The organism is Methylocystis sp. Sn-Cys (genome assembly GCF_016745395.1).
In the GTDB taxonomy this organism is placed as follows: Bacteria; Pseudomonadota; Alphaproteobacteria; order Rhizobiales; family Beijerinckiaceae; genus Methylocystis; species Methylocystis iwaonis.
This window is the reverse complement of the sequence record NZ_JAERVJ010000001.1, coordinates 734,569-787,366: the sequence shown is the minus strand read 5'-3', so window position 1 is coordinate 787,366 and position 52,798 is coordinate 734,569. Positions and strand designations below refer to the sequence as shown.

Below are 52,798 nucleotides of genomic sequence, written 5' to 3'. Positions count from 1 at the left end.
CGCGGGTGTTCTCGACGCGATAGCTGACCTTCTTCACCGGCGAATACAGGCTGTCGACCGGGATGAGGCCGATCGGCGCATCCTCGGCGCGGTTGCGGTCAGCCGGCACATAGCCCTTGCCGGTCGAAATGGTGAATTCGACGCGAAACTCCGCGCCCTCGTCGAGCGTGCAGATGACGAGGTCGGGGTTGAGAACCTGCACGTCGCCCGTCGCCTGAATGTCGCCGGCGGTGACAATGCCCGGGCCCGTCTTCTTGAGCGTCAGGCGCTTCACCCCCTCGCCCTGATACTTGACGGAGATGTCCTTGATGTTGAGGACGATGTCGGTCACGTCCTCACGCACGCCGGGGATCGACGAGAATTCGTGCAGAACGCCGTCGATGTGAATCGAGGTGATCGCCGCGCCCTGCAGCGACGAGAGAAGAATGCGGCGCAGGGCGTTGCCGAGCGTCACGCCGAAGCCCCGCTCCAGCGGCTCGGCGACGGCGGTCGCCACGCGGCGCGGATCGTCGCCGGGCGTCACGTCGAGCTTGTTCGGCTTGATGAGTTCCTGCCAGTTCTTCTGGATGCTCACTGGGGCGCCTTTCCTTGAAGCTCCTGAACGCGGCTCCGGCGGGGAGGAGCCGGGGCCGCGCGAAATATGCTCGATTGAAAGCAGGCTTCCTATTGCCGTAGCGTCAGACGCGGCGGCGCTTGCGCGGACGGCAACCATTGTGCGGGATCGGCGTCACGTCGCGGATCGACGTAACGGTGAAGCCCGCCGCCTGCAGCGCGCGCAGAGCCGATTCGCGGCCCGAACCGGGGCCAGAAACCTCGACTTCGAGCGTGCGCACGCCATGCTCGCCGGCCTTGCGGGCGGCGTCCTCGGCGGCCATCTGCGCGGCGTAGGGGGTCGACTTACGCGAACCCTTGAAGCCCATCGAGCCGGCCGACGACCACGACACAGTATTGCCTTGAGCGTCGGTGATGGTGATCATCGTGTTGTTGAACGTCGAGTTCACATGCGCGACGCCGGAGACGATGTTCTTGCGCTCGCGACGACGAACGCGGGTAGTGTCCTTGGCCATTTAACTCTTGCCTTTCGATATCGACGCCGCCGTAACGCCAGCGGCTCCACCTTGCAGGCAGCCGGATTTACCGACTGCCCGACTACGACTGCCGGAATTACTTCTTCTTGCCGGCGATCGGCTTCGCCTTGCCCTTGCGGGTGCGGGCGTTGGTATGGGTGCGCTGGCCGCGAACCGGCAACTGACGCCGGTGGCGCAGACCACGGTAGCAGCCAAGGTCCATCAGGCGCTTGATGTTGATCGCGACTTCGCGGCGCAGATCGCCTTCCACGAGATAGTCGCGGTCGATGGTCTCGCGGATCTGCAGGACTTCCGCGTCGGTGAGCTGGGCCACGCGGCGCTCGGCCGGGATGCTCACCTTCTCGCAGATTTCTTCAGCCTTCTTGGGGCCGATGCCGTGAATATACTGAAGCGCGATGACGACGCGCTTGTTGGTCGGGATGTTGACGCCTGCGATACGTGCCACGATTTTCTCCATTTCGGGCGACAGCCTTGCGGCGCCGCCGGAGTGAACCCGCGTCCGGTGGAGGCCGGCCCCTGCGGGTGATTCCGATTGTCCGAACGCAAAAACGGAAGCCCTCCGAAGAGAGCTTCCCTCGAATTTCCGTCGGAAGTCAGGCGATAGCGAGCGATCGCGCACGAGTCAAGCAAAATTGGCGAGGGAAATGCGATTTTCTTCCCTCGCGAGACTCAAGCGCTGCGACGCAAGCCATCAGAACCGAATTTTCGTTGCGCGTCCAGCCCTAAGCCGAGACCCACGGCGCCGAACATATCGCCTTCGACGATTTTCGCGCCCGGCGTCTGGCCGGTGACCGCCGCGCGCACGGCCGGAATAGCGGTCGAGCCGCCGGTGAGGAAGACGGCGTCGATGCGCTCGCCGGAAAGCCCAGAGGCGGCGAGCGTTTCGTTCAGCGTACGCGAAAGCGAGCCGAGCTGGTCCGCAATCGCTTCATGCAGCGTAGTGGCGGTCGTTTCGATCTCGAAGGCCCGCTCCACTTCTGTGAGGTCGATCGTCGCGCAATCCGAGTCCGAGAGATCAATCTTGGCGTGCTCCACCGATAGCGCGATCGAATGACCGCGCCGGCTTTCGATCACCTCCGCGAGACGGGCGATCTTGGACGGCGAGAGCGAATAGCGCTCCATCTCCTCGAGTTCCCGGGCAACCTTGGGCGTATAGAGGAGATTGATCCGATGCCAGGTCGCAAGATCGACGAAAAAGCCGTTGGGAGCCGGCAGCACTTTGTCGCCGAAAGGCAGGCGCATCTCGCTCCCGAGCCCCAGATGCGGCATAACCGACTTCAGGCTGAAGAGCCGATCTATGTCGGTGCCGCCGATATGCACGCCCTTATTGGCGAGCACGTCCCCTGCCCGATCCGCCCGCCAACGCGCCTGCGGCGAAACGCGCACGACCGAGAAATCCGACGTGCCGCCGCCGATGTCGGCGATGAGCGCATATTGCTCTTCGCGCACGCTCTGCTCATAGGTCAGCGCCGCGGCGATCGGCTCATATTGAAAAGCGATCTCACGGAAACCCCGCGCCCGCGCAATTTCCTCGAGCGCGTCCTGCGCGCGGCGATCGGCGGCCGGGTCGTCGTCTATGAAATGCACAGGTCGGCCGAGGACGACCTTTGTGACGTCATCGCCAGCAACGCCGTCGGCGGCGTCTTTCAGCTTTCCGACGATGAGGCCGATGATGTCCTTGAACGTATAGGCTTTCGTCTTGATGCGCGTGGTCTCGTCCATCAGCGCTGTGCCCAGCACCGATTTCAGGCTGCGCATCAGCCGCCCCTCGACGCCGTCGACATAGGCTTTGATCGCCGCGCGGCCGAAGACGGGCGAGCCGTCCGAGAAATCGAAGAAGATCGAGCTCGGCAGCGTGCGGCTCCCGTTTTCAAGCGGCGCGAGCTCCATGCCCTGCGCCCCCTCGACGGCGACTGTCGAATTCGACGTGCCGAAGTCCAGGCCGCAAAATGACTTTGCTTCCATCGGTGAAGTCTCTGGGTTTGTCGGGAGGACAAAAAGCATCGGCCCGGCAGAGCCGGGCCGATGTCTGATTTCTTGAAGCTTTCTATCAGGCGCCGAGCGATCTGTCGATTGCCGCCGTCACATCGTCTATCGGCGCCATGCCGTCGATCCGTTTCAGCTCGCCGCGCCCGGCGTAATGCGCCGAGACCGGGGCTGTCTGGGCCCGATAGGTGTCGAGCCGCGTCTTGAAGCTTTCCGGATTGTCGTCGGCGCGAACCGGCTTGCCGGCGGCGAGCGTCTCGGCGACGCGCCTGCGCATCCGGTCGACGAGCGCATTCTCGTCGACGACAAGCTCAATCACCGCGTCGAGCTTCAACCCCTTGCGGTCCAGAAGATCGCGGAGCGCCTCGGCCTGCGCGACGGTGCGCGGAAAGCCGTCCAGGATGAAGCCATTGGCGCAGTCTGCTTCATCGATCCGCTGGTCGATGATGCCGATGACCACTTCGTCGGGCACGAGCTGGCCGGAGTCCATCAGCGCCTTGGCCTTCAGGCCGATCGGCGTTCCGGCCGCGACGGCCGCGCGCAGCATGTCGCCGGTCGAGAGCTGGGGCACGCCCAGCTTTTCGACGAGGCGAGCGGACTGCGTTCCCTTGCCGGCGCCCGGGGGGCCGAGAAGGACGAGTCTCATTTACGACGTCCCTTGAGCTTGGTCTTGCGGATCAGCCCCTCATATTGCTGCGCCTGCATATGGCCGTGGATCTGCGAGACCGTGTCCATGGTCACGCTCACCACGATGAGCAAAGAGGTGCCGCCGAAGTAGAAGGGCAGATTCGCATAAGCGATGAGCCCTTCCGGCAGAAGACAGATGATGGCGAGATAGGCGGCGCCGAGCACGGTGATGCGCATGAGCACGTCGTCGATGAACTTGGCCGTGCGCTCGCCCGGACGAATGCCGGGGATGAAGCCGCCATGCTTCTTGAGATTGTCCGCCGTCTCCGTCGGGTTGAAGACGATGGCCGTGTAGAAGAACGCGAAGAAGACGATGAGGCCGACATAGGCGAGCATATAGAGCGGACGCCCATGACCGAAATAGGCCGAGATCGTCGCAAAAATGCTTTCCGAACCCGTCGATTGATAGAAGTTGGCAACCGTCGTCGGCAACAGCAGCAGCGACGAAGCGAAGATCGGCGGGATGACGCCGGCCGTGTTGAGCTTCAACGGCAGGAAGGACGTCTGCCCCTCATAGACGCGGTTGCCGTGCTGACGCTTCGGATAGGTGATCAGCAGGCGACGCTGGGCGCGCTCCATGAAGACGATGAAGGCGATGACGAGGAACGACATCGCAATCACGCCGAGGATGATGCCGGTCGAAATGGCGCCCTGGCGGCCGAGTTCGAGAGTCGAGACGATCGCTGAGGGGAAGGCTGCGACGATACCGGCGAAAATGATCAGCGACGAGCCGTTGCCGATGCCGCGCGAGGTGATCTGCTCGCCGAGCCACATCAGGAACATGGTGCCGCCGACAAGCGTCACGACGGTTGTGATGCGGAAGAAGAGCCCGGGCTCCGTGACGACGCCCTGCTGTCCTTCGAGGCCGATCGCCATGGCGTAGGCCTGAAAGGTCGCGAGCGCGACGGTCAGATAGCGGGTGTATTGATTGAGGACCTTACGGCCCTGCTCGCCCTCTTTCTTCAGCGATTCGAGCGACGGAAACACCGAGGTCAAAAGCTGAATGATAATGGACGCCGAAATATACGGCATGATGTTGAGGGCGAAGATCGCGCGACGCTGCACGGCGCCGCCGGCGAACATGTTGAACAGCTCCAGCATGCCTTTCGACTGGCCGAAGAAGCTCTTCGCGAAAGCCTCCGGGTCGATGCCCGGCAGCGGCACATAGGTGCCGAGGCGATAGACAATCAGCGCCCCGAGCGTAAACAGGATGCGCTTCTTGAGTTCCTCGGACTTGCCGAAGGCGGAGAGATTGACGTTGGCCGCGAGCTGCTCGGCTGCCGATGCCATGGAGGAACTCCCCTTTGTCGCGCCTATTTTTCTTTGGCGCCTTTTTTGTTTGTCGCCCGGAGGGCAGTGTTCGCCCGATCGCATCTGCGACGGGAGACGCCTCTATAAGACAAAGCGGCCGCTCTTGCGAGAGCGGCCGCCTAAAAACCTGATCTTAGGCCGTGGCCGTTTCGCCCGCGAGGAGCTTCACCGACCCGCCCGCGCCCTCGATCGCCGCAATGGCGCTCTTGGAGGCGGCGGCGACCTCGAAGGCGAGCTTCGCCTTGATCTCGCCCTGCCCGAGGATCTTCACGCCGTCGCGGGCCTTGGCCACGAGGCCGGCCGCAATCAACGCTTCGACCGTCACCGGCGCATTCGCGTCGAGCTTGCCGGCGTCGACCGCCTGCTGCACGCGGCCGATGTTGATCTCATTGTAGTCGGTCGGGAAGGGATTGTGGAAGCCGCGCTTCGGCAGACGCCGATGCAACGGCATCTGACCGCCTTCGAAGCCCTTGATGGCGACGCCGGTGCGCGCCTTCTGGCCCTTCACGCCGCGTCCGCCGGTCTTGCCCTTGCCAGAGCCAATGCCGCGGCCAACGCGCATCCGGTTCTTGCTGGAGCCCGGATTGTCGGAGATTTCGTTGAGTTTCATTGCCGCGTCCTCACTTCTCGCCGACAATTTTGACGAGATGCGCCACCTTGGCGATCATGCCGCGCACAGCCGGAGTGTCCTCCAACTGGCGCTTGCGGCCGATGCGGGTCAGGCCGAGGCCCAAAAGCGTCTTGCGCTGACGCTCGTTACGGCCGATCGAGCTGCCCGTCTGCTCGACGGTGATCTGCTTGCCATTCGACATGTCGAGAGCCTCCCTTACGCGTCGACGGCGTCAGCGTCGACGCCCTGGCGGCGCGCCTGAAGCGCGGAGACTTTCAGCGAACGGCGCGCGGCGACGGAACGCGGCGAGTCCTCGCGACCGAGCGCGTCGAAGGTGGCGCGGATCATGTTGTAGGGGTTCGAGGAGCCCTGGCTCTTCGCCACCACGTCATGCATGCCGAGCGTCTCGAAGACGGCGCGCATCGGCCCGCCGGCGATGATGCCCGTGCCGGCCGGCGCGGCGCGCAGAATCACGCGGCCCGAACCGTGACGACCATAGACGTCGTGATGCAGCGTGCGGCCTTCGCGCAGCGGGACGCGGATCAGCGCGCGCTTGGCGGCTTCCGTCGCCTTGCGGATCGCTTCCGGCACTTCGCGCGCCTTGCCATGGCCATAGCCGACGCGGCCCTTCTGGTCGCCGACGACGACGAGAGCGGCAAAGCCGAAACGACGGCCGCCCTTCACGACTTTCGCGACGCGATTGATGTGGACCAGACGATCCACGAATTCGCTATCGCGCTCTTCTCTATCCCGGTCGCGACCGCGACCGCCTTCAGCTTCACGCGCCATTTTTTCTTCCGTCACTTACGCGGCGTCTCCGCCGCTCGCTTCGTTGGGCTTCCCGCCTCTCCCCCTTTCGGGAAACAGCGGACCCGGCCTCCGCAGAGGTCGGGTAAGGCCCTCATCCGCCACGCCTTCGCATGGCGCCCTCTCCCGCGTGCGGGAGAAGGGAAATTAAAACTGCAGACCACCCTCGCGGGCGCCGTCGGCCAGCGCCTTGACGCGGCCGTGATACATGTAAGCGCCACGGTCGAACACGACCTCTTTGACGCCCTTTTCGGCGGCGCGCTCGGCGAGAAGCTTGCCCACGAATTTCGCGGCGTCGATATTCGCGCCGGTCTTCAGAGATTCGCGGTTCGCCTTCTCGATCGAGGAAGCGGCGACGAGGGTCTGCCCCTTCTCGTCGTCGATGATCTGAGCATAGATCTGCTTCGACGAGCGGAACACGGAGAGACGCGGGCGGCCATAGGCGCGCTCGCGGATCGCCTTGCGGACACGCGCCTTGCGGCGCTGTTCGATGCTGACATCCTTGGCCATGGAGCCTGGTCCTTACTTCTTCTTGCCTTCCTTGCGGAAGATGAATTCGTTCGCGTATTTGACGCCCTTGCCCTTATAGGGCTCGGGGCCGCGCAGCGCGCGGATCTCGGCCGCGACCTGGCCGACCTGCTGCTTGTCCATGCCGCTGATCGTGATTTCCGTCGGCTTCGGCGTCACGATGGCGATGCCGTTGGGGATCGGATAGTTCACGTCATGCGAATAGCCCAGCGCGAGCTGGAGCACCTTGCCCTGGACCGCGGCGCGATAGCCGACGCCGGTGATCTCGAGCTTCTTCTCGAAGCCCGAGGTGACGCCAACGATCAGATTGTTGACGCGGGCGCGGGACGTGCCCCACAGCGCGCGGGCGCGCTTGGAGTCGCCGCGCGGGTCGACCTTGATGGCGTTGTCCTGATGCACGACGGAAACGTCGTCCGGCACCAGGAATTCGAGCTGGCCCTTCGCGCCCTTCACGGACACGAGCTGGCCGTCGACCTTGGCGGTGACGCCGGCCGGGACGACCACAGGCTTCTTGCCGATACGTGACATAGTTGCAATCCTGTTCAGTCTGAGCGCTCACGCAAGGTCAGAAGACCTTGCAGAGCACCTCGCCGCCGACGTTGTTCTCGCGGGCCGCATGATCGGCCATCACGCCCTTGGGCGTCGACATGATCGTCACGCCGAGGCCATTGGCCACGCGCGGAACGGCGTCGACAGCCGCGTAGACGCGGCGGCCCGGGCGGGAAACGCGCTCGATCTGCTTGATGACCGGCTGCCCATCGAAATATTTCAGCTCGATCTCGAACTCGGTCCGACCATTGCCGAAATCCGTCGCCGAGTAGCCGCGGATGTAGCCCTCGTCCTTGAGAACGTCGAGGACATGGGCGCGCAGCTTGGAGCCCGGCGAGGACACCTTGTCCTTGCGGCGCATCTGCGCGTTGCGAATGCGGGTGAGGAGATCTCCCAACGGATCGTTGATCGCCATTTTAAGAGTCTCCTTACCAGCTCGACTTCACCAGGCCCGGGATCAGACCCTTGGACCCGAGCTCGCGCAGCGCGATGCGCGACATCTTCAGCTTGCGATAAAAGGCGCGCGGGCGGCCGGAAATCTCGCAACGGTTACGAACGCGAATCTTCGCGGAGTTACGCGGCAGCTCAGCGAGTTTCAGACGAGCCTCGAACTGCTCCTCGATGGAGAGCGACTTGTCGTTGGCCTTCGCCTTCAGCCGCTCGCGGCGGCCAGCGAAAGCCTTGACGAGCTTCGCCTTCTTTTTGTTGTTTTCGATCGCGCTTTTCTTCGCCATCAGTATTAGCCTTTCGGTATCCGCGTTTGAGAGGGATTAACCCCTCACTGCCGGAACGGGAAATTGAACGCACGCAGCAAAGCGCGCGCTTCGTCGTCGGTCTTGGCCGTCGTGCAGACGATCACGTCCATGCCGAGGATCGACTCCGCCTTGTCGTAGTCGATTTCAGGGAACACGATGTGCTCCTTGATGCCGAGCGCGAAATTGCCGCGCCCGTCGAAGGACTTCGGGTTCAAGCCACGGAAGTCTCGCACGCGCGGCAGCGCGATCGTGATCAGACGATCGAGGAACTCGTACATGCGGGTCTTGCGGAGGGTCACCTTCGCGCCGATCGGCATGTTCTCGCGCACCTTGAAGGTCGAGATGGCCTTGCGGGCGCGGGTGATGACCGGCTTCTGACCAGCGATGAGGCTGAGATCGCCAGCCGCCGACGTCACCTTCTTGGTGTCGTTGACCGCCTCGCCGACGCCCATGTTCAGCACGATCTTCTCGATGGTCGGCACTTCGAAAGCGTTCTTGTAGCCGAACTGCTCGATGAGCTGTCCGCGAACGACTTCTTCATAGTGCTTCCGCATGCGCGGCGTATAGCCAGCGATGCTCGCTTGAGCGACGGCGGCGACCGCCGGAGCCTCCTTGGCGGCCTTCGGCGCCTTGGCTCCCTTGGCTTTCTTTTCCTCAGCCATCGATCAATTCTCCGGAACGCTTGGCGACGCGGACCTTGCGGCCGTCGTCGAGAATCTTGAAGCCCACGCGGGTCGCCTTGCCGTCCTTGGGGTCGGCGATCGCAAGATTGGAAAGGTCGATCGGCGCGGCCTTGTTGATGATGCCCGCCTCGCGGTCCTTCGTCTGGCGCTGATGGCGCTTGACCATGTTGACGCCGTCGACGATGGCGCGACCCTCACCGGGGTTCACGCTCAGCACTTGGCCGGACTTGCCCTTGTCGCGGCCGGCGAGAACGACGACCTTGTCGCCCTTCTTGATTTTGGCGGCCATTACAGCACCTCCGGCGCGAGCGAGATGATCTTCATGTGGTTCTTGGCGCGCAGCTCGCGCGGGACCGGCCCGAAGATACGGGTGCCGATCGGCTCCTTCTGATTGTTGATCAGAACGGCAGCATTCGAGTCGAAACGGATCACCGAACCGTCCGACCGCTTGATGTCCTTCGAGGTGCGCACGACGACGGCCTTCAGCACATCGCCCTTCTTGACGCGCCCGCGCGGAATCGCCTCCTTGATCGACACGACGATAATGTCGCCGACGCCGGCATATTTCCGCTTCGAGCCGCCCAACACCTTGATGCACATCACGCGGCGGGCGCCGGAGTTATCGGCGACGTCGAGGTTTGTTTGCATCTGAATCATGGCATTTCCGCCTTTCACTCCGGTCTGGTTTCGGACCCGCCCAATCGCGACGACCGACTTCGTCCGGAAAACCTTTGTTTCCAACTTCCAGCGCGCTTCCAAATCGCATGGGCCATGCGATCGAGAAGCGCGCCAGTTTTTTCAGGGCACGAGCGGCCGGGTCCGAAAAGCTTCGTGACCTCTGTCAGCCGGCTCGAGCGGGGTATTTACGCGGTTGCGCCGGTTTCCACAACCCGCCAGCGCTTCAATTTCGAGATCGGCGCGGTTTCTTCGATGAAAACCGTATCTCCGACCTTGAAGGCGCCGTTTTCGTCATGCGCGTGATAATGTTTCGTGCGACGCACCGTCTTCTGGAACAGCGGATGCGTGAAACGGCGCTCGACCTTCACGACCACGGTCTTGTTCTGCTTGTCGCTGACGACGACGCCCTGGAGAATTCGCTTCGGCATTGGGCTTTAACCTTGATTGTCCGCGCTCTTCTGCGCGGCGACGGTCTTGATCCGGGCGATGTCGCGACGAATGACGCGCACGCGGGCGGTGTCCTCGAGCTGGCCGGTCGCCCGCTGGAAGCGCAGATTGAACTGCTCCTTCTTGAGCTTCAGCACTTCGTCGTTGAGCTGGTCCTCGGTCATCGCCTTGATGTCGGAGAGGCGTTGCTTGGATTTCATGTCGTCCTCCCTTTACTCTGCGATGCGTTCGATGAAGCGGGTCTTGATCGGCAGCTTGGCCGCCGCAAGCGTCAACGCTTCGCGAGCCAGCGCCGCCGGAACGCCGTCGACTTCGAACATGATGCGGCCGGGCGCGATGCGCACGGCCCAGAAATCCGGAGCGCCCTTGCCCTTACCCATGCGGACTTCGGTCGGCTTGGTGGAGACCGGCACGTCGGGGAAGACGCGGATCCATACGCGGCCGGCGCGCTTCATATGGCGCGTCATGGCGCGGCGGGCCGCCTCGATCTGACGCGCGGTGACGCGCTCGGGCTCGAGCGCCTTCAGGCCGAACTGACCAAAGTTCAGCGAGAAGCCGCCTTTCGCGACGCCGTGGATGCGGCCCTTGAAGGCCTTGCGGAACTTTGTGCGCTTGGGTGACAGCATGATGGGTGCTCTTTAAATCGTTTGTTGCGCCTTAGGCAGCGTCGCCGCGGGGTTCGCGCGGTTCACGACGACGCCGGTCGCGATCGCCGCGGTCGCCGCGTTCACGCTCGCCATGGTCGCCGGAAGACGCCTGCTCCGCCGCGCGCCGCTCGGACGCCATCGGATCGTGCTCGAGGATCTCGCCTTTGAAGATCCAAACCTTGATGCCGCAAGCGCCATAGGCGGTATGCGCGGTGGAGACGCCGTAATCGACGTCGGCGCGCAGCGTATGCAGCGGCACGCGGCCCTCGCGGTACCATTCCAGACGGGCGATTTCAGCGCCGCCGAGACGGCCCGAGCAGTTGATGCGGATGCCCTGGGCGCCGAGACGAATGGCCGACTGAACGGCGCGCTTCATCGCGCGGCGGAAAGCCACACGGCGCTCGAGCTGCTGCGCGATCGACTCGGCGACGAGCGCGGCTTCCGTTTCCGGCTTGCGCACTTCGACGATGTTGATCACGACTTCGCTGCCCGTCAGCTTGGCGACGAGCTTGCGAATCTTGTCGATGTCCGCGCCCTTCTTGCCGATCACGACGCCCGGACGGGCGGAATGGATCGTCACGCGGCACTTCTTGTGCGGACGCTCGATGATGATCTTGGAGACGGCCGCCTGCTTCAGCGTCTTGGCCACCGTCTCGCGGATCTTCATGTCTTCGTGCAGAAGCTTGGCGTATTCGCCCTTGCTCGCGAACCAGCGCGAGTCCCAGGTGCGATTGACGCCGAGGCGCAGCCCGATCGGATTAACCTTCTGACCCATGGTTGTTATCCTTTAGGCGTTCGCTTGCGCTTCGACTTCGCGCACGATGATCGTGAGGTTCGAGAAGGGCTTCTCGACCCGGCTCGCGCGGCCGCGGGCGCGGGCGTGGAAGCGCTTCATGACCAGCGCCTTGCCGACATAGGCCTGGGCGACGATCAGATCGTCGACGTCGAGGCCGTGATTGTTCTCGGCGTTGGCGATGGCGCTTTCCAGCGTCTTCTTCACCTCATGCGCGATGCGCTTGCGGGAAAACTCGAGATCGGCAAGCGCGCGGTCGACCTTCTTGCCGCGGATGAGCTGGGCAAGAAGATTGAGCTTTTGCGGCGACACGCGGATCATGCGCGCGACGGCTCGCGCTTCATTCTCCGCGACGCGGGGCGGATTAGCCTCTTTGGACATTTCTTAGCCCCTCTTCGCCTTCTTGTCCGCCGCGTGGCCGTGGAAGGTGCGCGTCGGAGCGAATTCGCCGAACTTGTGCCCGATCATGTCTTCGCTGACATTCACAGGAATATGCTTCTGACCGTTGTGCACGCCGAAGGTCAATCCGACGAACTGGGGCAGAATGGTGGAGCGGCGGCTCCAGATCTTGATAACTTCGGAGCGGCCGGAGGCGCGCGAGGTTTCCGCCTTCTTCAGCAGATAGCCGTCGACGAACGGGCCTTTCCAAATCGAGCGAGCCATGGATTAGCCCTTCTTCTTGCGATTGTGCCGCGAGGACACAATGAAACGGTCGGTGGACTTGTTGCTGCGGGTCTTCTTGCCCTTGGTCGGCTTGCCCCAGGGCGTGACCGGATGACGGCCGCCCGAGGTGCGGCCTTCACCGCCGCCGTGCGGATGGTCGATCGGGTTCATGGTGACGCCGCGGTTATGCGGGCGACGGCCAAGCCAGCGCGAACGACCGGCCTTGCCGATCGAGGTGTTCATGTGGTCGGGGTTCGACACCGCGCCGATGGTGGCGAAGCACTGGCCGTGAACCAGGCGCTGCTCACCCGAGTTTAGGCGGAGGATGACGTAACCCTGGTCGCGGCCGACGATCTGGGCGTAGGTGCCCGCCGAACGCGCGATCGCACCGCCCTTGCCGATCTTCATCTCGACATTGTGGACGATCGTGCCGACCGGGATATTGGCGATCGGCATCGCGTTGCCCGGCTTCACGTCGACCTGATTGCCGGCGACCACCGAATCGCCGACCGACAGACGCTGGGGGGCGAGGATGTAAGCCAGCGTGTCGTCCGCGTAGCGGATGAGCGCGATGAAGGCTGTGCGGTTGGGATCATATTCCAGACGCTCGACCTTGCCGACGACGTCGAGCTTGCGACGCTTGAAGTCGACGAGGCGATAGGTCTGCTTATGTCCGCCGCCACGGAAGCGAACCGTGACGCGGCCGTTATTGTTGCGGCCGCCCTTGGAGCTCTTCCCCTCGGTGAGGGTCTTGACGGGCTTGCCCTTATAAAGATCGCTGCGGTCGACGATGACGAGCTGGCGAAGGCCCGGCGTGACCGGCTTGAATGTCTTCAGCGCCATGGTTCTCTAAGCCTTCCTTACAGTCCGGTCGTCACGTCGATCTTGTGCCCTTCGGCAAGCGTCACGACGGCCTTCTTGACGTCGCTCTGCTGGCCGCGCACGCCGCGGAACGCCTTCACCTTGCCCTTGCGGACAAGCGTGTTCACGGATTCGACCTTCACGTCGAAGAGACCCTCGACCGCCGCCTTGATCTGCGGCTTGGTCGCGGTCTTGGCGACCTTGAAGACCACCTTGTTGTTCTCGGAGGCGATGGTCGCCTTCTCGGTGATGACCGGGGCGACGATCACGTCGTAATGGCGCACGTCCTTGCTCATTTCAGGCGCGCCTCCAGCGCGTCCACCGCTTCGCGGGTCAGGACCAGCTTTTCGCGACGGATGATGTCGTAAACATTGACGCCCTCGACCGGCAGCACGTCGATCAGCGGGATGTTACGGGCGGCAAGCGCGAAATTCTGCTGCGGCGCGCCGCCGACGATGATGATCGCATTCTGCAGGCCGGTCTTGGCGAAGCCGGAGGCCAGAACCTTCGTCTTGGCGGCCTCGAGCTCGGCCTTTTCCCAGACGATGATGCCGCCGTCCTTGGCCTTGGCCGAGAGGGCGTGCTTCAGCGCCAGCGTGCGGACCTTCTTCGGCAGGTCGTGCTCATGGCTGCGCACGAGCGGGCCGAAAGCGCGGCCGCCGCCGCGGAACTGCGGCACGCGGGCGGAGCCGTGACGGGCGCCGCCGGTGCCCTTCTGCTTATACATCTTCTTGCCGGTGCGGGCGATGTCCGCGCGGTTCTTCACCGCATGGGTGCCGGCGCGGCGCTTGGCGAGCTGCCAGCGGATCATCCGGTGGATGAGGTCCGTGCGCGGCTCCAGGCCAAAAATCTCATCGGAAAGTTCGATCGAACCGGCCGCCTGGCCGTCGAACGACGTGACGTCGATCTTCACGGCTCAGTCCTCCTTGTTTGCTTCTTGAGCGGGAGCGGCGGCGTCGGCAAGACGGAACTTGCCCGGCTGCGGCGCTTCCGCGGGGAGCGCGCGCTTGACGGCGTCGCGGACGTAAATCCAGCCGCCGGCGACGCCCGGAACGGCGCCTTCGACGAGCAGCAGGCCGCGCTCGACGTCGGTCTGCACGACGCGCAGATTCTGCGTGGTCACGCGGTCGACGCCCATATGGCCGGCCATCTTCTTGTTCTTGAAGGTCTTGCCCGGATCCTGACGGCCGCCGGTCGAACCATGCGAACGATGCGAGATCGACACGCCGTGTGACGCGCGCAGACCGCCGAAGCCCCAACGCTTCATCGGGCCGGCGAAGCCCTTACCCGTCGTGGTGCCCGTCACGTCGACGAACTGACCGACAACGAAGTGATCCGCCGTGATTTCGGCGCCGACCGGAAGCAGCGCTTCCTCGTTGACGCGGAACTCGGCCAGCTTCAGCTTCGGCTCGACCTTCGCCGCAGCGAAGCGCGTGCGCTCGGCCTTCGACACATTCTTCACCTTGGCGCGGCCGATGCCGAGCTGAACGGCGGTGTAGCCGTTCTTCTCCTTGGTCCGCTGAGCGACGACTTGACAGCCGTCCAGCTTCAGGACCGTGACCGGCACATGCTCGCCCGCCTCTGTGAAGACGCGGGTCATTCCGACCTTTTGCGCGATGACGCCCGACCGCATGTTCAATATTCCTTCGCGAAGCGGCGGCCTCGAGAGCGCGCCGCCCAATCCGTTCTTAGAGCTTGATCTCGACGTCGACGCCGGCGGCGAGATCGAGCTTCATCAGCGCATCCACCGTCTGCGGGGTGGGATCGACGATGTCGAGAACGCGCTTATGCGTCCTGATCTCAAACTGCTCGCGCGACTTCTTGTCGATGTGGGGCGAACGGTTCACCGTGAACTTCTCGATCTTGGTCGGCAGCGGAATCGGGCCACGAACCTGAGCGCCGGTGCGCTTCGCCGTGGAGACGATCTCCTTGGTCGACGTGTCGAGAATCCGGTGATCGAACGCCTTCAAGCGAATCCGGATATTTTGACCGTTCATTGCTTCATCCTTTGGGACCGCGATCCAGGAAGATCGCTTCTGGATCGCGAGCCTTCCGACTCGCGATCGTTTTTTCACAAGCGAGCCTGAAGGCTCGCGGTCCAGATCCGCTCAATTACTCGATGATCGAAGCGACGACGCCCGCGCCGACCGTGCGGCCGCCTTCGCGGATAGCGAAGCGCAGCTTCTCTTCCATGGCGACCGGAACGATCAGAGCCACTTCCATCGTGACGTTGTCGCCCGGCATCACCATCTCGACGCCCTCGGGGAGCGTCACAATGCCGGTCACGTCCGTCGTGCGGAAGTAGAACTGCGGACGATAGTTGGTGAAGAACGGCGTATGACGGCCGCCTTCTTCCTTGGTGAGGATATACGCCTCAGCCTTGAACTTCGTGTGCGGCTTCACCGAACCCGGCTTGCACAGAACCTGGCCGCGCTCGACGTCCTCGCGCTTCGTGCCGCGCAGCAGGCAGCCGACGTTGTCGCCCGCCTCGCCCTGATCGAGCAGCTTGCGGAACATTTCGACGCCGGTCACCGTCGTCTTGGTCGTCGGACGGATGCCGACGATCTCGACTTCCTCGCCGACCTTCACCACGCCGCGCTCGATGCGGCCCGTCACCACCGTGCCGCGGCCCGAGATCGAGAACACGTCCTCGACCGGCATCAGGAAGGGCTGGTCCTTCGGTCGCTCCGGCTGCGGGATATAGCGATCGACTTCCTGCATCAGCTTCAGGATCGCGTCATGGCCGATCTCGGGATTCTTGTTCTCGAGAGCGCACAGAGCCGAACCCTTGACGATCGGAATGTCGTCGCCGGGGAAGTCGTACTTCGAGAGAAGCTCGCGGACTTCGAGTTCGACGAGCTCGAGCAGCTCCGGATCGTCGACCATGTCGACCTTGTTGAGGAACACGACGAGCGCCGGCACGCCGACCTGGCGGGCGAGCAGGATGTGCTCGCGGGTCTGCGGCATCGGGCCGTCGGCGGCGGAGCACACGAGAATGGCGCCGTCCATCTGCGCCGCGCCGGTGATCATGTTCTTCACATAGTCGGCGTGGCCGGGGCAGTCGACGTGGGCGTAGTGGCGGTTCTGCGTCTCATATTCGACGTGCGCCGTCGAAATGGTGATGCCGCGCGCCTTCTCTTCCGGAGCCTTGTCGATCTGGTCGTAGGCCGTGAACGTCGCTCCGCCCGTCTCCGCCAGAACCTTGGTGATCGCCGCCGTCAAAGACGTCTTGCCGTGGTCGACGTGCCCGATCGTCCCGATGTTGCAGTGCGGCTTGGTGCGCGAGAATTTTTCCTTGGCCATTGCCGTGCTCCTTTAGAGAGTTCCGTTTAACCCGTGCGTTCGTGAGATCAGGCGTATTTCGCCTGGACCTTCTTCGACTCCGCCTCGGGCACTTGTTCGTAGTGATCGAAAAGCATGGTGTAGCTGGCGCGACCCTGCGTGCCGGAGCGCAACTGGTTCACATAGCCGAACATATTCGCGAGCGGGACCATGGCGTTGATGACCACGGCGTTGGCGCGCATGTCCTGGCCCTGGATCTGGCCGCGACGCGAGTTCAGATCGCCGATGACGAAGCCGGTGTATTCTTCCGGCGTCACCACTTCGACCTTCATGATCGGCTCGAGCAGGACCGAGCCGCCCTTCTGCAGGGCCTCACGGGTCGCCGCGCGGGACGCGATTTCGAAGGCCAGAACCGACGAGTCGACGTCATGGAACGCGCCGTCGATCAGCGTCGCCTTGAGATCGACGACCGGGAAGCCCGCGAGGATGCCCGAGGTCGTGACGGACTGAATGCCCTTGTCGACACCCGGGATGTATTCCTTCGGAACCGCGCCGCCGACGATCTTCGACTCGAACTCATTGCCCGCGCCCGCTTCATTGGGCTCGTAGATGATCTTCACGCGCGCGAACTGGCCGGTGCCGCCGGTCTGCTTCTTATGCGTGTAGTCGATCTCGACCTTCTTGCCGAGACGCTCGCGATAGGCGACCTGCGGCGCGCCGATGTTGGCGTCGACCTTATAGGTGCGCTTCAGAATGTCGACCTTGATGTCGAGATGCAGCTCGCCCATGCCCTTGAGGATGGTCTGGCCGCTCTCCTGGTCGGTCGACACGCGGAAGGACGGATCCTCGGCCGCGAGCTTCTGCAGGGCGATGCCGAGCTTCTCCTGGTCCGCCTTGGACTTCGGCTCGATCGCGATCTCGATGACCGGATCGGGGAACTCCATGCGCTCCAGAATGACCGGCTTCTGCTGATCGCAGAGCGTGTCGCCCGTGCGGGTTTCCTTGAGGCCGGCGAGCGCGACGATGTCGCCCGCATAGGCTTCCTTGATGTCTTCGCGGTTGTTGGCGTGCATCAGCAGCATGCGGCCGATGCGCTCTTTCTTGTCCTTCGTGGAGTTCAGAACGGTCGTGCCCGACTCGATCTTGCCCGAATAGACGCGCGCGAAGGTGATGGTGCCGACGAAGGGGTCGTCCATGATCTTGAAGGCGAGCATGGAGAAGGGCTCGCTATCCGACGGATTGCGGACCATATCGGCGCCGGTGTCCATGTCGACGCCCTTGATCGCTTCGCGATCGATCGGCGACGGCAGGAAGTCCACGACGGCGTCGAGCAGGGGCTGAACGCCCTTGTTCTTGAACGCCGAGCCGCAGAACACCGGGTGAAAAACGATGGCGCGCACAGCCTTGCGGATCAGCGACTTCAGAGTCGCCTCGTCCGGCTCGACGCCGTCGAGATAGGCCGCCATGGCGTCGTCGTCGAGTTCGACGGCCGCCTCGATCAGCGCCGTGCGATATTCCTTCGCCTTATCGAGAAGGTCCGCCGGAATCTCTTCGTCGTGATACTTTGCGCCAAGGCCTTCGTCTTCCCAGACGACCGCCTTCATGCGGATCAGGTCGATAACGCCCTTGAAGTTGTTCTCAGAGCCGATCGGCAGCTGCACGCAGACCGGACGGCCGCCGACGCGGGTCTTGATCTCTTCTGCGCAGCGGTAGAAGTCGGCGCCGATCTTGTCCATCTTGTTGACGAACACGATGCGCGGAACGCTGTATTTGTCGGCCTGACGCCAAACCGTCTCGGTCTGCGGCTCGACGCCCTGGTTGCCGTCGAGAACGCAAACCGCGCCGTCGAGAACGCGCAGCGAACGCTCGACTTCGATGGTGAAGTCGACGTGGCCGGGGGTGTCGATGATGTTCAGACGCTTGCCGTTCCAGAAGGTCGTGGTCGCGGCGGACGTGATCGTGATGCCACGCTCCTGCTCCTGCTCCATCCAGTCCATCGTCGCGGCGCCTTCGTGCACCTCGCCGATTTTGTGGCTCTTGCCGGAGTAATAGAGGATGCGCTCCGTCGTCGTCGTCTTACCGGCGTCGATATGCGCCATGATGCCGAAGTTGCGGTAGTCCTCGATCGGATGCGAGCGGGCCATGACTATAGTCCTCGTGAGAGCTCGGGCTTACCAGCGATAATGCGAGAAGGCGCGGTTGGCTTCGGCCATGCGGTGCGTGTCTTCGCGCTTCTTCACGGCGGCGCCGCGATTGTTGGAAGCATCGAGAAGCTCCGCCGACAGGCGATCGACCATGGTCTTGTCGCTGCGGGCGCGGGCCGCGGTGATGATCCAGCGGATCGCCAGCGCCTGACGGCGCTCGTTGCGCACTTCGACCGGCACCTGATAGGTGGCGCCGCCGACGCGGCGGGAACGGACCTCGATCGCCGGCGCGACATTGTCCAGCGCCTGACGGAAGATCGCCAGCGGATCGCTCTTGGCCTTCGACTCGACCTGGTCGAGCGCGCCGTAAACGATCGCTTCCGCGACCGACTTCTTGCCGTCGTACATGATGGAGTTCATGAACTTCGCGAGAACGATGTCGCCAAACTTGGCGTCTTCGATGACTTCGCGCTTTTCCGCCCGGTGACGTCTCGACATGTGTGTCTCCCTACTTCGGCCGGATTACTTCGGACGCTTCGCGCCGTATTTCGAACGGCGCTGCTTGCGATCCTTGACGCCCTGCGTGTCGAGCACGCCGCGCAGAATGTGATAGCGAACGCCCGGAAGATCCTTCACGCGGCCGCCGCGGATCATGACCACGGAGTGCTCCTGAAGGTTATGGCCTTCGCCAGGAATGTAGCCGATGACCTCGAAGCCATTGGTCAGACGCACCTTGGCGACTTTACGAAGCGCCGAGTTCGGCTTCTTCGGCGTCGTGGTGTAGACGCGCGTGCACACGCCGCGCTTCTGCGGACAGGCGCCGAGATGGCGGGCCTTTTCGCGATACGTCTTCGGGTGACGCGGCTTGCGGATCAATTGGCTGATCGTCGGCATCAAAAAGTCCTTCGCTTCGCTTCTGACGCGAATGGCGGATGTTCGGGTGAACCCGAGAGCGCATTACTTAAAAACGCGCAAACGAGCGAAGCGCCGATGGCCGCAAGGCCAAGGCGCTCCTAACGCAGAGGACCCCGAGAGACCCGGGATCGTGCCTTCCTGTCCGTCGCCGCAAAGCGACGGGATGATTACCAAACCGACCGAAGCCGGTCTTTACTGGCGGTCACAGGCAAGGCGACAGCGTTTAAGTTCGGAAGATCGAGAGCGAGGCGCTCATCAACGGCGTGAACTTACGGCCTGTCGAAAGTGGGCGGAAACTAATCGCGGCTCGCCATCGCGTCAAGCGAAGATTCAGCGGAAACCAAGAAAAAATCGGCTGTGGCGGCATGCCCGGCGCAAATGGCTTTCTCGGCAAACGCCGCAGCGTGGTTATACCTTATCAAAGGTCAAACCCGAATGTTGAAATTGCAAGCAATAGCACGGCAAACGTCATCGCGGCCGTCGCAATCCAGCCGAGCGCCGACAGCCATTTCGGCGAAACATGAGCGCCCATCGCTCGCGCATTTCCGGAGACGATCATCATCGCAAATAGGAAGGGCGGCGCAATGATCCCGTTCAGCACCGCCGTCCACAAGAGCATCTGCATCGGCGGTATCGAGGTGAAATCCAGCGCCGCGCCCAAAAGCGTTGCAATGATCACGATCCCATAGAAGCCCGGCGCGCGGGCGAAGGGCGCCTCGAGGCTGAATTTTCCGCCGATGACGTCGCTGACCGCATAGGCGGCGGAGCCGGCGAGGACGGGAATCGCCAACAAGCCCGTGCCAATGATGCCGAGCGCAAAAAGAAAGAAGGCGAAGTCGCCGGCGAGCGGCCGCAGGGCTTCCGCTGCCTGGGCCGCCGTGTCGATGCCCGAGACGCCATGGGCGTTGAGCGTCGCGGCGGTCGTCAGCATGATAAAAAAGGCGACAAGATTTGAAAGGATGACGCCGACGCCCGTATCGACGCGCAACCGCCGCAACTCTCTGCGCGCGGAGGCGTCGCGCAAGGGGCCCTTGTGCCCCACCCTCATTTCCTCGATCTCCTGCGCGGCCTGCCAGACGAAAAGATAGGGGCTGATGGTCGTGCCGAGCACGGCGACGACCATCATCATCGCCTCGCGGCCCCAGCCGACATTTGGCAGAAGGGCGCCGCGCAAGGCGGCGCGCCAGTCGATCTCCACGGCAAAGGCGGCCGCCACATAGGTGAAGAGCGCGAGCGTCGACCAGCGCAGGAAGCCCGCATAGCGCCGGTAGGGCACGAGGATCTGAGCGAGAAGGCCGGCCGCGCCGAAGGCCAACGCATAATTGCGCTGGGAGCCCTGCAGAATCAGCTTCAGCGCTTCGCCCATGGCGGCGAGATCGGCTGCGATATTGGCGACGTTGGCGACGAGCATCAGCACGACGAGCCCGTGCGCCACGCCTCTCGGCAAATGCGCGCGCGCATTGGCGACGACGCCCGCGCCAGTTATCCGGCCGATGCGGGCGCTCACGAGCTGCACGGCGAGCATCAGCGGCGTCGTCAGCATCACGGCCCAAAGCAAGCCATAACCGAAAGCGGCGCCGGCCTGCGAATAGGTCGCAACCCCGGAAGGGTCGTCGTCCGCAGCGCCGGCGACGAGGCCGGGGCCGAGAAGCTTGCGCCAGCCTGGCGTCGCCGCCTTTTTGTTTTCCGTCAATTAAATGCCTCGCTTGCGCGCTTTCGCCGCAGGACCCGAGGGCTTGGGCTTTGCCCTTGCCGGCCGGTAAAACTGGTTGGGAGACGCACAAGGCGTCACGCGCTTAATTAAGAGGGAGAGAAAAATGAGCCATGTCGCGCATGAACTGCACGAAGAGTTTCCCGAGAAGGCGCAGGCCATCCACGCATTGAAGGCCAGCAACGCGCATTTCGCGCGTCTTGCCGAAGAGTATCACAGCCTCAACCGCACGATTCATCGCATGGAGACTGAGGTCGAGCCGGCGGACGACGCGGCCGTCGAGGCGCTGAAAAAGAAGCGCCTGGCGTTGAAGGATGAGATTGCGGGTCTGATGGCCGGGCTCTGACACGGCTGGACGCGAAGACACGAGCGCGCCTGAAGGCGCGCGGTCCGGGGGCGCCTGCTTGGACCGCGCGCCTTCAGGCGCGCTTTTGAACTTGCATCAACCTCGCGAAAGCTGCGCCAGCTCGACGAGCATCCGCCGCGCTTCCTCCGCCCTCTCCACGGCTCTGGGAAACGCCACCCGCGCCGTCTCATCGCCGCTGACGAGGTCGAGCCCCTCGGGGTCTATCCCGCTTGCCCGCCATTGGCCGGGCTTGGCCCCGGCGAGCTTCTGCGCATAGAGCGCCAGCGCGTCAGCGTGGTCGGCGTTCATATGTTGGAGAATATCTTCCTCGGCGGCGATCAGCGCCTCGGCGCTATCGACGTTGGTCAAAAGCGGCCCAGGGCCGAAATCCGCAGCCCGGGCGAAGCCGCCGTTGAGATGCACGGCCTCGATCTCCGCCCGCCAGAAGGAAAAGTCGGGAAAATCGGCGTAGAGCTGCGCCTTGGGGTTGCGGCGTAAAAATCGCCCGCGCGCCGCAGGGCTTTGCGTGCGCGCGGCGCGGGCGACGAGCGTCAGGCGCGGATGCGCCATCGGGTCCCCCCGCCCGCCCTGGGCCAGGAGCAGCGAGCAGCGCCCGTCCCGCTCGAGATTGCGCGTGTGCTGGGCGAGCTTCGACAAGAGGAGGATCGGCGTCCCGTCGTAATCCGTGGCGATGGCCGTCAATGTCGCAAAGGGGGCGCCGCTTTCGGTCAATGTGGCCAGGGTGGCGGTTCGGATCGCACGTAAAAGCCGCTTGGATTCACCCACCGGATCGAAGGCCGGATCCTGCCGAGGATCGCGCGGCGGCGCGGTATTATTTTCTAGCGTCATGATTTTGCCCGCATTTCTAACTCAAAAAGGCGCCGGGTCGCATTGCCGACCAAATGTGTATATAAGAGAGGCGCAAGGCTGTCGCAGACTGGAGCGGGTTCGAAAGACGCGCTCGAGAGATGAACAGGCGCCTCCTCGATGCGCATTAGGCGTTTTTGGCCGTTGTATCGGCCACATTTCAGCCGCGATGGGCCGGGACTCTGATCGGATCGAGAAAAACCGCAGAGTCGCCGGGCGTTACGGACGGCGTCGCCCGAAAGCATGGGCGCTGCCGGAGTTTTCGCGGATCCTGGAGGATCAGCGAGCGCCGCAAGCGCCCATCGCCGCCAACAGCAAAAGGATGCTCATGCCGACCATCGCTCTCGTCGACGACGATCGCAACATCCTGACCTCGGTTTCCATCGCGCTCGAGGGCGAAGGCTATCGCGTTCAGACCTACACGGACGGCGTCCAGGCGCTCGACGGCTTGCGCGCCAATCCGCCCGATCTTGCCATCTTCGACATAAAGATGCCGCGCATGGACGGGATGGAGCTTCTGCGTCGCTTGCGGCAGAAATCGGACCTCCCGGTGATTTTTCTCACCTCGAAGGACGAGGAGATCGATGAGCTCTTCGGCCTCAAAATGGGCGCCGACGACTTTATCCATAAGCCCTTCTCGCAGCGCCTCCTCGTCGAGCGCGTCAAGGCGATCCTGCGCCGCGCCAACCCGAAGGAAGCCGCCGCGCAAAAGGAAACCGAAGCCAAGGTTCTGGAGCGCGGCGCGCTGGTGATGGACCCGGAGCGCCACACCTGCACCTGGAAGGGCGACCCCGTGGTGCTCACCGTGACGGAGTTCCTGATCCTGCAATCGCTGGCGCAACGCCCGGGAGTGGTGAAGAGCCGCAATGCGCTGATGGACGCCGCCTATGACGATCAGGTCTATGTCGACGATCGCACCATCGACAGCCACATCAAACGGTTGCGCAAGAAGTTCAAGGTGGTCGATACGGATTTCGAGATGATCGAAACGCTCTACGGCGTCGGCTATCGCTTCAAGGAAATGTAACGGGACGCGCAGCCGATGAGCGCATCCGAGACCAGCGACGTCCTTGCGTCGGGGGCTCCCGAGACCCCAGCCGACGCCGCCGCGCGCGCCGAGACCCAGGGCCGCCCGCCGGCGCGGCGCGCCCGCACGCTGAACATCCGCCTGCGGCGCCTGTCGCGAGCGGCGCAGTCGCATCTTTCCTCCTCGCTCACGCGCCGCATCGTCGTCCTCAATCTGGGCGGGCTGGTCGCGCTGCTCGGCGGCTTTCTCTATCTCAACCAGTTTCGTGAAGGCCTGATCGACGCGCGCGTGCAGAGCCTGCAAACGCAAGGCGAGATCATCGCCGCCGCCGTCGCCGCGTCGGCGACCGTCGACACCGACGCGATTACGATTGATCCGGAGAAGCTTCTACGGCTCGCCCCGGGCGAAAGCGCGAGCCCCGGCGAAGACCAGCCCGCGATGGAGTTCTCGCTCAATCCGGAACGCGTCGGCCCATTGCTGCGCCGCCTCGTCTCGCCGACGCGGCTGCGCGCGCGCATCTATGACCGCGACGGCTATTTGCTGCTCGATTCGCGCTCGGTATCCGGGCGCTCCAATATTTTGCGTTTCGATCTCCCGCCCTCGCCCAACACAACGACCATCGACGCCTCGTCTTTCCTGCAAAAGACCCTCGACCTTCTGCGCAGGTTGACGCGCCGCCCCGAGCTGCCGCTTTACGAAGACATCGGTATGGGCAATGGCAAGACCTATCCGGAAGTCGTGAGCGCGCTCGAAGCGCGCGCCCATTCGGTCGTGCGCGCCAACGCCAAGGGCGAGACCATCATCTCGGTCGCCGTCCCCGTGCAGCGCTTCCGCTCGGTGCGCGGCGCGCTGCTGCTCTCCACCATGGGCGGCGACATCGACGCCATCATCGCGATGGAGCGTTGGGGCATCATCCGCATCTTCCTCGTCTCGGCGGGGGTGATGCTGCTGCTCTCGCTCTTCTTCACCAACACCATCACCGAACCGATGCGCCTGCTCGCAGAAGCCGCGGAGCGCGTGCGCCGGGGCGCAAAATCCCGTCAGGAGATCCCGGATTTCTCCGACCGCCAGGACGAGATCGGCCATCTCTCCTGCGCGCTGCGCGACATGACGACGGCGCTGTATAATCGCATCGAGGCGATCGAGCATTTCGCCGCCGACGTCGCGCATGAGCTGAAGAACCCGCTGACCTCGCTGCGCAGCGCCGTCGAGACGCTGCCGATCGCCAAGACAGAATCGGCGCGCGACCGGCTCCTCGCCATCATCAAGCACGACGTCGGCCGCCTCGACAGGCTGATCAGCGACATCTCCGACGCCTCGCGTCTCGACGCCGAGCTCGCGCGCGCCGATATGGGCGACGTCGATCTCTCCAGGGCGCTCATCACCGTCGTCGACATGACCCGCGCCGTCGATCGCGGCGACGGGGTCAAGGCCGAGCTTACCATCCGCCATCTTTCGAGCGAGCCCCGCATTCGCTGGCGGGTGACCGGAAACGACTCGCGCCTGGGCCAGGTTTTCAACAATTTGATCGACAACGCCCGCTCATTCTCGAAGCCCGGCGGCGTCGTGCGGGTGCTCCTGTGGCCCGAACGCGCCAAAGGCCCGGGTGGCGCGCCGATCGACGGCTATGAGATCATCGTCGACGACGATGGGCCCGGCATTCCCGAAGGCGCCTTCGAGCGCGTTTTCGAGCGCTTTTACACCGACCGGCCGGAGCACGGTTTCGGCCAGAATTCCGGCCTCGGCCTCGCCATTTCCCGTCAGATCATCGAGGCGCATGGCGGCCGCATTCGCGCGCTGAACCGAACCCTCGCGCATCCCGACGGAACCGACGAGCCGGAGGCCGGCGACAAGGTGCTCGGCGCGCGATTTGTGGTCTGGCTGCCGGCGGCGCGATGAGCGCCCAATATGTCCACGCCAATGCGCTGGTTCTGGGCGAGACAGGGGTGCTGCTGCGCGGCCCCTCCGGAAGCGGGAAAAGCGCGCTCACCCTCGCTTTGATCTCCCGCTACCAATCCCAGGGCGATTTCGCCCGCCTTGTCGGCGACGACCGGGTGAGTGTGGAGGCGTTGAACGGACGCCTCGTCGCGCGGCCGCATCCCGCCATTGCCGGCGTCATCGAAATCCGCGGCCACGGGCTGTCGCGCATCGACTACGAGGCCGCCTGCGTCCTGAACGCCATTGTCGATCTTTGCGCGCCCGACGATCCCCCCGCGCGTCTGCCGCAGGAGGCGGAAAAATATGCCGCGCTGCACGGGATTGTTCTGCCACGCCTCTGCACGCCGGATTGCGGCGATGTCTCAGTTGCGCGAATCATCTTTTTCATTCAATCGATTGCGACAATTTGACATGCGATCGCGATTTTCGCTTGCGAATTTCGCCGCAACGCACAAAATGGCGCCCCTGACGCGCGCCCAGGAAAAAAGAGGATGGGCGGGGCGGCTGAGCTTGTATATGCTGTCGTCAGGGGACGAGAAGCGACGGCAAGCTTATGTAGGAACCCCCGTTGTGGGGCCATCGCGTAGCGCGAGACGTCTTCATGAGTGGTAGGGTCGAATGATCGGAATGGTCTTGGTGACCCATGGCCACCTCGCCACGGAGTTCCGCGCGGCGCTCGAACATGTCGTGGGTCCTCAAAAACAGCTCGTTTCCATTTCAATCGGCCCCGAGGACGACATGGAGCGTCGCCGGGCCGAAATACTCGACGCTATCCATAACGCCGACAGCGGCGACGGCGTCGTTCTGCTGACCGACATGTTCGGGGGAACGCCGTCCAATCTTGCGATTTCAGTGATGAACGGCGGCAATGTCGAGGTTCTCGCCGGCGTGAACCTCCCCATGCTGATCAAGCTCGCCTCGGTCCGGGACAGCGCGACTTTAGAGCAGGCGGTTCTGCAGGCGCAGGACGCCGGCCGAAAATATGTCTATATCGCGAGCCGCGTGCTCAACCCCAAGTGAGCTCTCAGAGCGGCCTTTTCCAGAGCGCTTTTTTCAGCTAGCCCTCCCCTACCGAGAAACCTAGCGAAGCGATCTTCCTATGCCTAATGCTGATGAGCGGGCGGCCGAGGCCGTCATCTCCCGCGATTTGCCGATTATCAATAAAAAAGGCCTCCACGCCCGGGCGACGGCGAAATTCGTCCAGTGCTGCGAAAAATTCGACGCCGAGATCACGGTCTCGAAGGACGGCGAGACGGTCGGGGGCAGCTCGATCATGGGCATTCTGACGCTGGGCGCCGGCCAGGGCTCGACGATCACCGTCACTGCAAACGGCCCTCAGGCCGAGGAAGCGATCGAGGCGCTCGACGCGCTCGTCGCCAACCGCTTCGGCGAGGACGAGTAGCGCGCGCCGGCTCGGCCTGGGCGCTTGCGCGACTGGGAACCCGCGAGGTATCCCAAAACGAAACAGCGGGCGAAAGATGTCGATCCTCAAGATCTACGCGCGTGTCCTGAGCCAACTGCGTCCCCAGGCAAGGCTCGCCTCCATCCTTGTTGCGGCGAATCTGGCGCTCGCCATTGCGCAATTTGCCGAACCAATTCTATTCGGCCGCATCATCGACCGCATGACGCAAACGCAAGCGCCGGGTCAGACGGTGGCCTGGAGCGATCTCGCGCCCCTCCTTGCCGCCTGGGCCGGTTTCGGCCTGTTCTCGATCGGCGGCGCGATACTCGTCGGGCTGAACGCCGACCGCCTTGCGCACCGCCGCCGCGTCGCCGTCATGTCCGAATATTTCGAGCATGTTCTTAACCTGCCGTTGAACTTTCACGCCAATGTGCACTCCGGGCGTCTGCTCAAGACCATGCTCGACGGCGCCATGGCGATGTTCAGCCTCTGGCTCTCTTTCTTCCGCGAGAACTGCGCCTCCTTCGTCGCGCTGTTCATTCTGCTTCCAGCGACCCTGCTTCTCAATTGGCGCCTGGGCGGGCTCCTGGTCGTCCTTGTGCTCGCCTTTTACGTATCGACGAGCTTTGTCGTCCGGCGCACGGAGAGGCTGCAGGGAAAGGTCGAGCGCATCAACTCCGCGCTCGCAGAGCACGCCTCCGACGCGCTGGGGAATATTCCGGTCGTCCAGAGCTTCACGCGCGTGGAGAGCGAATCCCGCGCGTTGAAGCGCATCGTCGACGACCTCCTGGCCGCGCAGATGCCGGTGCTCTCCTGGTGGGCGCTGGTCGCGGCCGCGAGCCGGGCGTCGGCGACGCTGACGATCCTTTCGATCTTCCTGCTCGGCACGTGGCTGCATCTGCATGGCATGGCGACGATCGGCGAGATCGTGACCTTCACGAATTTCGCCACCATGCTGATCGGACGGCTCGAGCAGGTCGTCGGCTTCGTCAACATCCTGCTTCAGCAATCGGCCAAGATCGGCGAGTTTTTCGAGGTTCTGGACACGCAGCCCACAGTGGCCGATCGGCCGGACGCGCGTGACGCCGGGCGGCTCTCTGGCGCCGTCGCTTTTGAGAAGGTGACCTTCTCCTATGATGGGCGCCGCAAGGCGGTGAAGAACGTCAGCTTCTCCGTCAAGCCCGGACAGACGATCGCGCTCGTGGGCTCCACGGGCTCGGGCAAGTCGACGACGCTCGGGCTCCTGCATCGCGTCTTCGATCCCGAGGAAGGCGCGGTGAAGATCGACGGCGTCGACATTAGGGAATTCACTTTGCTCTCGCTGCGGCGCAACATCGGCGTCGTCTTTCAGGAGCCGATGCTGTTCGCCCGCACAATCGAAGAGAATCTGCGCATCGGAAACCCCGACGCCACAGACGCGGAAATCGCGCGGGCGTTGGAGCTGGCGCAAGCGTCGGAATTCGTCTCCCGCCAGAGCGACGGGCGCGCCACCCGCATCGGCGAACGCGGCCGCTCGCTTTCCGGCGGCGAGCGCCAGCGCCTCTCCATCGCCCGCGCGCTGCTGAAAAACCCGCCGATCCTCGTCTTCGACGAAGCGACATCGGCGCTCGACGCCACCACCGAGCGTCAGATTCAGAAGGCGCTGGAGGCCGCCACCCGGGGGCGCACGACCTTCGTCATCGCCCATCGCCTCGCCACTGTGCGCAACGCCGACCATATTCTGGTTTTCGACCAGGGCGAGATCGTCGAGAGCGGCTCCTTCGAGACGCTCGTGGCCAAGGGCGGCCGTTTCGAGGCGCTGGCGGCGGCGCAGTTCATGACCGAGCCAGCGCAGCCGGCGGCGGGGCTCGAAGGGTTGCACGAGCCAACGGCGCCGCAGGCGCGGGCGGGGTAGCGCACCCCCTCCCCAGCCCTCCCCCGCTTCGCGGGAGAGGGAGTCAGGCCGTGGCCTTCTTAGAGAATGCTGATCGCGAGCGTCCCCTCTCCCGTGAAGCGGGGGAGGGACAGGGAGGGGGCGCACCTGCGCGAATCCTCCACAAAAAAAGCGCCCGGCGAGATTTCGCCGGGCGCCAATCCTCGAGTGCTAGACCTTAACGCTCTGCTTAGTTGGGCAGGGCGAAGACGGTCAGCACGCCGCCGAGGGCGGTGTAATTGGCGAGCGAGGCGTAGTTGCCCACCGCGCCGAGACCTTCGTTCGACTTCGACAGACCGGCCGCGAGGCCGATGCCCGCCCAGCCGCCGACGCCCGACAGAACCGCCACATACTGCTTGCCGGCCGATTCATAGGTGATCACGTTGCCGATGATGCCCGACGGGGTCTTATACTTGTAGAGCTCCTTGCCGGTCTTCGTGTCGACCGCCTTCAGATAGCCCTCCAGCGTGCCGTAGAAGGTCACGCCGCCGTCCGTCGACACAGCGCCCGACCAGGCCGAGAACTGCTCCTTGTTCGACCAGACGATCTTACCCGTCCGCGCGTCCCAGGCGATGAAGTTGCCGGTGTGGTTCGTGCCGTCGCCCAGCACCTTGCCCGCCGGGAACATTTCCAGCGTCGCGCCGACATAGGGCTGGCCCGCCGTGTAGGACACGCGGAACGGCTCATAGTCCATGCAGACGTGGTTGGTCGGCACCATGAACAGGCCCGTCGCCGGATCGAAAGAAGCCGGCTGTTCGTCCTTCGAGCCGAGAGCGGCCGGGCAGACGTTCTGGGTGTTCGTGTCCTCGCCATTGTGCTGCGTCGAGTATTTGTCGACGACCAGCGGACGGCCATAGGTCTTGGACGACTTGTCCATGTCGACCTTCGTCGCCCAGTTCACCGCCGGATCATACTTCTCGGCGACGAGCAGGTCGCCGTTGGTGCGATCGAGCGTATAGGCGAAGCCGTTACGGTCGAAGTGGACGAGCGTCTTGACCTTCTTGCCGCCGATGTCCTGGTCGGCGAGGATCATCTCGTTGATGCCGTCATAGTCCCACTCGTCGTGGGGGGTCATCTGGTAGAGCCACTTCACCTTGCCGGTGTCGAGGTCGCGCGCCCAGATGGTCATCGACCAGCGGTTGTCGCCCGGACGCTGGTTCGGGTTCCAGGTCGAGGGGTTGCCGGAGCCGTAGTAGACGAGGTTCAGCTCGGGGTCGTAGCTATACCAGCCCCAGGTGGTGCCGCCGCCGGTCTGCCACTGGTCGCCCTGCCAGGTGCTGATGCCGGAGTCCTTGCCGACCGGCTGGCCGAGATGGGTGGTCTTCTCGGCGTCGATCAGCGTATCGGCGTCCGGGCCCATGGAGTAGCCGCGCCACGCCTGCTTGCCGGTCTTGACGTCGTAAGCGGTGATATGGCCGCGCACGCCGAACTCGCCGCCGGCGATGCCGACGAACACCTTGTCCTTGAAGACATGCGGCGCGGCGGTCGAGGTCTGGCCCTTCGACGGATCGCCGTTCTTCACCGACCAGACGAGCTTGCCGGTCTTGGCGTCGAGCGCGATCAGCGTGGTGTCGGCCTGAGCGAGGAAGATTTTGCCGTCGCCGTAAGCGAGGCCGCGGTTGACCGTGTCGCAGCACATGACCGGAACGACCGCCGGATCCTGCTTGGGCTCATATTTCCAGAGGATCTGATGCGCCGGATCCTTGGCGTCGAGCGCATAGACGATATTGGGGAACGGCGTATGCAGATACATCACGTCGGTCGTGATGGTCTTGCCGGAGCTGTCGGTGACCGACACATTGTTGAGAACGAGCGGCGCGCCTTCGTGGCCGCGCAGAACGCCCGTCGAAAACTGCCAAGCCGGCTGGAGCTTTCCGACATTGTCCGCCGTGATCTGCTTGAGGCCGGAGTGGCGAAGATTGGCGTAGTCGCCGGTCGGAGAAACCCACTGCTTGGGGTCTTTCGACAAGGTCAGCAATTCGTCATAGGCGAGCGGCGCGGCCACTTTCACAGCGGCGGGAGCCTCCGCCTTCGGGACGATAGGCGCTTCGGCTTTCGGGGCGGCGGGCGTTTCCGCGGCCGCGGCTTTCGCGCCATATTTCGCCGCCTCCTCGGGCGTCAGCTTCCAGGTTTGGGCGTGCAACTGGCCCGATGTAAGTAGCGCAATAATGCCTACAGAAGCTGTTCTGAGCAGCTTATGCATTCGCTTTCCCTCCCGAGGGTTTTTTGTCCGCATGAATTGGACCGAAGCACTCTTAGTGTATTTCGGCAAAGACGACCATAGCGGAGAAGCGGCTGGGAGGCAGGCGGCGCAAGCAAAAAATGGCCTCTGAGGCGGGATCCTCAAAGGCCATAGATATTCTCATGCATTAAGCGCAATTTGGATCTCATACGGACGCGCTTGCGTCAAGGGAGTCTCTGTCCTTTCCGTGCGCCACCCACAGCGAGACCGGGGCATTCGCGACGACATGAAGCGCACAAAAAAACCGCGCCCTCTCGGGCGCGGCTCGCGATTCGACTTAGCGCGCTTTCCGCTCGCATGGATCATGCGAGCGATGAGAAAGCGCGCAGACTCCGAAAGTTGGAGCGCATTCTTGTCGCAAAAGTCTATCAACTTTTGCGGAATGCGCTCTAAAGCCGAAATCTCAGCGGATCACATAAGGCAGCAGGCCCAGGAAGCGGGCGCGCTTGATGGCCTGAGCCAGCTCGCGCTGCTTCTTGGCGGAGACCGCCGTGATGCGCGAGGGCACGATCTTGCCGCGCTCGGAGATGTAGCGCGACAGCAGGCGCGTGTCCTTATAATCGATCTTCGGCGCATTGGCGCCGGAGAAGGGGCAGGACTTGCGGCGGCGGAAGAAGGGGCGACGGGGCGCGGTGCTCATTCGGTCTCTCCTTCAACTCGGCCTTCCTCACGACGCGGGCGGCGTTCGCCACGATCGCCGCGCGGGGCCCCGCCAGGGCCGCGACGCTCGCCGCGGTCGTCATCCTCACGCTTGCGGAGCTGTGCGGACGGGCCTTCCTCCAGCTCCTCGACGCGCAGCGTCAGGACGCGAAGGATGTCTTCGTTGATGCTCTGCTGGCGCTCCAGCTCGGCGATGGCGGCCGGCGGGGCGTCGATGTTCATGAGCGTGAAATGCGCCTTGCGGTTCTTCTTGATCCGATAGGCGAGCGATTTGACGCCCCAATATTCGGTCTTGCCGACCGTGCCGCCGAGCGACGTGACGACATTTTTGAACTGCCCGGTCAGAGTCTCCACCTGCTGGGGAGAAATGTCCTGACGGGCGAGATAGACATGCTCGTAGAGAGCCATGTGTTTCGCCTTTCCGTTGCCGCGAGCCGCTCCGGCGCCAAGCCCTTCGAGCGCTTCTTGGGGGTATTGACCCCTGGGAAAGGCTCGAGAGGAAGTGAGTTCGAAGGCGGAGACACGGGAAGACGAGGCGAGCCCCTCGCCCTTTGCTTGCGCATATTCTTTTCCGAAAACCGCTTTGCACTTTTCGGGAATATGCGTTTGGCGCACATTCTTTTCCGAAACTCTGGTGGCGCTTTTCGTAAATATGCGCGCATGGGCGCTTCCGTTCAGCCCCCGGCCGGGAACGTCGCGATCCGCGCCTTATACGCGGGTTTGGCCAAGATGCAAGAGCGCCTGCGACGACGGCGCCGATTGACGGGCTGACATCCGGGTAACACCTTTAGTTTCCCACGCCCGCCCGGGGAGAGGGAAGATTGATGCGAAGCATTTTCAGCGCATTTTTCCTGTTGGCGCTCATCGCCGTCTCCGGCCCCGCGCGCGCCCAGACCTACGGCAGCGGCCTCATCCCCGCGAGCTCCGTGACCTTTGTCAACCGCTCCGCCAATCCGCGCTATGTCGCCTTTACGCTCCAGTCGGGAGCCCCCGGGCCGGCCGTATGGTCGTCGGATTGCGAGCGCTTCAACGACCAAGTCTATCTGGCGCCCGGCCAGGCCTGCACAGCCTCTGTGCCGAGCAGCGCCGGCCCCTCGCGCTTTTGCGCGCGGGAGAATCCCGCGCCGCCTGGAAAGTCGCCGAACTGCTTTGCGGCGCAAGCCGAGAATCTCACGATTATCGGAACGAATTTCACGAGCGGCGCGGGTTGTAATCGGACCGGCAATCCGCTCGCCGCCGGCGTCGTGCAGAAAAGCTGCGTCTGGTACGAGATCAGCGTCGTCCCCGAAAGCTGCACCAATTGCGCGTGGAACGCCGATAATTGCAAGAATAGCGGCGGCCCCTCCTACAATGCGCCCGTGCAGCTTGCCTGCTCGGGGGCGCCGACCTTCACCTGCCGCGGTCCGCTGGGACCGCTCGGCGTCTACGGCGCCAATTATCCCCAGAATTGCGGCGCGCCCTTCAATCAACCGAGCTGCATCGGCGGCCTCAACGGCGCCTGCCTGCAAGCCTATTTCTTCCCGATGTCGACCTCCGGCGCCTGTAAATATCCCGCGGACAAACCCCAGCCGAACGCCCAATGCCCGCAAGGTCAGACGCTTTTCGTCACTTTCCTCGACGGCCTCTGACCCCCTGCCCCATCCTTGTCGGCGCCGGCGCGCGAGGCTATGGTCCGCGCGCAACCGGCAGGAGGGCGAGCGGCATGACAGGCAAAGCGGCATTGATTGTGGCTCTCTTCGGCCTCTCGCTCGCGCTTTCCGCCTGCGACAAATGCGGCGGCTTCCAGGAAATTCGCGCGCCAAGCCTCCCCCACGCCTGTCGAGACGCCGCCGCGCGCTAAGATCGCATCAGCCCCAGAAGCGCGCTGAATTTATGGGGCGCCAAGGGTTGCGCCAGCCGGAGGCCCCGCTTGTCGAAAGCCGATCCCTTCCTCGAAAAGAAACGCCGCGGCGAGAAGCTCGTCGTCGTCACCGCCTATGACGCGCCGACGGCGCGCATCGAGGCGGAGGCGGGCGTCGACATCATCCTCGTCGGCGACAGCGTCGGCGTGAATGTCCTCGGCTATGCGCATGAGCGCGACGTGACGCTTGCCGACATGGCGCACCACATCGCCGCCGTGCGGCGCGGCGCGCCTCAGATCTACGTCATCGGCGATCTTCCCTACGCCACCTATGACACGCCGGAAATGGCGCTCGCGAGCGCGCACGTGTTGCGCGACGCCGGCGCCGACTGCGTGAAATTCGAAGGCGCGCAGCCCGATGTCGTCGCAGCGCTGACGGCGGCGGGCTTCGACGTCTGCGGGCATCTGGGGCTCGAATCCCAGCATCAGGAGATCAAGCGCCGGCAGGGCAAGACCGCCGAGGCCGCCGCCAGGCTCTATGACGACGCGCTCGCGGGCGACACAGCGGGGCAGAAATTCCTCGTGCTGGAGCTCCTACCGAGCGAGCTTGCGGGACGCATTTCTCGAGCCGTCAAGGCGGCGACCATCGGCATCGGCGCGGGGCTGGAAACGGACGGGCAGGTGCTCGTCGTCAACGATCTCGCGGGCGTGACCACCCGCGAGTTCAAACACAACCGCCGTTATGGCGACATTGGCGCGGCGTTACGAGGGGCCGTCGCCGCCTATGCGAGGGATGTGCGGGCAGGCGCCTTCCCCGGTCCCGAGCATGCTTTCCAAATGGCCGCCGACGAACGCGCGGCCTTCGAAAAATGGCTGCAAGAGCGTAGCTGAACGGAGCGCGCCTTTAGGCGAAGTCGATGATCCCCGGGGCAATGCCCGACAGCTTGCGTCTCCACATTTCGAAATAAAGCGCCTCGATCCCGCGCGTATAGGCGCCGACGTCGAAGAGCGCCGTCGTCAGACGGTTTTCCGCCAGTTTCGACTTCAATCGAGCGAGGAGCGGCGGATCGCTGGCGAGCGTTCGCGCGATGGCGACGTAATCGTCGAAATCCGACGCGATCAGCTCGGGCAGCCCGACGGCGCTCAGAATGCTGCCCGCGACGCGCGCGGCGAAGGTTTCGCCGGGGCATGTGACGACTGGCGCCCCCGACCACAGAGCGTCGCTCGCCGTCGTATGCGCGCCGAACGGACTCGTGTCCAACACGAGGTCGGCGAGCTGCAGGCGGGCGAGATGGTCGCTTTGGCCGAGATGGGCGGCGAAAATCAAACGCGCCGCATCGATCCCCCTGCCACGCATTTCGTTGCGCAGATTCCCTTCGGCGGCCTCGGTTTGCAAAAGCCACAGCACGCTCCCCGGCGCATCGTCGAGGAGGCGCGCCCAAAGATCGAAGATGAAGGGCGTAAGCTTGTAGGCCTGGTTGAAGCAGCAGAAGACAAAACCCTGCTCGGGCAGGCCGGCGGCGGCCCGCGTCGGCGCGGGCCCGAGCGGCGCGCGCCCGCGCGGCTGGTAGCATTGCGGCATGTAGGCGAAGGCTTCGGCATAATCCGGCGCCGCCGCGCTCGGCGTAACGAAATGGTCGGTGATGATGTAATCACAGACGCCCTCGCCCATCGTTCCGGGATAACCAAGATAATTCACTTGCAGGGGCGCGGGCCGGAGCATGGTCACGCCGGTGCGCGCGCCGCTGGTAAATCCCTTGAGATCGACCAACATATCGACGCCGTCGGCGTGAATCCTCATTGCCGCCTCAGTGTCGCTTGCCGACGAAATATCGCAGAAGCCGTCGAAGGCCGCCGTCAGACGCCGCCGCATATTCCCATCATCGGCGCGGCCATAGCTGTAGCCGCGAATATCGAAGCGCGTCCGATCGTGGGCTTCCAGGGTCTCGATCAGGAGATGCGCGGTGGCGTGGTCGTGGAAATCAGAAGACAGATAGCCGACCGTGATTTTTTCACGGCGGCGTAAGTCGAAACGCAAGTCGAGCCTGCCGCGCTCGACAGCAGCCGCCACCCGTCTTTCCGCGGTCCAGCGCTCGGAACAGGCGCGCTGCTCGCGCGCCGTGACGCCCGGCTCCGAGAGAAGAAGAAAGGGAGGGACAAGGCCGTCCTCAGGGGCAGCCATCATTGCGCGCATTTTCGGCGCGGCGCCGGCAAAGTCCCCCCATTCGCACATGGCGCGGGCGCGGTGGATGGACCTCATGGCGCCCTTTCGCAGGGAGAGCCGAGAATGTCGCGAATGCGACCCAGGGCGCCAACACCCAGCGAAAGTCGTGCCGCTCTCTGCGCGTGCTGGCGAAGGCGCGGGATTTTCCGCCCCCGCAAAATTCTATATCTAGGCCTTGGTGGCCCTCTCGCGCCGGCGACGGCGTCTCGTGAACAGCAGGCGAAACATGACCTCTTTGGAGACGCCCGTCGGCCTCCTCATCGTCAATCTCGGCACGCCGGACGCCCCGGACGCCGCCTCGGTGCGGCGCTATCTTGCGGAATTTCTCTCCGACCCCCGCGTGGTCGATCTTCCGCGCTTGCTTTGGCTGCCCATCCTGTACGGGATCATTCTCAACACGCGGCCGAAGAAATCCGCCCATGCCTATGAGACGATCTGGAATCACGACATCGGCGAAGGCCCGCTGAAGACGATCACGCGTGGCCAGGCCGAAAAGCTTGCGGCGCTTGGGCTCTCGGGCAAGGCGCCCGTCATCGTTGACTACGCCTTGCGCTATGGCGCGCCGTCGATCGCCACGCAGATCGACGCGCTGATGGCCAAGGGCTGCGCGCGCATCGTTCTGTTGCCGCTCTATCCGCAATACGCCGCCTCGACCAACGCCTCGGTCGCCGACGCCGCCTACGCCGCCTTGAAGCGCCTGCGCCATCAGCCGGCGCTGCGCATCGGCGCGCCCTATTACGACGACCCCGCCTATATCGAGGCGCTTGCGGCGCGCATCACGCGCGACCTCGCCGCGCTCGATTTCGAGCCGGAAGTGATTGTCGCCTCCTTCCACGGCCTGCCGCAGGCGCAGATCGATCGCGGCGATCCTTACCGTGCGCATTGCGAGGAAACATGGCGTTTGCTTCGCGCTCGGCTCGGCATGGGGGAAGAGAAGCTGCGGCTCTCTTTCCAGTCGCGCTTCGGGCCGGCAAAATGGATCGGGCCCTATACGAGCGAGGTCGTCGAAGAGCTGGCGACGTCGGGCATAAAGCGCCTGGCGGTTGTGGCGCCGGGCTTTTCGGCCGATTGCCTCGAAACCATCGAGGAGCTCGGCGTGCAAATCCGTGATCTTTTCGTCCAAAAAGGCGGCGAGAAATTTGCGCGACTATCCTGCCTCAATGACAGCGAAGAAGGCATGGCGCTGATGGCGACGCTCGCGAAGCGCGAGCTCTCGGGGTGGATTTGAGCCTTCTTGCTGACGCCGCAATTTTCGGGTCCGATATGCGCATGTCTCTGCCTCGTTTCCTCGCTATCGCCGCCGCCCTTGCCGTCGCCAGCCCTGCCGCGGCGCAGGACGGAGCCATTGCGACCGGCGGCCAGGCGGTCGGCGCGCTCTTCGAGTCGCTCGGCCTGCGCAAGCCGCCGCCGCCCGCGCCGGATTTCGTGCGCCAATCGCGTCCCGAGAAGATGGATTACACGCCGCTCACGCCGACGCCCGAGAAAGACGGCAAGCAGCGCGCCGCGCAGATGCAGGCGGCGGGCTCTGCGCTGGACCGCGCCGCCGCCGAGGCCCGCCGCCGCGCCGCGCGGGTGAAAGTCCCGAACTGATCGCCCCAAAAGGCGCTCGCAAAGCCGCTTGATCTTGCCGCGTTAAAAGTGGCCATATCGGCGCATGATGTCATTTGCGTTTGAACAGCTCGCATCGGGCGCGTGTCATCCCCGGCGGGCAAAGCCCGATCGGGAAACCAGAGCCGCAAAAGCGCTGGTTTTGCCCGGAGCCCGTCATTGCGAGCGAAGCGAAGCAATCCAGGGCGGCGATGCGGCCCTGGATTGCTTCGTCGGCTCCGCCTCCTCGCAATGACGGTGGTGATTTCCTCTGTGTCCAGACGGCGCGAGCATCAGGAATGGCGTCGCACCAATCGAGCGGATCTCGTATGAGATATTTTTCCCTCTTCGCCCTCGCCCTTTTCGCCACGCCGCTTTGGGCGGAAGGCGCCTGCGCCCAGGCCAGCCGCTCCGTCGTTGCGATGACTTTGACGCAAAGCGATTACGGCGGCGGGCGCATCTATCTCCCGATGCGCTTCGGCAATGTCATGGGGACCATCCGGCTCGACACCGGCGCCTCGACGACGCGCCTGCGGCTCGCGCCCTGGAACAAGGACTTGCCCGAATTGTCGCAAAGCCTTTCGGCCGGGGCCACCGGGCAGACGACGCCTTGCGAGGATGTCGAAATGAAGAATGTCGCGTTGAAGGCGGAGCAAGGCAACGACATCGCGCGAGGGACATATGAAGTCTCGCGCTGCGCCGCCAATGACGGCGACGATCTCCTCGGCCTCGACTTCTTCAGGAAGGCGCGCTTCTCGCTCGATTTTGCGCGCCGCGAGATGGTCTTTTTCGGCGAGCCGCTCGCGAGCGGCCACGCCAGGCCCTTCCGTCCCATCGGCCCCGACAAGCGCCTCGTCGGCATAGAGCTTCGCACAGGCAATGCTGCAAGCGTCGGGCTCTTCGACACGGGCGCCGAAATCTGCGCCGTCGATCTCGCCTTCATGAAAAAGAACCGCAAGCTTTTCACGCCGGTAAAGGAAAAAGCCAAAGCGAGCGAAGTGGGCGGCAAAAAGTTCTCGTCCCGCCTCTACAAGATCAAGACGCTCGATCTCGGCGACGGGCGGGTGGCGCGTGATCTCTATGCGCTCGTCTATGATTTCGGCCCGTTGCGCGAGGCGCTGGGCCGCGAGACGTCCTTTATTCTCGGCTATAATCTCATCGACCAGTTTACGTGGGAGCTGGATTTCCGCGCGCCCGAGAAGCCGATGTGGGACGCGAAGGGCAAATAACGAGAAATCACCGCCGTCATTGCGAGGAGGCGGAGCCGACGAAGCAATCCAGGGCCGCATCGCTGCCCTGGATTGCTTCGCTTCGCTCGCAATGACGGGCTCTGAGCAAAACGAGCGCTCTTATGCGGACTTTCAGCCCGCCGGGAATGACACGCGCCCGATCAAACCGAAATGGTCTCGAAAGGAAGCAGCGCACAGCTCGAGAACGACGCCGGCAAAGCAAGCCGATGAAAGCGCGCCAGCCCTTGTTCCAGCCGCCAGCCACCCTTATAGACCACGGGCGGCCAGAATATCGTCAATCGCCCGCCGTCTGCCGGGCCCAACGGTCATGCCATGCTCGACACTGTGGAAATCGCCCTCTTCGCGGGGCTCGGAGTATTCTTCGCCATCGGCCTCGCCGTTCTCGCCCGCTGGTCGAAGACGCGGCCAGCGCTGCTCGCCGCCTATGCGCTCATCGCCATCTCTTTCTTTTACGTCGGCTTCGCTATTCGCGCCGAGAATTCCGGCACATGGACCGGCTTCGAGATGAGCGCCGTCGCCGTCTTCGGCACGCTCGCCGGCCTGTCGATCATTGGCTCGCCGTGGTTCGTGACCGCCGGCCTTGCCCTACATGCGGCCTGGACGCTCTATGAGCATTATTTCGGTTCGGGCTCGGCTTTCGCGCCGGCGCCCTTCGTCGTGGCCAATGCCGGCTTCGACGTCGTCGCGGCGCTCTATGTGGCCTTCATGACCCTCAAGGGCAAATTCGCCAAGGAGACGGAGTCCGCTGCGCCCGAGCGCAAGCTCGCCGCCCGCTCGCAGAACCGCAAGGGAGCCGCTAAGTGAACGCCGTGGGGCCTGCTGATTTCAACATCCGCCACGACTGGACCGTCGACGAGATCGTCGCGATCCATAATCTGCCGCTGCTCGATCTGATCGCCCAGGCCAACGCGGTCCATCGTCGCTACCACGACGTCAACGACATTCAGAAGTCGGCGCTACTCTCGATCAAGACCGGCGGCTGCCCGGAAGATTGCTCCTATTGCCCGCAATCGGCGCATCACCGCGAGGTGAAGCTCGACCGTGTCGATCTCCTCTCGACGGACGACGTGCTCGCCGCGGCGAAATCGGCCAAGGAGGCGGGCGCCGACCGCTTCTGCATGGGCGCCGCCTGGCGCTCGGCGCCCAAGGACAAGCGCTTCGACGCGGTGGTCGATATGGTGCGCGGCGTGCGGGCGCTCGGCATGGAGGCCTGCGTCACGCTCGGCATGATCGACGCGACCCAGGCGCAGCGCCTCGTCGAGGCCGGGCTCACGGCCTACAACCACAACCTCGACACCGGGCCGGAGTTCTACGGCGACATCATCACCACCCGCACCTATGAGGATCGCCTCGACACGCTGAAGGCGGTGCGCGGCGCCGGGCTCGAGATGTGCTGCGGCGGCATCATCGGCATGGGCGAGAGCGTGCGCGACCGCGCCGGCATGTTGCAGGTGCTTGCGGGCTTCGATCCCCATCCCGAAAGCGTGCCGATCAATACGCTCGTCGCCGTCGAGGGCACGCCGCTCGCCGAGCGCGACAAGGTCGATCCGCTCGATCTCGTGCGCATGATCGCGACGACGCGGATCGTCATGCCCAAATCCCGCGTGCGTCTGTCGGCGGGCCGCTCTTTCCTCACCCGAGAGGCGCAAATCCTCTGTCTGGTGGCCGGCGCCAACTCGATTTTCTACGGCGAGAAGCTGCTGACGACCGGCAACAAGGGCGTGAACGAGGACGACGCGCTCTTTAGCGCTCTCGCGCCACGCTGAAATCGAGCTTGCGCCCCGCCGGCTCCCGGCGGGGGAAGTTGTTGGGGTCCAATCCTGCGATTTCGGCGGCGTTGAGAAAAAGAGGCTCGAGCAGATCGCGCTCGGCCTCCTCCAACAGGCCGCCGCCCGTCTCCTGGTCGATCCGTTCGAGGTCGTCGAAAAGGCTCGCGAGCGCCGTTACGATTTCTTCCTCCGACGGCGCCTGGGGAAGCGCCTTCAGCGCCTGGAAAAAGCCGCGGATGCGCAAGTCGATGCGATCGGTCGCTTCTCGTGTGGCTCCGGCGACCGCGCTCTCGCGGCAGCGCTCCCAATGCGCGGCGATGGACGGTTCCGCATCTTCCAAAAGTGCGCCGAGCCGCCTGTTCCTTATAAAAGTCATCTAGCTTTCCCCGCCGGCGCCCGGGCGCCCGCTCGAATTCCAATGGTTCGCATAATTCAGGATCATCGGAAAGCGCGCTTGACTGATAGACCTCGACGGGGGATTCGATCGCTCCCGTTTCCGGCCGCTCGGGAGAAGAAATGCCGAACCATCACAGCTTCATCCTCGCGGGCGTCATGGGCTGGCCCATCGGTCATTCGCGTAGCCCCAAAATTCATAATCATTGGTTCGCGCAATACGGCCTCAAAGGCGCTTATGTCCCCCTGAAAGTGGAGCCCGCGAAACTGGAGACGGCGCTGCGCGCGCTGCCGGCGCTGGGATTTTCGGGCTGCAATCTCACAATCCCGCATAAGGAAGCGGCGCTGACCGTCCTCGACCGCATCGAAGAGAATGCGGCGCGCATCGGCGCGGTCAACTGCGTGGTGGCGGAGCCCGACGGCTCGCTCACCGGCAAGAATTACGACGGCTACGGCTTCGTCGCCTCGCTTCACGAAGCCGCGCCGAAGTGGCAGGCCGCGAGCGGGCCGTGCATCGTCATTGGCGCGGGCGGCGCCGCAAGAGCGATCGTCTCGGGCCTGATCGACGCGGGCGCGAAGGAAATCCGCCTTTTCAACCGCACGCGCGCCCGCGCCGAAAAAATCGCCTCTGACTTTGGCGCGCCGGTTGCAGCCTATCGCTGGGAGGAGCGCCATGAGGCGCTCGCGGGCGCGGGGCTGCTGGTCAACGCCACGAGCCAGGGCATGGTCGGCCAGGAGCCGCTCGACCTCTCGCTCGACGCTCTGCCCACGACGGCGCTGGTCGCGGACATCGTCTACGCCCCGCTGGAGACGCCGCTGCTCGCCGCCGCGCGACGCATGGGCGCGACGCCGGTCGACGGCCTCGGCATGTTGCTGCATCAGGCGCGACCGGCCTTCCGCGATTGGACCGGAACCATGCCGGACGTCACGCCGGCGCTCCGCGCCCTCATCGTGGCGGATCTGTAGAATAAGCCCGTCATTGCGAGCGACGCGAAGCAATCCCGGGCGACGATAGGTCGCCGGATTGCTTCGTCGCATCCACGATAACGCGGCGGCCGGAAGAAAACGCTGTCTCAGGCGGCCTTTTTCGAAGGGGCGCAAAGCGGCGCGGCGGACAAGGCCGCGAGGCTTCTCGCAAATTCCATCAGCTCCTTCGACTGACGGATGAAGGCCTCGAAGCGCTCGCTCGCGAAGCGCGACTGAAGGTCGACGACCTCCTCGAAGTTTTTCGCTTTGGCGATTCCTTCGGCTAATCCGAGGAAAGCGGCGGCATTCTCCGACCAGAGCTCCAAGGATCTTTTCGACCAAAGGGCCGTGTCGAACTCGAAGGAGGCCGAGAAGCTTTCCTGCGCCGTTTCGACCGCTTCCTCGATGACCGCGAGGGGGGGCGCGACGACGGCGCTCGCGGCGCCCTCGTTCAACGGCGCCGGCGCAGCGGCTTCGTCGGCGTGAACCTCGAGCGGCGCCTGCGCCGGCGCGTCGACAGGGGTTTCCTGCCCAGCGCCGGGCGCGCCGCTGTGCTGATCAACTTTGCCTTGCTTCGCCATGATACCGCTCCTTCGAGTGTTCGAACCGATGGGTCAGGACTTGAGCGTGGTGGACCGTTGAATGGCGGCGCCCAGTTCCTTCGTCTGTTCCTGGATCGTCGCGAGCTGCGATTTCACATATTCCGCCTGGAGCTGGAAAACCTCCTGCGGATCCTTCGCCTTCACGAGCTTCTGCGCGAGGTCGAAGGCGGCGTTGACGTTAGCTTCCGCAAAAGACAGCGCCTTGACGCCGACGTCCTTGGCGCCCGGCGGCACGATCGGCAGCTCGGTGGTGGAGCTCAGCGCCTTTTGGGCCGCGCCGGCGAATCCCTCGAAGGCCTTACGCGCCTGCTCGACGCTTTTCTCGGCGAAATCACGAACTTCATTTGGAACTTGGTAGATCGGGTCAGCCATGGACATCTCCTGTTGAAGCCGCGCGACGATCTTTTCAGGGTCGCCGCGCAGGCGGCGCGCCGCCGCCGATCGGCTGTAACGCAGACTGGTAAGGAAACTATGCCCGAAACTTTGCTGCGTTGCAACATTTTGTTGCGTCGCACAATCATCCACGTTCTACACAGGGCTTTACACAAAAATACGCTGAAATTCGGATGAACCCCAATAGACGCGGCGCGCGCCGTACGATTAAGTTTGCGTTAACGCCCGAGCCTGGGCGCCCCCTTGGAAGGGATCGATCGACCCCTGGGGAGGCGCTACGGCGGCGATGTGGCGTCTCCGTCGCAAGGGCGGTTCGTGCATGAGCGTTTCGCAGGTCGAGGTCGAAGGGGGCAGTTTCGCCGCCAGCCGCATCGCGGCCGATCCTGCATTTTCTGCGCTCGACGCTTCCGGAGCGCCGATTGTCGCGGCCTCCGGCGATCCTCTTAGAATTGTTCATCTCAACGACTCGGCTCGCGCCGTTTTCGGCTCAGATGCGGAGGCCGTAGCCAAGCGGCTCTTTTTCAGCGACGCGCCCGGCGCGAGACGGCTTGCGGAGCTGGTCGAATCTGTCCGCCACGGCGCCGCGCTGCGCCTCGAGCGCCTGCATTTCGACCTCGCCGACGCGCCTCAAACCGTCACCATCCTCTGCCGCAAGCTGGCGGAGGGCGACGCGCGCCCCTGTTTCGTCATCGCGGCGCTCGGCGTGCGCCCTGCGGCAGGGAGACGGACTCGCGAAGATCCCGAAACGGGCGCCCCCGCGGAAGCGACGCCCGCGGAAATTCCGCCCTCTGTCGCCCCGCCGCCTTCCCTTGTTCCAAGCGAAGCCGCGCTGCGGGAAGACCTCGTCGCGCGTCACGGCCAGCGCGCGCGCTTCCTCTGGAAGACGGATGCTGTGGGCCGGTTCACCGACGTGACGCAGACGCTCGCGGATGTCGTCGGCGTCGCGAGCGCCGACATATTGGGCCGCACGGTCGAGGAGGTCGCGACGGCTTTCTCGCTTGGTCCTGCGCTCGCCGCCGCAATGGCCGCCCCGAAAAGCTGGGGCGGCGTAGAGGTAAACTGGCCTCTCGACGACGCCTCGGCCCTCGCGCCGACGACGCTTGGCGCGCTGCCGGCGATGGACGCGGATCGCCATTTCGCGGGTTTCCAAGGCTATGGCGTCCTGCATCTTGCCCGGGCCTTCGTCGCCGAGCAACCGCCGCAGAGAGACCCGGGCCCGGCCCCCGAGCCTTCGCCGCCGGCCGCGCAGGAGGCCTATGCCGGCGCCAATGTCGTGCCTTTGCGCCCCGCAGCTCAACGGCAAGAGGCGGAGCGTCGGGGCGCGCCTGCGCCGGAAAAAAGCGCTCTGACGTCGTCCGAGCGCTTGAATTTCGAGGAGATCGCCCGCGCCTTGCGGGCCGGCGAGCTTCCCGTGATGAATGCTGCGGAAGATGCGCCCGCCGAGGACACGGAAGCTGCGGACGCGCCGCCTGCCGACGCGGGCCTCGACGCCATTGCGGCGGAGCTTCAGCGGCTCGAACAAAGCCCATCCGAAGCGGCTCCAGCTCAACTGGCTCCCGCGCCGTCGGCGGACGTCCTCGATTGCCTGCCTGTCGGCGTTTTGATCGCGCGGGGCGCGCAGACGCTGTTCGCCAACCGCACGCTGCTCGATTATCTCGGCTACAAGGACGCTGCGGCGTTTGAGGCCGACGGCGGGCTCGCGCGCATGTTTTTCGGCCGCCCTCCGGCCGATCCGGGGGCGCGCGCCGCCGCCGTGCGGTCGAGCGAGGGAGAAGCGCTCGACGTCGACGTGCACCTTCAATCCGTCGCGTGGGACGGCGCGCCGGCGACTCTCGTCACCCTGCGCCGCAATCGCAACCGCCTGCCCGGCCCCGAGGAAAGCGCCCTGGCGCTGGTCCGCGAGCGCGAGGAAAAACTTGCCCGCCTGCAGACGGACAACAGCCTGTTGCGCGCCATTCTCGACGCAAGCGGCGTCGCCGTCGCCATCTTGGCTGACGACGCGCGCATCGAGAACGTCACGGGCGCGTTCGCGAAGCTCTTCGACGCCGAAAACCGCGCCTTGCAGGACCTCCCTCTAGCGTCGCTGTTTGCATTGGAAGAGACGCGCGCGCTCGCCGCAAGGCTGATCCGCGCGGGCGAGACCTCCGAAACGCTGCGTCTAACGGCGCGGGTCGGCGGCAAAAGCTTCGAGGCGTCCTGCCGCCGTCTGGGTCCGGCGCGCAAACTGTGCCTCACCCTGCGGGAGCCGGGCGCACAGGCGCGAAACGTCGAGCTGGAAGCCGCCCGCGACGCGGCGGAACAAGCGAGCGCGGCGAAGTCCGATTTCCTCGCGCGCGTCAGCCATGAGATTCGCACGCCGCTCAACGCCATCCTGGGCTTCGCCGAAGTGATGATGGAAGAGCGCTTCGGCCCGATCGGCTCGGTGCGCTACAAGGAATATCTCAAAGACGTCCACGCCTCGGGCGCGCATGTGCTCTCGCTGGTCAACGACCTCCTCGACCTCTCGAAGATCGAGGCCGGCAAGATGGAGCTCGATTTCGACCGCGTGGACGCCAACGCCGTCATCTCCGAATGCGCCTCGATCATGCAGACGCAGGCCAATCAGGCGCGCGTCGTCATGCGTCTGTCGCTTGCCTCGCGACTGCCGCCGATCCGCGCCGACAGGCGCTCGCTCAAGCAAATTCTGTTGAACCTTCTCTCCAATGCGATGAAGTTCAATGAAGCGGGCGGCCAGGTGATCGTCTCGTCCGCGCTCACCGACTCGGGCTATGTCCTGATCCGCGTGAAGGACACCGGCATCGGCATGTCGGACGACGAAGTGCAGATGGCGCTGGAGCCGTTCAAGCAGGTCTTGACCGCCCATAAGCGGCCGGGCACGGGACTCGGCCTGCCGCTGACCAAGGCCCTGATCGAAGCGAACAACGCCTCCTTCACCATCAAGAGCCGCAAGAACGAAGGCACGCTGATCGAGATCGCCTTCCCGCCCCCGCAGGTGCTTGCGGCGGAGTGACAACGCTTTAAAGACTGGGCGCGAGACCTACCCGATTCGGAGGAGAGACATGCGCCTTTCGGCCTTCCATGCAGTCAGCCTGACGGCGATGGCCCTGGCCAGTTGCAACGCGCCGCGCCAGAGCCAGCCCGCGGCTGAGCCGCCACAGCAGAGCGCCGCGCCCTCGGCCTTTCAGATGCCGGAAGGCGCCGGCTGCTCGGGCTCTGTGTCGCGCTATAAGGCGGTGATCGAGAACGACCTTTCCATGGGTCACGTCAACCAGAGCGTCTACGGCCAGATCCAGGGCGAAATCTCCGAAGCCGCCGCCGCCTGTTCGTCAGGACAAGACGCCAAGGCGATCTCGCTTGTGCGCGCCTCGAAGGCCCGCCATGGCTATCCTGGCGGCTAAGTAATTGAAAAAATTATTCGTTCGTGTTACGCCTCTTCATCCGCAGCAAGAGCTGTGAGAAAAGCGACAGTAGCGGGTAAGAAAAACGTCAATTCAGTAGTCTGGAAAAAATCCAGACTATCCCCTTTGACGGCCGCGCTGCTGGTCCCTACGTTGCTTGTGGTAAGTATTCGGCCAGGAAGCGACAAACATGAACAGGATAGCGACGGCGTTTTTGATTTTGATCACCGGTTTTGCGGGCGCGGCTTCGGCCGAGACCTATACGCTCACGATCAAGGACCATAAGTTCGATCCTGCCGAGCTGAAAATCCCTGCCGACAAGCCAGCGACCCTCGTCGTCAAGAATCTCGACGGCACGCCGGAAGAGTTCGAGTCGAAGCCGCTGCGCATCGAGAAAGTCGTTCCGGCCAATAGCGAGGCGACCTTCCAGATTCGGGCGCTGAAGCCCGGCCGCTATAAATTCTTCGGCGAGTTCCATGAAGACAGCGCCAAGGGCGAGGTGGTTGCAGAATAATGCTCGGCGCGCTCATCATCGTCTTTCGCGAGGCCATTGAGGCGGGCCTCATCATCGGCATCGTCGCGGCGGTGACGCAGGGCGTCGAGGGCTCGCGGCGGTTCATCGCGGGCGGGGCCGGCGCAGGCGTGTTGGGCGCGCTGATTGTCGCCGTCTTCGCCGAACAACTGTCGCGCGCTTTTGAAGGCAGCGGGCAGGAATTGTTCAACGCCAGCGTGCTGATCCTCGCGGTGGCGATGCTCGCCTGGCATAACATCTGGATGGCCAAGCACGGCAGGGAGCTCGCGCAGGAGCTTTCCGCCGTCGGCAAGGCGGTGGCGCGGGGCGACCGCACGCTGTTCGCGCTCGCGACTGTCGTCGGCCTCGCCGTGCTGCGCGAGGGATCGGAGGTGGCGCTCTTCCTCTACGGCGTGCTCGCCTCGGGCGAGTCGGGGACGAGCGTGCTGATCGGAGGCCTCGGTGGTCTGGCGCTCGGCGCCTTGACCAGCTTTGCGACCTTCTTTGGCCTCGTCTCCATTCCGCCCAAAAAGCTCTTCGCCGTAACGACCGCGATGATCACGCTGCTCGCCGCCGGCCTCGCCGCTCAGGCGGTGGCCTTTCTGCAGCAGTCGGGGACCATCACGGCGCTCACCGATACGGTGTGGGACACTTCCTGGATTCTCTCCGACAAAAGCATCTTCGGCCGCGTGCTGCATACGCTCATTGGCTATGCCGACCAGCCGTCGCAGATGCAGGTGGTCGTCTATGTGCTGACGATCGTGGCGATCATGGCGGCGACGAAGCTGACCACGATGGGTGCGCGGCCGCCCACGCCTGCGCCGGCGGAGTGATCGAGGGTTTCTTGGTGATCGGGTGACGATCTTGCGTCGTTAGCCCCAATACCTCCCCTTTACGGGGAGGTCGGCGGCCAAAGGCCGCCGGGTGGGGCTCCCGCCGCAACGACTCTGGTGGGGCTTTACCCCACCCGACCCCGCTACGCGGGGTCACCCTCCCCGTAAAGGGGAGGGATGAGCTCGCGCCCAAGGCTCAAGACTTGCCGCGGACGCGCCGTCCTACGAGACAGGCTCGCCCCATGACAAAGCGACCCCTCAATCCCGCGCCGTAATATCGATCTTCTTGATCACCCGCGCCGGCTCGGGCCGCACCAGATCGACGGACAGAAGCCCGTTCACCAGATCGGCGCCGAGAACCTGCATGCCGTCGGCGAGCAAAAACGCGCGCTGGAATTGCCGGGCGGCGATGCCGCGATGCAGGAAGTGGCGTTCGCGGTCGTCGACCTGACGGCCTCGGATCACGAGCTGGTTTTCCTCGAGCGACACATCGAGCTGGTCACGGGTGAAGCCCGCCACGGCCAAGGTAATGCGCAGCCGCTCAGGCTCGTTCTCGGTACGCGGAATGCGTTCGATATTGTAGGGGGGATAGCCGTCGGTGCCGCTCCGGGCGACGCGATCGAGCGCCCGCTCGATTTCGTCGAAGCCGAGAAGAAACGGCGAGTTGAGGGGGGGACGCGACATATGGAAGCCCTTCTGGCGCCTCGATATTGCGGCGGAACCCGAACGGCGTCCCGCGCGGGCCAATTTATGGCCGAGCGGCGCGGCGCGATCAAGAGCGGGCTAAACCCGAGAGGTCCCACGCCCCAGCCATTGGGCGCGGGGTTCATTGTAAGACTCAGCGTCGATCAGGAACTACTGCTGTTCGCCGCGCCAGGCGCCGCCGCACATGTCGGTCGATGACGACCAAGCGCCCGAGGCCTTGCCGCCCCTCACCAGTCCGTGAAAGCGGACGACATGCTCGCCCTGCCCGGTGAAGCGCGCGACGATGTTCCCGTCTTCGTCGACATAGCCCCAGGCCGAGAGATTGGCCCCGGACGCACTCGCAACCTTGTTGTCTGCGACTGTGAGGCCCGTCGGGATCAGCGCCGGGCAGTCGCCGACGCGCGTCGTCGCCTCGATGGTCCAAGGACCGTTGGGATTGCGGGGGCTCGCCGCCGCCGCGACTCTCTGCTCCCCCTCCTTGCGGTGCTTATAGGACTTCGCCACCGCGCCGCTCGCCACGAGCGACGCCGCCACCGCAACAGCCCAAAACCTCATTTAGCCTCCTCGAGCGCCCGCTGCAGAACGTCATACATGTCGCAGCCGACATAAATGAACTCTGTGACGCCCGCATTGCGAAGCTTCTGCTCCATCTCGCCGGGGCGGCCGGCGGAATAGAGCTTGGCCCCCGCCGCCTTCAGGGCGGTGGCGGCCGGCTCGGCGGCGTCTGCGTAAATCTTGTCGGACGAGCATAGGCAAGCGAGTTTTGCGCCAGAGGCGCGGAAGGCGTCGACCACACCGGCCGCCGACTCCGTCTCCGGACCGAAAACCGCTTCAATGCCGCCGGCTTCGAAGAAATTCTTGGCGTAATTCGCGCGCGCGGTGAAGGCCGCAACCGAGCCGAGATTGGCCAGGAAGACCTTCGGGCGACCGCCTGTTTTTTGAGCAAATGCGTCAGAATTATCGCGCAGCCGCTCGAAGGGCTCGGCAAGACGATGCGGGGCGAGCGGCGCGCTCTTCAGCGCCCCCGCCGGCGCATCGGCGCCGAGCCGCGAGGCGTCGTAAGGCGCGGCGACATCGAGCGCCTTCTCGTGAATATCGGGGAATTCATTGGCGCCGATCACCTTCTCGCGCGAACGCGCGACTTTTTTGGCGCGCTCGCCCGCCGTCGCGGCGACGCGGCCCTGGAAGGCGCCCTTTTCCAGCGACACAGGGAGGCCGCCCTCGGCCTCGATCTCCTGGAAGGCCGCCCAGGCGCGTTCGCAGATCTCCTGCGTCAGCGCCTCGAAGCCGCCGGCGCCGCTCGTCGGATCGTCGACGACGTCGATATGGGATTCGTCCTGCAGCACGAGCTGCGTGTCGCGGGCAAGGCGCCGCGCGAAACCATCCGCCGCGCCGAAGGCCTGGGTGAAAGGCAGGACGGTGATCGTATCGGCGCCGCCGATCGCGGCGGAGAAGGTCGCGAGCGTGCCGCGCAAAATATTGTTCCACGGGTCGCGGCGCGACATCATGCGCCAGCCGGTCTCCGCGAAAATCAGGACGGGCTTGGGCGCGAGGCCGCAGGCTTCCTCGATCCGCGCCCAGAGACGGCGCGCGGCGCGGAATTTCGCGACGCCCAGGAATTCGTCGGCGTCTGCGGCAAAGCGCAGGGCGATCAGCGAACGGGCGGTCTCGATGTCGAGGCCATTGTCGGTGAGCGCGCGGAGATAGGCGACGCCAGCCGAGAGCGCGAAGGCGAGCTCCTGGGTCTCCGAACCGCCCGCCGCATGGATCACGCGGGCGTCGGCGACGACGGCGCCATTGGCGAAGCCGGCCTTTGCGATGGTTTTGGCGGCGTCGGCGAAGGTCTTGGCGCCATCGCGCCACGGAGCCGGCGCAAAGCCATGCAGCGCCTGAAGTCCCAAGGGATCGAGGCCGAAGGAGATGCGGGTGATCGACGGCTCGATATGATGGCTGTCGACATAACGCATGATCGCGCTGGCGGCGTTCGGCGCGCGGGGCGAGGCCTCGATAAGGACGGGGACGCGATAGTCGAGTCGGATATTGGCGAGGAGATGCGCGATCGTCTCGTCGCTGTCGTCCGTCAGCCCCGCGCCATAAGCGCCCTGCGAGCCCGCGAAAACGATATGCAGGCCGTCGGCGCCGCCTTCGAGATCTTCGAGGGCCAATTTATTCGCCGCGTCGGAGTCGGCGAGATCGACGCGGGCCAAAATCGACCAGCGGCCGGGCGTCTTGCGCAGCGCGCGCGGGCTCTCGGTCGTCGCGCGGGCATAGAGCGGCGCGATGGCGACGCCGTCGTAAGTCTTGGAAACAAGGGAATCGAAGGAGCCGCCTTTCAGCGCCTTATCGACGAGTTTGCGCCACTGCTCCTCGTTCGGCTGTGGAAAAACCCCGGCGATGGCTGTCTCATTGGCGCTCATTTTGGTCATGACCCCTCATGTTTTGCGGGGCCTTTTGCCATGAAGCGCGGTCTTGGGGAAGCGGGCCCCTGCGCGGCCAGGTTGGGCCGGGCTTTATTTTCGCGTCCAAAACCCTTAACCAAGGTCGCGCTGCTTGAAAATCAAGCGGCGAAAGACCGACGCGCGGCCTTGATCCGCTCTCGTCGCAGCGGGCGCGACGATGCGTCGCGCCAGGGCCGCATGCTCGCGGATCGACAGCCCCTTAACGGAGGGATTTCGTGGCTGACACTCCTCAGGACATTGCCAAGCTGAAGGAAGAGATCATCGAGGTGATCGCTTCGGAGGGCATGGTCGACCGCACCAAGGTGACGCCCGACGCGACCATCGAGAGCCTCGACCTCAAATCGGTCGACATCGTGATGATCCTCACGGCGCTCGAAGAAAAGTTCAACGTCTATATCCCCATGGACGGCTCGCTGCAGGAAGCCAAGACGGTCGAGGCCCTCATCGGCGCGATCGCCGAGCACATCCAGAAAGAGCGCGAGACCCAGTAAATGGCGGCTTCGCGAAGGGGAGAGGCAGCACGCCGCGTCGTCGTCTCCGGCATGGGCGTTGTTTGCGCCTCGGGCGTCGGCGCGCGCAAGCTCTGGGAGGCCGCGCGCGACGGCGTCGCCCAGATTCGCGAGCTCAAGACCGAGCGTCCCTATGACGGGCGCATCAAGATCGCCGGGCAAGTGCCGGATTTCGACCCGGCCGCCTATATCGAAGCGAATGTCCTTCCCTTCTGCGATCCCTTCACGCAATTCGCGGTCGTCGCGGCCGATGAAGCGATGGCGCAGGCCGGCTTTGGCCGCAAGGACATCGCCGGGCCGCGCACCGCCGTGATCATGGGCTCCGGCATCGGCGGCATGACCACGATCGAGGACGGCATCTACAAATATTACGTCGAGCACACGCGGCCCGAGACATTGAGCGTGCCAAAGCTCATCCCGAGCGCCATGCCGACGACGCTCAGCGCCCGCTTCTCGGCGCTGGGACCGACCTTCGCGGTCGGCAGCGCCTGCTCTTCGGCGAGCCAGTCCGTCGGTCTCGGCCTGCAGATGATCCGCTCCGGCATGGTCGACAAGGCCATTGTCGGCGGCGCCGAAGCCTGCGTCATCAACGCCACCATCCGCGCCTGGGAAGGCCTGCGGGTGATGACCCCGAATTTCTGCCGCCCCTTCTCCATGGGCCGCAACGGCATGTCGCTCGGCGAAGGAGCGGCGGTCTTTGTTCTGGAGACGGCCGAGTCGGCGCGCGCGCGCGGACACGAGCCGCTGTGCGAGCTCGCGGGCTATGGCACGACGAGCGACGCCAAGGACCCTGTGCGCCCCGATCTCGACGGCGCCGCCAACTGCATCGCCCAGGCGCTGGAAGACGCGGGGCTCACGCCGCGCGACATTCATTACGTCAACGCCCATGGCACGGCGACGCACGCCAATGACATCACCGAGTCGGAAGCGATCCTGCGCGTCTTCGGCGATTATGGGCGTGAGGTTCCGGTATCCTCCACCAAGCCCATTCATGGCCATGCGCTCGGCGCGAGCGGCGGGCTCGAGCTGGCGATCACCATCCAAGCGCTGCGCGAGCAGATCGCGCCGCCGACGATCAACTTCCTCGAATTCGACCCGCGCTGCCCGATCGACGCCGTGCCAAATGTCGCGCGCCCGCACAAGATCGACGCCGCCATGTCCAATTCTTTCGCCTTCGGCGGTATCAACGCCGTGCTGATCGTGCGCCATGCAGCCTGATGCGCCGGCGATCCTCGGGCCGTTCCGCCTGTGCGTCGATCCCGAGCGCGCCGAGGCCTATGCGCGCGAGACCGGCGGCGACGGCAAGAGCGTGCCGCTGTCCTTCCCGGCGGTCTGGCTGATGGAGCCCATGCTGTTCGCGCCGGTGCGCGAGATGTGCGCGGCGCTCGACGTCGTGCCGGTTCATGAATCACAGAGCTTCGCTTATGAGAGCCCGCTCGCTCCAGGCGCGCACTATGATGTGAGCGTGTCGCTGCGGCGCGAGGAAACGCCATCGCGCCTGATCATCGACGCGACAATCTTTGCGCTGGACGGCGCGAAGGTTGGAAAGAGCGAGACCATGCTTCGCCTTGTGCCGCGCGCGGGCTTGGGGGCTCCGTCATGAACCAGGCCGTCAACGTCGGCGACAAACTGCCGGAAGTGGTCATCGGCCCCTTCGACGCCGAGGCGCTGTCGCGCTACGCGCAAATTTCGGGGGATGACAATCCTCTTCATCTCGACGACGCCATCGCCGCCAAAATCGGCCTCGCCGCGCCGCCCGTGCATGGCATGAAGCTGCTTGCGGCCTTCGAGCCCATGCTCGCCAATTGGCGCGACGATCT

General features: G+C 64.4%; 67 protein-coding genes (2 of these 67 running past the window's edge). 24 read left to right on the top strand and 43 right to left on the bottom strand.

The window, feature by feature from the left end; translation table 11 throughout:
* From JJT62_RS03680 to JJT62_RS03525, 32 genes are all read right to left on the bottom strand, one after another.
* Positions 1-574 carry the 5' portion of a DNA-directed RNA polymerase subunit alpha gene (locus JJT62_RS03680; protein WP_202071297.1) on the bottom strand. The gene continues 446 nt to the left of window position 1, outside the view, so the window shows 574 of its 1,020 coding nt (coding positions 1-574); it begins with the start codon at positions 572-574; its stop codon lies off the left edge, out of view.
* A 103-nt stretch (positions 575-677) separates the two neighbouring features.
* Complete coding sequence (gene rpsK, locus JJT62_RS03675) at positions 678-1,067, bottom strand: 30S ribosomal protein S11 (RefSeq protein ID WP_014890740.1); 390 nt, start codon at positions 1,065-1,067, stop codon at positions 678-680.
* Positions 1,068-1,164: 97 nt separating this feature from the next.
* Positions 1,165-1,533 (bottom strand): 30S ribosomal protein S13, encoded by a 369-nt coding sequence (rpsM, locus tag JJT62_RS03670; RefSeq protein WP_026015932.1) that lies wholly within the window; start codon positions 1,531-1,533, stop codon positions 1,165-1,167.
* A 224-nt stretch (positions 1,534-1,757) separates the two neighbouring features.
* Positions 1,758-3,053: an Hsp70 family protein gene (locus JJT62_RS03665; protein WP_202071296.1), complete on the bottom strand. Its 1,296-nt coding sequence runs from the start codon at positions 3,051-3,053 to the stop codon at positions 1,758-1,760.
* An 85-nt stretch (positions 3,054-3,138) separates the two neighbouring features.
* On the bottom strand, positions 3,139-3,720 hold the full coding sequence (locus JJT62_RS03660; protein WP_202071295.1) for an adenylate kinase: 582 nt from the start codon (positions 3,718-3,720) through the stop codon (positions 3,139-3,141).
* The gene (gene secY / locus JJT62_RS03655; protein ID WP_202071294.1) at positions 3,717-5,051 is read right to left on the bottom strand and encodes a preprotein translocase subunit SecY; all 1,335 of its coding nucleotides are present in this window, start codon (positions 5,049-5,051) and stop codon (positions 3,717-3,719) included. The genes JJT62_RS03660 and secY overlap by 4 nt, the downstream gene beginning before the upstream one ends.
* Before the next feature lie 154 nt (positions 5,052-5,205).
* Positions 5,206-5,682 carry a 50S ribosomal protein L15 gene (gene rplO / locus JJT62_RS03650; protein WP_202071293.1) on the bottom strand — a complete coding sequence of 159 codons (477 nt, stop codon included), beginning with the start codon at positions 5,680-5,682 and terminating at the stop codon, positions 5,206-5,208.
* 10 nt (positions 5,683-5,692) lie between these two features.
* Positions 5,693-5,884 (bottom strand): 50S ribosomal protein L30, encoded by a 192-nt coding sequence (gene rpmD / locus JJT62_RS03645; protein WP_202071292.1) that lies wholly within the window; start codon positions 5,882-5,884, stop codon positions 5,693-5,695.
* A 14-nt stretch (positions 5,885-5,898) separates the two neighbouring features.
* A complete protein-coding gene (gene rpsE, locus JJT62_RS03640; RefSeq protein WP_165055011.1) occupies positions 5,899-6,471 on the bottom strand; it encodes a 30S ribosomal protein S5 in 573 nt (190 codons plus the stop codon).
* Positions 6,472-6,636: 165 nt separating this feature from the next.
* Entirely contained in the window at positions 6,637-6,999 is a 363-nt protein-coding gene (gene rplR, locus JJT62_RS03635) for a 50S ribosomal protein L18 (RefSeq protein WP_202071291.1), read from the bottom strand.
* A gap of 12 nt (positions 7,000-7,011) precedes the next feature.
* Positions 7,012-7,545 carry a 50S ribosomal protein L6 gene (gene rplF, locus JJT62_RS03630; protein ID WP_202071290.1) on the bottom strand — a complete coding sequence of 178 codons (534 nt, stop codon included), beginning with the start codon at positions 7,543-7,545 and terminating at the stop codon, positions 7,012-7,014.
* Between the two features lie 37 nt (positions 7,546-7,582).
* Positions 7,583-7,981 carry a 30S ribosomal protein S8 gene (gene rpsH, locus JJT62_RS03625; protein ID WP_202071289.1) on the bottom strand — a complete coding sequence of 133 codons (399 nt, stop codon included), beginning with the start codon at positions 7,979-7,981 and terminating at the stop codon, positions 7,583-7,585.
* Between the two features lie 13 nt (positions 7,982-7,994).
* On the bottom strand, positions 7,995-8,300 hold the full coding sequence (rpsN, locus tag JJT62_RS03620) for a 30S ribosomal protein S14 (RefSeq protein ID WP_202071288.1): 306 nt from the start codon (positions 8,298-8,300) through the stop codon (positions 7,995-7,997).
* A 44-nt stretch (positions 8,301-8,344) separates the two neighbouring features.
* Positions 8,345-8,983: a 50S ribosomal protein L5 gene (rplE, locus tag JJT62_RS03615; protein ID WP_281929293.1), complete on the bottom strand. Its 639-nt coding sequence runs from the start codon at positions 8,981-8,983 to the stop codon at positions 8,345-8,347.
* The gene (rplX, locus tag JJT62_RS03610) at positions 8,976-9,293 is read right to left on the bottom strand and encodes a 50S ribosomal protein L24 (protein ID WP_202071287.1); all 318 of its coding nucleotides are present in this window, start codon (positions 9,291-9,293) and stop codon (positions 8,976-8,978) included. Before rplX ends, rplE begins: the two co-directional genes overlap by 8 nt.
* The gene (gene rplN, locus JJT62_RS03605; protein ID WP_138166882.1) at positions 9,293-9,661 is read right to left on the bottom strand and encodes a 50S ribosomal protein L14; all 369 of its coding nucleotides are present in this window, start codon (positions 9,659-9,661) and stop codon (positions 9,293-9,295) included. Before rplN ends, rplX begins: the two co-directional genes overlap by 1 nt.
* A 206-nt stretch (positions 9,662-9,867) precedes the next feature.
* Positions 9,868-10,110: a 30S ribosomal protein S17 gene (gene rpsQ, locus JJT62_RS03600; RefSeq protein ID WP_202071286.1), complete on the bottom strand. Its 243-nt coding sequence runs from the start codon at positions 10,108-10,110 to the stop codon at positions 9,868-9,870.
* A gap of 6 nt (positions 10,111-10,116) precedes the next feature.
* Positions 10,117-10,329: a 50S ribosomal protein L29 gene (gene rpmC, locus JJT62_RS03595; protein ID WP_202071285.1), complete on the bottom strand. Its 213-nt coding sequence runs from the start codon at positions 10,327-10,329 to the stop codon at positions 10,117-10,119.
* A gap of 12 nt (positions 10,330-10,341) precedes the next feature.
* Positions 10,342-10,755: a 50S ribosomal protein L16 gene (gene rplP, locus JJT62_RS03590; RefSeq protein WP_165054996.1), complete on the bottom strand. Its 414-nt coding sequence runs from the start codon at positions 10,753-10,755 to the stop codon at positions 10,342-10,344.
* Between the two features lie 31 nt (positions 10,756-10,786).
* Entirely contained in the window at positions 10,787-11,551 is a 765-nt protein-coding gene (rpsC, locus tag JJT62_RS03585; protein ID WP_202071284.1) for a 30S ribosomal protein S3, read from the bottom strand.
* 12 nt (positions 11,552-11,563) lie between these two features.
* A complete protein-coding gene (rplV, locus tag JJT62_RS03580) occupies positions 11,564-11,950 on the bottom strand; it encodes a 50S ribosomal protein L22 (protein WP_202071283.1) in 387 nt (128 codons plus the stop codon).
* A 3-nt stretch (positions 11,951-11,953) separates the two neighbouring features.
* On the bottom strand, positions 11,954-12,232 hold the full coding sequence (gene rpsS, locus JJT62_RS03575) for a 30S ribosomal protein S19 (protein WP_016917716.1): 279 nt from the start codon (positions 12,230-12,232) through the stop codon (positions 11,954-11,956).
* 3 nt (positions 12,233-12,235) lie between these two features.
* Entirely contained in the window at positions 12,236-13,075 is an 840-nt protein-coding gene (gene rplB / locus JJT62_RS03570) for a 50S ribosomal protein L2 (protein ID WP_202071282.1), read from the bottom strand.
* A 17-nt stretch (positions 13,076-13,092) separates the two neighbouring features.
* Positions 13,093-13,389 carry a 50S ribosomal protein L23 gene (locus tag JJT62_RS03565; RefSeq protein ID WP_202071281.1) on the bottom strand — a complete coding sequence of 99 codons (297 nt, stop codon included), beginning with the start codon at positions 13,387-13,389 and terminating at the stop codon, positions 13,093-13,095.
* The gene (rplD, locus tag JJT62_RS03560) at positions 13,386-14,006 is read right to left on the bottom strand and encodes a 50S ribosomal protein L4 (RefSeq protein ID WP_202071280.1); all 621 of its coding nucleotides are present in this window, start codon (positions 14,004-14,006) and stop codon (positions 13,386-13,388) included. The genes JJT62_RS03565 and rplD overlap by 4 nt, the downstream gene beginning before the upstream one ends.
* A 3-nt stretch (positions 14,007-14,009) precedes the next feature.
* On the bottom strand, positions 14,010-14,726 hold the full coding sequence (gene rplC, locus JJT62_RS03555) for a 50S ribosomal protein L3 (protein ID WP_202071279.1): 717 nt from the start codon (positions 14,724-14,726) through the stop codon (positions 14,010-14,012).
* Positions 14,727-14,781: 55 nt separating this feature from the next.
* On the bottom strand, positions 14,782-15,090 hold the full coding sequence (rpsJ, locus tag JJT62_RS03550; protein ID WP_003613511.1) for a 30S ribosomal protein S10: 309 nt from the start codon (positions 15,088-15,090) through the stop codon (positions 14,782-14,784).
* Between the two features lie 115 nt (positions 15,091-15,205).
* A complete protein-coding gene (tuf, locus tag JJT62_RS03545; RefSeq protein ID WP_202071278.1) occupies positions 15,206-16,396 on the bottom strand; it encodes an elongation factor Tu in 1,191 nt (396 codons plus the stop codon).
* A 47-nt stretch (positions 16,397-16,443) separates the two neighbouring features.
* Complete coding sequence (fusA, locus tag JJT62_RS03540; protein WP_202071277.1) at positions 16,444-18,519, bottom strand: elongation factor G; 2,076 nt, start codon at positions 18,517-18,519, stop codon at positions 16,444-16,446.
* A 27-nt stretch (positions 18,520-18,546) separates the two neighbouring features.
* Positions 18,547-19,017 (bottom strand): 30S ribosomal protein S7, encoded by a 471-nt coding sequence (gene rpsG, locus JJT62_RS03535; protein WP_202071276.1) that lies wholly within the window; start codon positions 19,015-19,017, stop codon positions 18,547-18,549.
* 24 nt (positions 19,018-19,041) lie between these two features.
* Positions 19,042-19,413, bottom strand: coding sequence for a 30S ribosomal protein S12 (rpsL, locus tag JJT62_RS03530; protein WP_026015930.1), 372 nt, complete (start codon positions 19,411-19,413; stop codon positions 19,042-19,044).
* Positions 19,414-19,852: 439 nt separating this feature from the next.
* On the bottom strand, positions 19,853-21,127 hold the full coding sequence (locus tag JJT62_RS03525) for an NRAMP family divalent metal transporter (protein ID WP_202071275.1): 1,275 nt from the start codon (positions 21,125-21,127) through the stop codon (positions 19,853-19,855).
* A gap of 124 nt (positions 21,128-21,251) precedes the next feature.
* Between JJT62_RS03525 and JJT62_RS03520 the strand changes: the two genes are divergently transcribed.
* Positions 21,252-21,491, top strand: a complete 240-nt coding sequence (locus tag JJT62_RS03520) for a YdcH family protein (RefSeq protein ID WP_202071274.1) — start codon at positions 21,252-21,254, stop codon at positions 21,489-21,491.
* 96 nt (positions 21,492-21,587) lie between these two features.
* Here JJT62_RS03520 and JJT62_RS03515 read toward each other — a convergent pair whose 3' ends face one another.
* Positions 21,588-22,340 carry a HugZ family protein gene (locus JJT62_RS03515; protein WP_202071273.1) on the bottom strand — a complete coding sequence of 251 codons (753 nt, stop codon included), beginning with the start codon at positions 22,338-22,340 and terminating at the stop codon, positions 21,588-21,590.
* Positions 22,341-22,686: 346 nt separating this feature from the next.
* On the opposite strand from JJT62_RS03515, the gene JJT62_RS03510 reads away from it, so the two are divergent.
* From JJT62_RS03510 to JJT62_RS03485, 6 genes are all read left to right on the top strand, one after another.
* Entirely contained in the window at positions 22,687-23,385 is a 699-nt protein-coding gene (locus JJT62_RS03510; protein ID WP_202071272.1) for a response regulator transcription factor, read from the top strand.
* A 15-nt stretch (positions 23,386-23,400) separates the two neighbouring features.
* Positions 23,401-25,284 (top strand): stimulus-sensing domain-containing protein, encoded by a 1,884-nt coding sequence (locus tag JJT62_RS03505; protein WP_202071271.1) that lies wholly within the window; start codon positions 23,401-23,403, stop codon positions 25,282-25,284.
* A complete protein-coding gene (locus JJT62_RS03500; RefSeq protein ID WP_202071270.1) occupies positions 25,281-25,733 on the top strand; it encodes an HPr kinase/phosphorylase in 453 nt (150 codons plus the stop codon). Before JJT62_RS03505 ends, JJT62_RS03500 begins: the two co-directional genes overlap by 4 nt.
* Before the next feature lie 208 nt (positions 25,734-25,941).
* Positions 25,942-26,343, top strand: coding sequence for a PTS sugar transporter subunit IIA (locus JJT62_RS03495; RefSeq protein ID WP_202071269.1), 402 nt, complete (start codon positions 25,942-25,944; stop codon positions 26,341-26,343).
* A gap of 79 nt (positions 26,344-26,422) precedes the next feature.
* Positions 26,423-26,725: an HPr family phosphocarrier protein gene (locus JJT62_RS03490; protein ID WP_202071268.1), complete on the top strand. Its 303-nt coding sequence runs from the start codon at positions 26,423-26,425 to the stop codon at positions 26,723-26,725.
* A gap of 76 nt (positions 26,726-26,801) precedes the next feature.
* Entirely contained in the window at positions 26,802-28,619 is a 1,818-nt protein-coding gene (locus JJT62_RS03485; RefSeq protein ID WP_202071267.1) for a glucan ABC transporter ATP-binding protein/ permease, read from the top strand.
* 208 nt (positions 28,620-28,827) lie between these two features.
* On the opposite strand, the gene JJT62_RS03480 is transcribed toward JJT62_RS03485, so the two are convergent.
* The 3 genes from JJT62_RS03480 to rpsF all read right to left on the bottom strand — a co-directional run bounded on the left by JJT62_RS03480 (position 28,828) and on the right by rpsF (position 31,947).
* Positions 28,828-30,840: a methanol/ethanol family PQQ-dependent dehydrogenase gene (locus tag JJT62_RS03480; RefSeq protein ID WP_246744665.1), complete on the bottom strand. Its 2,013-nt coding sequence runs from the start codon at positions 30,838-30,840 to the stop codon at positions 28,828-28,830.
* Positions 30,841-31,282: 442 nt separating this feature from the next.
* Positions 31,283-31,519, bottom strand: a complete 237-nt coding sequence (gene rpsR, locus JJT62_RS03475) for a 30S ribosomal protein S18 (RefSeq protein WP_016917696.1) — start codon at positions 31,517-31,519, stop codon at positions 31,283-31,285.
* Positions 31,516-31,947, bottom strand: coding sequence for a 30S ribosomal protein S6 (gene rpsF, locus JJT62_RS03470; RefSeq protein ID WP_202071266.1), 432 nt, complete (start codon positions 31,945-31,947; stop codon positions 31,516-31,518). Before rpsF ends, rpsR begins: the two co-directional genes overlap by 4 nt.
* A gap of 413 nt (positions 31,948-32,360) precedes the next feature.
* On the opposite strand from rpsF, the gene JJT62_RS03465 reads away from it, so the two are divergent.
* From JJT62_RS03465 to panB, 3 genes are all read left to right on the top strand, one after another.
* A complete protein-coding gene (locus tag JJT62_RS03465) occupies positions 32,361-33,167 on the top strand; it encodes a hypothetical protein (protein WP_202071265.1) in 807 nt (268 codons plus the stop codon).
* 74 nt (positions 33,168-33,241) lie between these two features.
* Positions 33,242-33,379 carry a hypothetical protein gene (locus JJT62_RS03460; protein ID WP_202071264.1) on the top strand — a complete coding sequence of 46 codons (138 nt, stop codon included), beginning with the start codon at positions 33,242-33,244 and terminating at the stop codon, positions 33,377-33,379.
* Positions 33,380-33,448: 69 nt separating this feature from the next.
* Positions 33,449-34,270 carry a 3-methyl-2-oxobutanoate hydroxymethyltransferase gene (gene panB, locus JJT62_RS03455; RefSeq protein ID WP_202071263.1) on the top strand — a complete coding sequence of 274 codons (822 nt, stop codon included), beginning with the start codon at positions 33,449-33,451 and terminating at the stop codon, positions 34,268-34,270.
* Between the two features lie 13 nt (positions 34,271-34,283).
* On the opposite strand, the gene JJT62_RS03450 is transcribed toward panB, so the two are convergent.
* Positions 34,284-35,639 carry a UDP-N-acetylglucosamine-peptide N-acetylglucosaminyltransferase gene (locus tag JJT62_RS03450; protein ID WP_246744664.1) on the bottom strand — a complete coding sequence of 452 codons (1,356 nt, stop codon included), beginning with the start codon at positions 35,637-35,639 and terminating at the stop codon, positions 34,284-34,286.
* Positions 35,640-35,829: 190 nt separating this feature from the next.
* Between JJT62_RS03450 and hemH the strand changes: the two genes are divergently transcribed.
* From hemH to bioB, 5 genes are all read left to right on the top strand, one after another.
* Positions 35,830-36,831 (top strand): ferrochelatase, encoded by a 1,002-nt coding sequence (gene hemH / locus JJT62_RS03445; protein ID WP_202071262.1) that lies wholly within the window; start codon positions 35,830-35,832, stop codon positions 36,829-36,831.
* Positions 36,832-36,872: 41 nt separating this feature from the next.
* Complete coding sequence (locus tag JJT62_RS03440; RefSeq protein WP_202071261.1) at positions 36,873-37,193, top strand: hypothetical protein; 321 nt, start codon at positions 36,873-36,875, stop codon at positions 37,191-37,193.
* A 326-nt stretch (positions 37,194-37,519) separates the two neighbouring features.
* Positions 37,520-38,419, top strand: coding sequence for an aspartyl protease family protein (locus JJT62_RS03435; RefSeq protein WP_202071260.1), 900 nt, complete (start codon positions 37,520-37,522; stop codon positions 38,417-38,419).
* 333 nt (positions 38,420-38,752) lie between these two features.
* Positions 38,753-39,244 carry a PTS sugar transporter subunit IIA gene (locus JJT62_RS03430; RefSeq protein WP_202071259.1) on the top strand — a complete coding sequence of 164 codons (492 nt, stop codon included), beginning with the start codon at positions 38,753-38,755 and terminating at the stop codon, positions 39,242-39,244.
* Complete coding sequence (gene bioB, locus JJT62_RS03425; RefSeq protein ID WP_202071258.1) at positions 39,241-40,206, top strand: biotin synthase BioB; 966 nt, start codon at positions 39,241-39,243, stop codon at positions 40,204-40,206. Before JJT62_RS03430 ends, bioB begins: the two co-directional genes overlap by 4 nt.
* On the opposite strand, the gene JJT62_RS03420 is transcribed toward bioB, so the two are convergent.
* Positions 40,184-40,585 (bottom strand): hypothetical protein, encoded by a 402-nt coding sequence (locus tag JJT62_RS03420; RefSeq protein ID WP_202071257.1) that lies wholly within the window; start codon positions 40,583-40,585, stop codon positions 40,184-40,186. The two genes, bioB and JJT62_RS03420, sit on opposite strands and share 23 nt — an antisense overlap.
* Before the next feature lie 140 nt (positions 40,586-40,725).
* On the opposite strand from JJT62_RS03420, the gene JJT62_RS03415 reads away from it, so the two are divergent.
* Positions 40,726-41,568 (top strand): shikimate dehydrogenase, encoded by an 843-nt coding sequence (locus JJT62_RS03415; protein ID WP_202071256.1) that lies wholly within the window; start codon positions 40,726-40,728, stop codon positions 41,566-41,568.
* 107 nt (positions 41,569-41,675) lie between these two features.
* Here the strand turns inward: JJT62_RS03415 and JJT62_RS03410 are convergent, their stop codons facing one another.
* Both JJT62_RS03410 and JJT62_RS03405 read right to left on the bottom strand, forming a co-directional pair.
* Positions 41,676-42,149 (bottom strand): phasin family protein, encoded by a 474-nt coding sequence (locus JJT62_RS03410; protein ID WP_202071255.1) that lies wholly within the window; start codon positions 42,147-42,149, stop codon positions 41,676-41,678.
* A 33-nt stretch (positions 42,150-42,182) separates the two neighbouring features.
* Positions 42,183-42,542, bottom strand: coding sequence for a phasin (locus tag JJT62_RS03405; protein WP_202071254.1), 360 nt, complete (start codon positions 42,540-42,542; stop codon positions 42,183-42,185).
* A gap of 340 nt (positions 42,543-42,882) precedes the next feature.
* Here JJT62_RS03405 and JJT62_RS03400 point away from each other — a divergent pair, with 340 nt between their 5' ends.
* From JJT62_RS03400 to JJT62_RS03385, 4 genes are all read left to right on the top strand, one after another.
* On the top strand, positions 42,883-45,573 hold the full coding sequence (locus JJT62_RS03400) for a HAMP domain-containing sensor histidine kinase (protein ID WP_202071253.1): 2,691 nt from the start codon (positions 42,883-42,885) through the stop codon (positions 45,571-45,573).
* A 49-nt stretch (positions 45,574-45,622) separates the two neighbouring features.
* A complete protein-coding gene (locus tag JJT62_RS03395; RefSeq protein ID WP_202071252.1) occupies positions 45,623-45,961 on the top strand; it encodes a hypothetical protein in 339 nt (112 codons plus the stop codon).
* 190 nt (positions 45,962-46,151) lie between these two features.
* A complete protein-coding gene (locus JJT62_RS03390) occupies positions 46,152-46,475 on the top strand; it encodes a cupredoxin domain-containing protein (RefSeq protein ID WP_202071251.1) in 324 nt (107 codons plus the stop codon).
* Positions 46,475-47,305 carry an FTR1 family protein gene (locus JJT62_RS03385; protein WP_202071250.1) on the top strand — a complete coding sequence of 277 codons (831 nt, stop codon included), beginning with the start codon at positions 46,475-46,477 and terminating at the stop codon, positions 47,303-47,305. The genes JJT62_RS03390 and JJT62_RS03385 overlap by 1 nt, the downstream gene beginning before the upstream one ends.
* A gap of 258 nt (positions 47,306-47,563) precedes the next feature.
* Here the strand turns inward: JJT62_RS03385 and JJT62_RS03380 are convergent, their stop codons facing one another.
* From JJT62_RS03380 to JJT62_RS03370, 3 genes are all read right to left on the bottom strand, one after another.
* Positions 47,564-47,989, bottom strand: coding sequence for an Hsp20 family protein (locus tag JJT62_RS03380; RefSeq protein ID WP_202071249.1), 426 nt, complete (start codon positions 47,987-47,989; stop codon positions 47,564-47,566).
* 171 nt (positions 47,990-48,160) lie between these two features.
* Positions 48,161-48,565 (bottom strand): hypothetical protein, encoded by a 405-nt coding sequence (locus JJT62_RS03375; RefSeq protein WP_202071248.1) that lies wholly within the window; start codon positions 48,563-48,565, stop codon positions 48,161-48,163.
* Entirely contained in the window at positions 48,562-50,427 is a 1,866-nt protein-coding gene (locus JJT62_RS03370) for a methylmalonyl-CoA mutase subunit beta (protein WP_202071528.1), read from the bottom strand. Before JJT62_RS03370 ends, JJT62_RS03375 begins: the two co-directional genes overlap by 4 nt.
* Positions 50,428-50,684: 257 nt before the next feature.
* Between JJT62_RS03370 and JJT62_RS03365 the strand changes: the two genes are divergently transcribed.
* The 4 genes in view from JJT62_RS03365 to JJT62_RS03350 are tightly spaced (each overlapping or abutting the next) and all read left to right on the top strand, a layout consistent with a single transcriptional unit that may run on beyond the window.
* Positions 50,685-50,960, top strand: a complete 276-nt coding sequence (locus tag JJT62_RS03365; RefSeq protein WP_165052326.1) for an acyl carrier protein — start codon at positions 50,685-50,687, stop codon at positions 50,958-50,960.
* Positions 50,961-52,196, top strand: coding sequence for a beta-ketoacyl synthase (locus JJT62_RS03360; protein WP_202071247.1), 1,236 nt, complete (start codon positions 50,961-50,963; stop codon positions 52,194-52,196).
* Complete coding sequence (locus tag JJT62_RS03355; protein ID WP_202071246.1) at positions 52,186-52,581, top strand: hypothetical protein; 396 nt, start codon at positions 52,186-52,188, stop codon at positions 52,579-52,581. The genes JJT62_RS03360 and JJT62_RS03355 overlap by 11 nt, the downstream gene beginning before the upstream one ends.
* A protein-coding gene (locus JJT62_RS03350; RefSeq protein ID WP_202071245.1) for a MaoC family dehydratase crosses the window boundary here: on the top strand, positions 52,578-52,798 show its 5' portion. The gene runs 193 nt beyond the window's last position; only the first 221 of its 414 coding nucleotides appear in the window; its start codon is at positions 52,578-52,580; its stop codon lies off the right edge, out of view. The genes JJT62_RS03355 and JJT62_RS03350 overlap by 4 nt, the downstream gene beginning before the upstream one ends.

Excerpts from the sequence above, each read along its gene's own strand:
- rpsK (WP_014890740.1), bottom strand. The coding sequence starts at position 1,067 with ATGGCCAAGGACACTACCCGCGTTCGTCGTCGCGAGCGCAAGAACATC.
- JJT62_RS03665 (WP_202071296.1), bottom strand. The coding sequence starts at position 3,053 with ATGGAAGCAAAGTCATTTTGCGGCCTGGACTTCGGCACGTCGAATTCG.
- JJT62_RS03660 (WP_202071295.1), bottom strand. The coding sequence starts at position 3,720 with ATGAGACTCGTCCTTCTCGGCCCCCCGGGCGCCGGCAAGGGAACGCAG.
- secY (WP_202071294.1), bottom strand. The coding sequence starts at position 5,051 with ATGGCATCGGCAGCCGAGCAGCTCGCGGCCAACGTCAATCTCTCCGCC.
- rplO (WP_202071293.1), bottom strand. The coding sequence starts at position 5,682 with ATGAAACTCAACGAAATCTCCGACAATCCGGGCTCCAGCAAGAACCGG.
- rpmD (WP_202071292.1), bottom strand. The coding sequence starts at position 5,884 with ATGTCGAATGGCAAGCAGATCACCGTCGAGCAGACGGGCAGCTCGATC.
- rpsE (WP_165055011.1), bottom strand. The coding sequence starts at position 6,471 with ATGGCGCGTGAAGCTGAAGGCGGTCGCGGTCGCGACCGGGATAGAGAA.
- rplR (WP_202071291.1), bottom strand. The coding sequence starts at position 6,999 with ATGGCCAAGGATGTCAGCATCGAACAGCGCCGCAAGGCGCGTGTCCGC.
- rplF (WP_202071290.1), bottom strand. The coding sequence starts at position 7,545 with ATGTCACGTATCGGCAAGAAGCCTGTGGTCGTCCCGGCCGGCGTCACC.
- rpsH (WP_202071289.1), bottom strand. The coding sequence starts at position 7,981 with ATGGCGATCAACGATCCGTTGGGAGATCTCCTCACCCGCATTCGCAAC.
- rpsN (WP_202071288.1), bottom strand. The coding sequence starts at position 8,300 with ATGGCGAAGAAAAGCGCGATCGAAAACAACAAAAAGAAGGCGAAGCTC.
- rplE (WP_281929293.1), bottom strand. The coding sequence starts at position 8,983 with ATGGCTGAGGAAAAGAAAGCCAAGGGAGCCAAGGCGCCGAAGGCCGCC.
- rplX (WP_202071287.1), bottom strand. The coding sequence starts at position 9,293 with ATGGCCGCCAAAATCAAGAAGGGCGACAAGGTCGTCGTTCTCGCCGGC.
- rplN (WP_138166882.1), bottom strand. The coding sequence starts at position 9,661 with ATGATTCAGATGCAAACAAACCTCGACGTCGCCGATAACTCCGGCGCC.
- rpsQ (WP_202071286.1), bottom strand. The coding sequence starts at position 10,110 with ATGCCGAAGCGAATTCTCCAGGGCGTCGTCGTCAGCGACAAGCAGAAC.
- rpmC (WP_202071285.1), bottom strand. The coding sequence starts at position 10,329 with ATGAAATCCAAGCAACGCCTCTCCGACATCAAGGCGATGACCGAGGAC.
- rplP (WP_165054996.1), bottom strand. The coding sequence starts at position 10,755 with ATGCTGTCACCCAAGCGCACAAAGTTCCGCAAGGCCTTCAAGGGCCGC.
- rpsC (WP_202071284.1), bottom strand. The coding sequence starts at position 11,551 with ATGGGTCAGAAGGTTAATCCGATCGGGCTGCGCCTCGGCGTCAATCGC.
- rplV (WP_202071283.1), bottom strand. The coding sequence starts at position 11,950 with ATGTCCAAAGAGGCTAATCCGCCCCGCGTCGCGGAGAATGAAGCGCGA.
- rpsS (WP_016917716.1), bottom strand. The coding sequence starts at position 12,232 with ATGGCTCGCTCGATTTGGAAAGGCCCGTTCGTCGACGGCTATCTGCTG.
- rplB (WP_202071282.1), bottom strand. The coding sequence starts at position 13,075 with ATGGCGCTGAAGACATTCAAGCCGGTCACGCCGGGCCTTCGCCAGCTC.
- JJT62_RS03565 (WP_202071281.1), bottom strand. The coding sequence starts at position 13,389 with ATGAGCAAGGACGTGCGCCATTACGACGTGATCGTCGCCCCGGTCATC.
- rplC (WP_202071279.1), bottom strand. The coding sequence starts at position 14,726 with ATGCGGTCGGGCGTCATCGCGCAAAAGGTCGGAATGACCCGCGTCTTC.
- rpsJ (WP_003613511.1), bottom strand. The coding sequence starts at position 15,090 with ATGAACGGTCAAAATATCCGGATTCGCTTGAAGGCGTTCGATCACCGG.
- tuf (WP_202071278.1), bottom strand. The coding sequence starts at position 16,396 with ATGGCCAAGGAAAAATTCTCGCGCACCAAGCCGCACTGCAACATCGGG.
- fusA (WP_202071277.1), bottom strand. The coding sequence starts at position 18,519 with ATGGCCCGCTCGCATCCGATCGAGGACTACCGCAACTTCGGCATCATG.
- rpsG (WP_202071276.1), bottom strand. The coding sequence starts at position 19,017 with ATGTCGAGACGTCACCGGGCGGAAAAGCGCGAAGTCATCGAAGACGCC.
- rpsL (WP_026015930.1), bottom strand. The coding sequence starts at position 19,413 with ATGCCGACGATCAGCCAATTGATCCGCAAGCCGCGTCACCCGAAGACG.
- JJT62_RS03520 (WP_202071274.1), top strand. The coding sequence starts at position 21,252 with ATGAGCCATGTCGCGCATGAACTGCACGAAGAGTTTCCCGAGAAGGCG.
- JJT62_RS03515 (WP_202071273.1), bottom strand. The coding sequence starts at position 22,340 with ATGACGCTAGAAAATAATACCGCGCCGCCGCGCGATCCTCGGCAGGAT.
- JJT62_RS03510 (WP_202071272.1), top strand. The coding sequence starts at position 22,687 with ATGCCGACCATCGCTCTCGTCGACGACGATCGCAACATCCTGACCTCG.
- JJT62_RS03505 (WP_202071271.1), top strand. The coding sequence starts at position 23,401 with ATGAGCGCATCCGAGACCAGCGACGTCCTTGCGTCGGGGGCTCCCGAG.
- JJT62_RS03500 (WP_202071270.1), top strand. The coding sequence starts at position 25,281 with ATGAGCGCCCAATATGTCCACGCCAATGCGCTGGTTCTGGGCGAGACA.
- JJT62_RS03495 (WP_202071269.1), top strand. The coding sequence starts at position 25,942 with ATGATCGGAATGGTCTTGGTGACCCATGGCCACCTCGCCACGGAGTTC.
- JJT62_RS03490 (WP_202071268.1), top strand. The coding sequence starts at position 26,423 with ATGCCTAATGCTGATGAGCGGGCGGCCGAGGCCGTCATCTCCCGCGAT.
- JJT62_RS03485 (WP_202071267.1), top strand. The coding sequence starts at position 26,802 with ATGTCGATCCTCAAGATCTACGCGCGTGTCCTGAGCCAACTGCGTCCC.
- JJT62_RS03480 (WP_246744665.1), bottom strand. The coding sequence starts at position 30,840 with ATGCATAAGCTGCTCAGAACAGCTTCTGTAGGCATTATTGCGCTACTT.
- rpsR (WP_016917696.1), bottom strand. The coding sequence starts at position 31,519 with ATGAGCACCGCGCCCCGTCGCCCCTTCTTCCGCCGCCGCAAGTCCTGC.
- rpsF (WP_202071266.1), bottom strand. The coding sequence starts at position 31,947 with ATGGCTCTCTACGAGCATGTCTATCTCGCCCGTCAGGACATTTCTCCC.
- JJT62_RS03460 (WP_202071264.1), top strand. The coding sequence starts at position 33,242 with ATGACAGGCAAAGCGGCATTGATTGTGGCTCTCTTCGGCCTCTCGCTC.
- JJT62_RS03450 (WP_246744664.1), bottom strand. The coding sequence starts at position 35,639 with ATGAGGTCCATCCACCGCGCCCGCGCCATGTGCGAATGGGGGGACTTT.
- hemH (WP_202071262.1), top strand. The coding sequence starts at position 35,830 with ATGACCTCTTTGGAGACGCCCGTCGGCCTCCTCATCGTCAATCTCGGC.
- JJT62_RS03440 (WP_202071261.1), top strand. The coding sequence starts at position 36,873 with ATGTCTCTGCCTCGTTTCCTCGCTATCGCCGCCGCCCTTGCCGTCGCC.
- JJT62_RS03435 (WP_202071260.1), top strand. The coding sequence starts at position 37,520 with ATGAGATATTTTTCCCTCTTCGCCCTCGCCCTTTTCGCCACGCCGCTT.
- JJT62_RS03430 (WP_202071259.1), top strand. The coding sequence starts at position 38,753 with ATGCTCGACACTGTGGAAATCGCCCTCTTCGCGGGGCTCGGAGTATTC.
- JJT62_RS03420 (WP_202071257.1), bottom strand. The coding sequence starts at position 40,585 with ATGACTTTTATAAGGAACAGGCGGCTCGGCGCACTTTTGGAAGATGCG.
- JJT62_RS03415 (WP_202071256.1), top strand. The coding sequence starts at position 40,726 with ATGCCGAACCATCACAGCTTCATCCTCGCGGGCGTCATGGGCTGGCCC.
- JJT62_RS03410 (WP_202071255.1), bottom strand. The coding sequence starts at position 42,149 with ATGGCGAAGCAAGGCAAAGTTGATCAGCACAGCGGCGCGCCCGGCGCT.
- JJT62_RS03405 (WP_202071254.1), bottom strand. The coding sequence starts at position 42,542 with ATGGCTGACCCGATCTACCAAGTTCCAAATGAAGTTCGTGATTTCGCC.
- JJT62_RS03400 (WP_202071253.1), top strand. The coding sequence starts at position 42,883 with ATGAGCGTTTCGCAGGTCGAGGTCGAAGGGGGCAGTTTCGCCGCCAGC.
- JJT62_RS03395 (WP_202071252.1), top strand. The coding sequence starts at position 45,623 with ATGCGCCTTTCGGCCTTCCATGCAGTCAGCCTGACGGCGATGGCCCTG.
- JJT62_RS03390 (WP_202071251.1), top strand. The coding sequence starts at position 46,152 with ATGAACAGGATAGCGACGGCGTTTTTGATTTTGATCACCGGTTTTGCG.
- JJT62_RS03385 (WP_202071250.1), top strand. The coding sequence starts at position 46,475 with ATGCTCGGCGCGCTCATCATCGTCTTTCGCGAGGCCATTGAGGCGGGC.
- JJT62_RS03380 (WP_202071249.1), bottom strand. The coding sequence starts at position 47,989 with ATGTCGCGTCCCCCCCTCAACTCGCCGTTTCTTCTCGGCTTCGACGAA.
- JJT62_RS03375 (WP_202071248.1), bottom strand. The coding sequence starts at position 48,565 with ATGAGGTTTTGGGCTGTTGCGGTGGCGGCGTCGCTCGTGGCGAGCGGC.
- JJT62_RS03370 (WP_202071528.1), bottom strand. The coding sequence starts at position 50,427 with ATGAGCGCCAATGAGACAGCCATCGCCGGGGTTTTTCCACAGCCGAAC.
- JJT62_RS03360 (WP_202071247.1), top strand. The coding sequence starts at position 50,961 with ATGGCGGCTTCGCGAAGGGGAGAGGCAGCACGCCGCGTCGTCGTCTCC.
- JJT62_RS03355 (WP_202071246.1), top strand. The coding sequence starts at position 52,186 with ATGCAGCCTGATGCGCCGGCGATCCTCGGGCCGTTCCGCCTGTGCGTC.